The sequence below is a fragment of the Pseudomonas sp. D4002 genome (assembly GCF_013385665.1).
In the GTDB taxonomy this organism is placed as follows: domain Bacteria; phylum Pseudomonadota; class Gammaproteobacteria; order Pseudomonadales; family Pseudomonadaceae; genus Aquipseudomonas.
The window spans coordinates 288-46,825 of the sequence record NZ_JACAPN010000050.1 but is presented as its reverse complement, the minus strand read 5'-3'; the positions used below and the strand labels follow the sequence as shown (position 1 = coordinate 46,825).

Sequence of the window (46,538 nt, the reverse complement as noted above, 5' to 3'; positions counted from 1 at the left end):
GGGAGGCCGCTGTGCTCTTGATTTTGATCTGACTGCCCCATTCATCCCAAGGCCGAACGCAGGCAGTGCGGAGCAGCCAACCTGCAACCACAGCCCCATCACCCGAGCCAAGGATTGGCCGCCAAATGCTCCCGCTCAAACGCCTCGATCTGCTCACTGCGCTGCAACGTCGTGCCAATAGCATCCAACCCCAACAACAACGCAGTCTTGCGCAACGTATCGATCTGGAACGCAATCACCTGCCCGTCCGCCAAAAGAATCTCCTGCGCCTCAAGGTCCACACTGATCTGCGCCTGCTCAGGCTGACTCACCATCTGCCCCAACCGCTGCAACACCGCCTCCTCCAGCGTGATCAACAACACCCCGTTACGCTGGCAGTTATCATAGAAAATCCCCGCAAAGCTGCTGCCGATCAACGCGCGGATGCCCATCTGCTTCAGGCCCCACACCGCATGCTCCCGGCTGGAACCACAGCCGAAGTTCGGCCCCACTACCATAAAGCTCGCGCCCTGCCAGGCCGGCTGGTTCAGCACAAACTGCGGGTCAGGCTCACCCGAGGGCAAAAAGCGCAAATCAAAGAACAACCCGCGGTCCAGCCCGTTGCGGTCGATGCCCTTGAGAAACTGCTTGGGCATGATCACGTCGGTGTCGATATTGGCCGCCAGCATCGGCGCCGCCTTGCCGGTGATCCGAGTGAAGGGTTGCAAGCTCATGTGCGGTCTCCAAAGTGGCGAATATCCGTCAGCCGGCCAGTGATGGCCGCAGCGGCGACCATGGCCGGGCTCATCAGGTGCGTGCGGGCACCCGCGCCCTGGCGGCCTTCGAAATTGCGGTTGGTGCTGGAAGCGCAGCGGTCGCCCGGCTCCAGCACGTCGTCGTTCATCGCCAGGCACATCGAGCAGCCCGACTGGCGCCATTCAAACCCGGCGTCGATAAAGACCGCGGCAAGGCCTTCGGCTTCGGCCTGGTCACGCACTTCGGTGGAGCCCGGCACGATCATCGCCCGCACATGGTCGGCCACGTGCTTGCCGCGCACCACGCTGGCGGCGTCGCGCAGGTCTTCGATGCGGGCGTTGGTGCAGGAGCCGATAAAGGCGTGGCTGATCACAATGTCGCTCAACGGCATGCCCGCTTCCAGGCCCATGTAGTTCAAGGCGCGGCGCATGTCCTGGCGCAGGATCAGGTCGCTGATGTCTTGCGGGTCCGGCACGCGGGCGCCGATGGGGGCGGCCTGGTCGGGGCTGGTGCCCCAGGTGACCATCGGCTCAAGGGCGCTGGCATCCAGCTGCACTTCGAGGTCGAACACCGCGTCGGCATCCGAGTGCAGTTGGCGCCAGCCCACCAGGGCGCGTTCCCACAACTCGCCCTTCGGCGCGCGTGGCTTGCCCTTGAGGTAGGCGAAGACTTTTTCGTCCGGCGCCATGAACGCTCCACGTGCGCCGGCTTCCACCGCCATGTTGCAGATGGTCATGCGCGCCTCGACGCTCAAGGCATCGATGGTCGACCCACAAAACTCAATGGCGTAGCCGGTGGCACCCGAGGCACCGATCTTGCCGATCAGCGCCATGATCACGTCCTTGGAGGTCAGCCCACGGGCCAGTTCGCCGTCCACGGTCACACGCAGGCTTTTCAGACGCTTGTAGACCAGGGTTTGCGAGGCCAGCAAATGCTCGATTTCCGAAGTGCCAATGCCAAAGCCGAACGCGCCCAAGGCCCCGTAGGTGGTGGTGTGGCTGTCGCCGGCGGCGATCACCATGCCCGGCAGGATAAAACCCTGCTCCGGGGCGATCACGTGTTCGATGCCCTGGCGCTTGTCGAGGATATCCAACAGCTCGATCCCGAAATCCCGGCAGTTTTCCGCCAGGTACGACACCTGGCGCGCGCCGCCCGCATCCGGCATGGTCGCGATGCGCTTGGGCGTGGTGGGGTTCACATGGTCGACCACCGCCAGCGCCGTACCGGGCCGCCACACACCACGGCCCGCCTCGCGCAAGCCGCTGAAAGCTTGCGGGCTGGTGTATTCATTGATCACCTGGCGGTCGATGTACAGCAGCACATGGCCCTGGTCATCCAGGCGGCACACCGTGTGGGAATCGATGTGTTTGTCGTAGAGGGTTCTGGCAGAAGTCATTATGGGGCTCGCTCAACGGTATGACCCCATCATAGGCAGCGCCCCCGCCCCATCAATCCCGCCTTGGTGATGGCTCGGAACATGTTTCGTGTTGCATGAATGCGTATCTGAAACATTTACTTTCATATCCGCCTTAGGGTTTTGTGTTTCTCATCCGTCTTAACTTAGATACAGCCGCTCGCGTCAGCAAAAGCTACGGGTGGCGTTTTCCGGGCCTTTACCGCCTCCCTCCGATCAAGACCCTCATTCACATGTCGAAGAAGTCACGCTCAAAACTCTGGTTTCTCGTGCACAGCTGGCTGGCATTGCCCATCTGGTTCTTTGTGCTGATCGTCTGCGTCACCGGCACCCTGGCGGTGGTCAGCCAGGAGATCGTCTGGCTGGCCAACCCGGACATCCGCGCCAGCAAGCCGTCGGACGATGCCGAACCGCTCACCTACGACCAGGTGATCGGCGCCATCAAGCGCGCCGAACCCCAGGTGATCGTCGAATCCCTGAGCCGCCCGGACGAATCGCACTTCGCCCTCAGCGCCGACCTCAGCTACCCCGACGGGCGCTCGCTGGAGGTCTACGTCAACCCATACACCGGGGTGATCCAGGGCATCAGCCCATCGTTCAACTTCCAGCAATTTACCCGTGCCCTGCATGGCTGGTGGCTGGTGCCTTTCACCAATGGCTACAGCTGGGGCTGGTACCTGGTCTCGCTGCTGGGCTTGCCGCTGCTGGCCTCGCTGGTCACCGGCCTCGTGGTCTACAAGCGTTTCTGGAAAGGTTTTTTCAGGCCGACCCTGCGCATTCGTCACGGTGCGCGGATTTTCTGGGGCGACTTCCACCGGTTGAGCGGCATCTGGTCGATCTGGTTTATCGCGGTGATCTCGATCACCGGCACCTGGTTCCTGATCCAGGCGATCCTGGGCGATAACCAGATCACCATTTCCAGCGAGCCGATCGTCCCGGCGATTGCCCGCGACAAAGTGCCGATGTCCGCCCCGGGCGTACCGGCGCCCATGATTCCCCTGGACGAGGCGATCAACATCGCCACCCAGCGCATTCCCGGGCTTGAGGCCAGCTTCGTGAGCCTGCCCAGCAACGCCTACAGCCACCTGCGCATCGGCGGGCGTGGCTGGTACCCGCTGATGTTCCAGACCGCGGAAATCAACCCGTACAACGGCGAAATCGCCGCCTCGCACCTGCTGTCCGACCGTTCGGCCCTGGAGTTCGTCACCGAATCCATGCGCCCGTTGCACACCGGGGACTTTGGCGGGATCTGGATCAAGCTGATCTGGGCCTTCTTCGGCCTGGTGCTGAGCATGATGGTCTTGAGCGGCTTGCTGATCTGGACCAAACGCACGGCCCTGGCCACCCTCAATGCGCTGAAACGCGAAGCCAAGGCAGCCCGTCAACCGGCGAAAACCCAGGCCTTGCAGGCTGAGACCACGGAGGCCAACCCATGAACAAGGCCATGACGGTTCAACCCCCCTCGCCCCTGCGGGCCTTCTGGCTCAAATGGCGCTTCCACATCAATATCCTGCTGTTGCTGGTGCCCCTGGGCTTCATGCCCAAGTACTTTGCCGACGCGGCACTGTTTCGCGGCGACAGCGGCCTGGGTGAACGGGAGATCGGCGAAGTACAGGTCGGCCCCTGGAGCCTGAAGCTCGCCGAGCTACGCAACGAGCCGCCGCGCCCGGACCCGGCAGGCCCGATGAAATCCTTCAACGCTGCCCTGTGTGCCACGTGCATCGACCAGGTCAAGGCGACCTACCTGCGTATCGGCAAGCCCCGCAGCCTGCGGGCGGCCGGGGTGATTTTCTTTGGCACCCCATACCGCATGGGCGCCGCGTTGCCGATCCCTGAGCGCACCCCGCTGGACGCCGAAGTGTGGATCACCATGGAAGGCTGGGACGGCGCCATGCACCAGGCCTCCATTCCCTTGAGCCAGGCATCGCCGGCCACCATCGACTGGCTGAAAAAACGAGGAGTTAAACCATGACTTTGCCGCAACTGGCCCGCACCGTTGGCGCGCTGATCCTCAGTGCCGGTTTCAGTACCGTCGCCCTGGCCCACAACCCGATGTGCGAATGCAAGGAAATCGCCGGCGAGCAGATCCAGTGCACCGGCGGTTTCTCTGATGGCAGCGGTGCCCCCGGCGTGACCCTGGATGTGATCGGCTACGACGAGACCATCCTGGTGCCAGGCAAGCTGGGAGAAGACTCGAAGCTGACCTTCAAGAAACCCTCCGCCGAGTTCTACGTGTTGTTTGATGCCGGCCCCGGCCACGTGGTGGAAATCGACCAAGCGGATATCCAGCCCCAATGAGCCGTACAACCCAAGTCGTGCGCCCGGCCGGCGCCGGGCACGAAACCCTGTATGTCCTGCTGTTGTGCCTGATCATCCTCGCCGTTGCCGGCACGGTGGTGGCCTTGCGCGGTGAAAACCAGGAGATCGCCGCCGTGCCCAGCCACCAACTGGACGCCCGCCGCGACCTCAGCGCCGCCGAGCAAGGCATCTATGCCGACCTGCGGGTGACCCTGGATGAAATCCACTTGCTGCAGGAGGAACACAGCGTCCTGCCGACGCCTGAACAGCTGGCCGAAGAGGGCTTCGCGCCCTTCGCCCAGGACGCCAGTTCGGTGAGCCGTGGCGACCACCGCTGGCAGTTGCTGGACGCGGCCTATCTGGGCCTCAGCCAGACGCCGGACCTCAGCGGTTCGCTGTTGATGCGCATCCGCGGCGCCGAGCCGGATATCTGGCTCAACCGCAGCGCCCACCTCACCGCCCCCACCGACCTCACTGACCAGGCGCTGATCAGCGCGGGCTGGCAGCAGGTAGTCGCGCAATTCGATGCCGGTGTCACCCGCCAGCATCGTCACTGAATTCACGTTGCAGCCGAGAGAAGACCATGTCTATTTCATCTCCATTATTACGTCTGGTGCTGGTCGGCCTGATCACCGTGCTGCTGGCCCCGTTCGCCAGTGCCGACCCGGCAAAGCGCCTGCGCATCGGCATCACCCTGCACCCGTATTACAGCTACGTCGCCAATATCGTCGGCGACAAGGCTGAAGTTGTCCCGCTGATCCCGGCCGGTTTCAATCCCCATGCCTACGAACCCCGCGCCGAAGACATCAAACGCATCGGCACCCTTGATGTGATCGTGCTCAACGGCGTCGGCCATGACGATTTCGCCGACCGCATGATCGCCACCAGCGAGCGCCCGGACATCCCGGTGATCGAGGCCAACGCCAACGTGCCGCTGCTGGCCGCCACCGGCAACGCTGCGCGCGGTGCGGGCAAGGTGGTCAACCCGCACACCTTCCTGTCCATCAGCGCCTCGATTGCCCAGGTGAACAACATTGCCCGGGAACTGGGCAAACTCGACCCGGACAACGCCAAGACCTACACCCAGAACGCCCGCGCCTACGGCAAGCGCCTGCGCCAGATGCGCGCCGACGCCCTGGCCAAGCTCACCAGCGCGCCCAACCCCGACCTGCGGGTGGCCACCGTGCACGCGGCATATGACTACCTGCTGCGGGAATTCGGCCTGGAAGTCACCGCCGTGGTGGAACCGGCCCACGGCATCGAGCCGAGCCCCAGCCAGTTGAAGAAAACCATCGACCAACTGCGGGAACTGGACGTGAAAGTGATCTTCTCGGAGATGGATTTCCCGTCCAGCTACGTCGACACCATCCAGCGTGAATCCGGGGTGAAGCTGTACCCGCTGTCGCATATTTCCTATGGCGACTACAGCGCGGAAAAATACGAAGTGGAAATGACCGGCAACCTCAACACCGTGGTGCGGGCGATTCAGGAGTCCGGGGCATGACGGCGGCTGAACACCTGAGTGTGGCCAGCGTTGGCCCGACCCTCGACTTCGATAACGTCGCGCTGACCCTGGGCCGTACGGTGATCCTCGATGCAGTGAGTTTCCAGGTGCAGCCCGGCAGCATCCATGCGCTGGTGGGCCCCAACGGCGGCGGCAAAAGCTCGCTGATCAAGACCCTGCTGGGGCAAACGCCGCACCAGGGCCAGTTGAGCCTGCATTGGCCGGATGCACCCGGCACCATCGGCTACGTGCCCCAGGCGCTGGAGTTCGACCGGGGCTTGCCGATGACCGTCGACGATTTCATGGCCGCGATGTGCCAGCGGCGTCCGGCGTTTCTCGGGCTGTCCAAACATTACGCCGCCGCGATTGGCGACGCACTGGAACGGGTCGGCATGCAGGACAAGCGCAAGCGGCGCATGGGTGCGCTGTCTGGCGGTGAACGCCAGCGGGTGCTGTTGGCCCAGGGCTTGATCCCGGCACCGCAATTGCTGGTGCTGGACGAACCGATGTCGGCGCTGGACGAAGCCGGGATCCAGGTGTTCGAGCGGCTGCTGAACGACTGGCGCCAGGCCGGGATCACTGTGCTGTGGATCGAACACGACCTGGAAGCCGTCGGCCGCCTGGCCGATCGCGTCACCGGCCTGAACCGCCGTGTGCTGTTCGACGCCACGCCGAAAGAGGCACTGACCCCGGACCGCCTGCTGACCCTGTTCTCCACCCACCCACGGAGCCCGGCCTTATGAGCTATGAAGCCTTTCGCCTGATGGTCCAGGGCTGGGCGTCTTCCGGGTATCTGCCGGAAGCGCTGGCCTATGGATTTGTAGTCAACGCCCTGCTCGCCGGCCTGCTGATCGGCCCGGTGCTGGGTGGTTTGGGCACCCTGGTGGTGGTCAAGCGCTTTGCGTTCTTTTCCGAAGCCGTGGGCCATGCCGCACTGACCGGCGTGGCCGTGGGCATTCTGCTGGGGGAACCGTACACCGGACCTTACGGCAGCCTGTTCGGCTACTGCCTGTTGTTCGGGATCCTGCTCAACTACTTGCGCAACCGCACCGGCCTGGCGCCGGACACGCTGATCGGCGTATTCCTCTCGGTGTCCCTGGCCCTGGGCGCGAGCCTGCTGCTGATTCTGGCGGGCAAGATCAACGTGCACATTCTCGAAAACGTGCTGTTCGGCTCGGTGCTGACCGTCAACGGCAATGACCTGTTGGTGCTGGCGATTGTCGGCGCGCTGGTGATGGCCCTGGCCCTGCCACTGTACAACCGCATCATGCTCGCCAGCTTCAACCCGCAGTTGGCGGCGGTGCGCGGGGTGGCGGTGAAGACCCTGGACTACCTGTTCGTGATCCTGGTGACCCTGATCACCGTGGCGGCGGTCAAGGTCATCGGCGCGATCCTGGTGGGTGCGTTGCTGGTGATTCCGGCGGCCGCCGCACGCCTGTTGAGCCAGTCGCTCAAGGGCTTCTTCTGGATCTCGGTGGTGATCGCCACCGTCAGCACCCTGTGCGGGATCCTGCTGCCGATCATCTTCGACCTGCCGATTCCGTCCGGTGCCGCGATCATCCTGGTAGCCGGTATCGCCTTCGCCCTCGCCGCCATCGCCCGCGGCACGGTCCCCAGCCTGAAAGGGAATCTTGGATAATGCGCCCGATGTTTCGACCACTGCTTCTGGCCCTGGCCATCGCCACACCGGCATTCGCCGCCGACGGCGTCAAGCCACTACAGATCACCGCCAACCAAGGCGTTGGCCATGCTGCCTTGAACCAGGCCAAGGCGACAAAACCGGTGAAAGTCCTCGCCGCCTTGCCGATCACCTATGGCTTGGCGCAGGTGTTGCTCAAAGGCACTGATGTGCAGCTTGAGCGCGCGGCACCAGCCAACCTGCCCGGCTCGCGGCAAGTCGCCTATTTCACCGGGCGCGGTGCGCAGGCGCTGAACACCCTGGCGCTGGACGCCGATGCAGCCATCGGCCTGCGCTCGCTGTGGCCCGACGACCCGCTGTACCCGGTGGCCCGGCGCAGCAATATCCGCATCGTCGAAGTCGACGCCGCGCGCCCGGTGGACGGCGGCTTGCCGGGGATTGCCGTGCAGCCGGGCGCCACCGACGGCCTGAACAGCCAGCCGTGGCAAGCCAGCAACAACATGGGGCGCATGGCCGATGTGATGGCCGCCGACCTGAGCCGCCTGGCACCCGAGGCCAAGCCGCAGATCGAAGCCAACCTGGCCGCGCTCAAGCAACGCTTGCTCAAGCTCACCGCCGACAGCGAAGCGCGACTGGCCAAGGCCGATAACCTGACGGTGGCCAGCTTGAGCGATCACTTTGCTTATCTCGTCAGTGGCTTGAACCTGGAGCTGGTCAGCACCGATGCAAGGGCGGATACCGAGTGGACACCCGAGGCGTTGCAGCAACTGAGCGAAGGCTTGAAGGAGAATGAGGTGGCCGTGGTGCTGCATCACCGCAAGCCAAGCGATGCAGTGCAGGCGGCGGTCACGGCGGGCGGGGCGAAGTTGCTGGTGCTGGGCACCGATGGCGCCGACCCGGTGGCGGAACTGGAAGGCAATGTGGATCAGGTGATCAAGGCGCTGTAACGCGCCTCTCACCGGCGAAACACAGTAAATGTGGGAGCGGGCTTGCTCGCGAATGCGGTGTGACAGTCAACACATACGGTGACTGAAACAACGCCTTCGCGAGCAAGCCCGCTCCCACATTTGAGTCGGTGTTATGCCCGAGGTCCGGGTCAGCCGGCAAGTGCCTGGCTATCCATCTTCTGGCGCAGGCTCAGCGGACGCATGTCGGTCCACACTTCTTCGATGTAGGCCAGGCACTCTTTCTTCATCCCGCTCTTGCCCACGGTGCGCCAGCCTTCCGGCACGGCCTTGTAGTCGGGCCAGATGGAATATTGTTCTTCATGGTTGACCACTACCTGAAACAGGATGTCTTCGCGGTCGAATACTGAGGTCATTGCTGTTCTCCGTCGGGGTAAGGCTGGCTGCGCACCACGCACAGCTGATGTAAGAAGGAACGTGCCAGCCCGATAAAAAATTAGAGGCTGGTGACCGACGCCGCCAGGGCGCGACCAAAAATCTCGGCCACACGGTCGATTTCTACGGCAGTAATCACCAGCGGCGGCAGGAAACGCACGACGCTGCCGTGTCGCCCGCCCAGTTCGAGAATCAACCCGCGCTTGAGGCATTCACGCTGCACCAGCGGCGCCAGTTGGCGATGCACCGGCGGGTGGCCCTGGGCATCAGGCGCACCGGCGGGGTCCACCAGTTCCACACCGAGCATCAGCCCACGGCCACGAATGTCTCCCAACTGCGGGAAGTCGCGCTGCAGGATGCGCAGGTGTTCGCCGAGGCGCTCGCCCATGGCGGCCGCGTGGGCGGGAATGTCGTGGTCCTTGAGGTAACGCATCACCGCCGAGCCGGCCGCCATGGCCATCTGATTGCCACGGAAGGTCCCGGCATGGGCGCCCGGCAACCAGGTGTCGAGCCAGTCGCGATACACCACCACCGCCAGCGGCAGGCTGCCGCCGATGGCTTTGGACAGCACGACCACGTCCGGGACAATGCCGGCATGTTCGAAGGCAAACATCTTGCCGGTGCGACCAAAGCCGCTCTGGATTTCGTCGACAATCAACGCCACACCAGCCTGCTCGGTAATGCGCCGCAGGCCGCGCAGCCAGTCGAGATCAGCCGGGATCACGCCGCCCTCGCCTTGCACCACCTCGACGATCACCGCCGCCGGCAGCAATACACCGGCCTCGGGATCGTTGAGCAGGTTTTCCAGATAATGCAGGTTGACCTTCACCCCTTCCGCGCCGCCCAGCCCGAACGGGCAACGGTAGTCGTACGGGAATGGCAGGAATTGCACGCCATTGCCGAGCAACGCGCCCAGTGGCTTCTTCGGCCCCAGGCTGCCCATCAGGCTCAGGGCGCCCTGGCTCATGCCGTGATAACCGCCCTGGAATGACAACACCGTGCTCCGCCCGGTGGCGGTGCGCACCAGTTTCAGCGCGGCCTCCACCGCATCGGTGCCGGTGGGGCCGCAGAACTGGATCTTGGCTTCCTGCGCCAGCGCCGGCGGCAGCAGGCCGAACAGGTCCTGCACGAATTGGTCCTTGACCGGCGTGGTCAGGTCCAGGGTGTGCAACGGCAATTCATCGCTCAGCACCTGGCGAATGGCATCGATCACCACCGGGTGGTTGTGCCCCAGCGCCAGGGTGCCGGCACCGGCCAGGCAATCGATAAAGCTGCGGCCTTCGACGTCCTCGACATAGATCCCTCGGGCGCGCTTGAGCGCCAGGGGAATGCGCCGTGGGTAGCTGCGGGCATTGGATTCCTGCTGGCGCTGGCGGGCCAGCAGCGGGGTTTCATCGAACTGGTAAAGCGTTTCCGCAGGGACCGCCTGGGTCTCTTCGATACGGCTGGTAGCGACTGACATCTCTCGATCCCTCAATACGCTGATGATGGTGACCAAACTGCCCACCCGTTGGCGCCAGGCCCAAGGGCCGCGCACGGATTTCCTGTTCTGGAAACGCATCAGCGAAGGGAGGATTTACACCTGTGGTCGTTAAAAACAGCTTTAGCGGATTTACCCGGCCACCCCGGTGTATTTTTCATTCAACGCATACAGGATCGCGCAGGTCTGCGCATCCAGCCGCCCACTGTAGTCAGAGGGCCGAAAATGCATCTGGAACGCACGGACACGTTGCTGGAAACCCAGGCGATTTTTCGCCGGGGCATAACCGTAGCGCTGGAACGCCCGCTCCACCTCAACCTCTGGCGGCAGGCCGATGTCGAACCGACGTTGATAGGCCATCTTGGCCACCTCTTCATACCAGGCCCCCACGCCCGCCTCGAACAGGCAGCGCCATGGCAAGCGGGGGCCGGGGTCGCTCTTGCGCCAATAGGCAATGTCGGAATGCCCGAGGATGTCGGTAGGACCGATCGCCGGGTAACGCACCTGAATGTCACGAATCAAGGCGATCAACACGTCAATCTGCTCTGCGCCATACGCCGGGAAGGTCAACACACCGGCGTCATCCCGGGCCTGGTTGACGATTTCAATGCCGATGGAGCGGCTGTTGAGGTTATCGCGCCCGGCCCAGTGGCTGGTGCCGGCGTGCCAGGCGCGTTGCGCTTCGTCCACCAGGCGAAATACCCGCAACTCGTCATAGCCGGCGGCGCGGTAGCTGGCGTCATGGGGGTCGGCCAACAGGTAGTGGGCACTGAAACCGTCGCGGGTCAGTGCACGCAATGACGAGGCAAAGGGCGCGGCGGTGTAATGCACAATCACCTGGCGCACGGCCTGGCCATTGCGCTCATTGAAGTCGTTTGCGGGATACGTGGAATCGATAACCAACATAGGGGCTGTCCTTTTCAACACAGGCCGAGTCATTCAGCCGGTTCAAACACAAAAAAATGACCGCCATCCTGAAGCGTTGCGCTTGAGGATGGCGGTAGCTATGTGTGCTGTGAAAAGAAGGTTTCAGCGCCGCAACGGCATGCCCAGGTCGACGCGCATGCCATCGGCCTGGCTGTCGAATTTCAGGGAGCACGAGCAGCGCTGCACGATGGCCTGGACGATCGCCAACCCCAGGCCGCAACCCGGGCTATTGCCGTTGCGCCAGAAGCGCTGGGTCAAGTGTTGCAAGTCTTCGCTGGAAATCGGCGCGCCATGGTCACGCACCCGGAACACCACATTGTCGCCAGCGCTGGACACACTCAGCTCCACCCGGGTATCGGCCGGGGTGTGGCGCAACGCGTTGTCCAGCAGGTTGCGCAGGGCGGCGACGGCCAGGCCCACCGGCATTTCCAAAGGTTTTTCGGACAAACCGTCTGCCAGGATCAGGTCAATACGCTGATTGTCGCCGCCGTTGGCATCCTGGATCGCCAGTTGCGCAACTTGCTCGGCACTCGATTGCAGGCCGTCATCAAACGACAGGCTGCCTTCGACCCGCGCCAGCAGCAGCAACTGCTCAAGGGTGCGGTGCAAGCGGTCGGCGCCCTCTTCAGCATGGGCCAGGGACTGGTCACGGGCGGCGCCTTCGGTCATGCGCGCCACTTGCAGGTGGGTCTTGATCGCGGTCAACGGGCTGCGCAGTTCGTGGGCCGCGTCACCGGTCAAGCGGCGTTCGCGTTCGATGGTCTTGGCGATGCGTTGCAGCAACTGGTTCTGGGTGTCGAGCAGTGGCTTGAGTTCGCTGGGCAGCGGGCTGATCTGCAACGGTTCGAGGGAGTCGGCACTGCGGCGCATCAAGGCGTCACGCATGCGGTTGAGCGGCAACAGGCTCTGGCCGATCCCCAGCCACAACAGGCACAGGCAGCCCAACAATGCCACGCCCACCGGCACCGAGGCGGCCAGCAGGATCGACAGGTTCAACGCTTCACGCTCCACCTGCCGGTCGGCGGTGGTGATAAACAAATCGCCACGGGACAGGGTAAAGCTGCGCCAGCCCACGCCATCAATCATCTGGTCGCGAAAGCCGCTCTTGCGCGACTCCAGGCCCTGGTCCGGCGTGGTGTGGCTGCGGGCGAGCACCACGCCACGCAAGGAACTGACCTGGCACGCCATGCCGCCCGGTACATTCAACTGTTCGGCGCTGAAGTGCGCGCCCTCCCCCGTGCTGGAGAGGCCGGGCATCTGTTCCATCAGCCCCGCCACCATGCGCGCCGACGCCACCAGGCGCTGGTCGAGGGAGAACATCATCTGGTTGCGCAGGTCGTTGAGCATCCACGCGGCGGCCAGGACCCAGATCAGCACGAAGGCTGCGCCGAGCTTGAAGGTCAGCCGCAGGCGCAGGCTCATCACGAAGCGTCCTCTCCACCGTCAGCCGGGCCCAGGCGATAGCCCAGGCCGCGCACGGTTTCGACGATGCCGTTGCCGAGTTTGCGCCGCAGGTGGTGGATGTGCACGTTGAGGGCGTTGCTTTCCAGTTCGTCGTTCAGGCCGTAGACGCTGTCCTTGAGCTGCTCGCTGGAGAGCACCCGACCACGGTTTTGCAACAGGGCCTGCAACAGCGCCTGCTCGCGGCGGGACAGGTCCACCGACTCACCGCCCAGCAACGTTTCGCGGCTGCTGGGGTTGTAGGTCAGGCGCCCGTGCTCGATCAGGTTGACGCTGCGGCCGGCTACCCGGCGCAACAGGGTGTGCAGGCGTGCGGCGAGTTCGCGCAGGTCGAAGGGTTTGAGCAGGTAGTCGTCGGCACCGGCCTGCAGGCCGTCGACGCGGTTGGTCACCGAATCCCGTGCGGTCAGGATCAGCACTGGAATCTCCAGGCCCTGGCTGCGCAGTTGCTGCAACAGCTTCAAGCCGTCTTCATCCGGCAGGCCGAGGTCGAGTACCATCACGTCGAATTCCGCCACCTTGAGCATCGCCCGGGCAGCCGCAGCCGTGCCGACGCGCTCGACCGTCAGGCCCTGGGCGCTGAGCCCGGCAACAATGCCGCTGGCGATCAGCTCGTCGTCTTCACAGACCAGTACGTGCATGGTGAACCCTTTGCAAAATGTGAGGGTGATTAAAAAGGCAGTGGATTAAGCGTGCATTATGCCGCCAACGCCAAGAATCCCGGATAATCGCTTCTTTCTAGGATAGCCCGGTTAATCATCGGTTAATCAACGCCACACATTGTGTGTCCCACTTGCTTCGAACTAAGGCTTGATCATGCGGCATCTGTTTATCTTTCTGCTGGTAGTGTTTGCTGGATTCGCCCAGGCCGCGCCTGGCAACAATCCATTCGAGACCAAACCCGACTTCCTCCCGGTGGGCAAAGCCTTCACCTTTACCTCCGAGCGTCTGGCCTCCGGCGAAACCCAGTTGTATTGGCAGATTGCCGACGGGTACTACCTGTACCAGCAGCGCATGAAATTCGATGGCCTGGCCGAAAAGCCGACGTTGCCCCAGGGCGAAGCCCACAGCGACGAGTTCTTTGGCGAGCAGCAAGTCTATCGCCAGGGCCTGGAAGTGAAGATTCCCGCCGGCGCCACCGGCCAGGTCAAGCTCGGCTGGCAAGGCTGCGCCGATGCCGGCCTGTGCTACCCGCCGCAATCGATCACCGTGGACCTGGGCGGCAACCCTGCCGTCGCCGCCACCGGCCAGGCCCAGGACCAAAGCCTGGCCAGCGGCCTGCAACAACGCAGCCTGGGCTGGAGCCTGCTGGTGTTCTTCGGCCTGGGCCTGCTGCTGGCCTTCGCCCCGTGTTCCCTGCCGATGTTGCCGATCCTCGCCGGCCTTGTGGTCGGCAGCGGCGCCAGCCCACGGCGCGGCTTTGCCCTGGCCGCCAGCTACGTGGTGTGCATGGCGCTGGTGTATGCCGCGCTCGGTGTATTGGCTGCGCTGCTCGGCGGCAACCTCGCCGCCCTGCTGCAAACCCCGTGGATCCTCGGCAGCTTCGCTGCGTTGTTTGTGATTCTCGCCCTGCCGATGTTCGGCTTCTTTGAACTGCAACTGCCGGCCTTCCTGCGCGATCGGCTGGACAACGTCAGCCGCAACCAAAGCGGCGGCAGCCTGGTAGGCGCCGGCGTGCTCGGCGCCCTGTCCGGCTTGCTGGTGGGCCCGTGCATGACCGCGCCCCTGGCCGGCGCGCTGTTGTACATCGCCCAAAGCGGCAACGCCCTGCACGGCGGCCTGATCCTGTTTGCCATGGGCATCGGCATCGGTGTGCCACTGTTGCTGCTGGTGACCGTGGGCAACCGCTTCCTGCCCAAGCCTGGCACCTGGATGAATATCCTCAAGGGCATCTTCGGTTTCCTGTTCCTCGCCACCGCCGTGCTGATGATTCGCCCGGTGGTCGGTGAAACCCTGTGGCTCGGCTTGTGGGGTGTGCTGGCGCTGGTCATGGCCTACTGCGGCTGGCGCCTGGCCCGCGATTTCGGGCGTACCGCCATGCTGTTCGGTGCCGGTTCGCTGGTGTTGGGCCTCTGGGGCAGCGTATTGGTGATCGGCGCGGCCGGCGGCAGCGACGACCTGTGGCAACCGCTGAAGGTCTACAGCGGCTCGCGGGCAGCTGGCGCTCCCACCGCCCACGAAGCCTTCATGACCATCAACGACCCGGCCGTGCTGCAAAGCCAGCTCGACAGTGCCAAGGCCCAGGGCCAATGGGTGCTGGTGGACTACTACGCCGACTGGTGCGTGTCGTGCAAGATCATGGAAAAACAGGTGTTCGGCAAACCCGAGGTACTGGACGCCCTCAAGGATGTGCGCCTGCTGCGCCTCGACGTCACCGCCGACAACGCCGCCAGCCGCGAGCTGCTGGGCCGCTACAAGGTCCCCGGCCCTCCGAGCTTCGTCTGGATCGGCCCCGACGGTGAAGAGCGCCGCGCCCAGCGCATCACCGGCGAAGTCGACGCCGCCGCCTTCCTGCAACGCTGGACCCAAGCCCAGGAAGCCCTCTGATGCTGACACTGACCATCGGCACCTTCGCCATCGCCCTGAATCACTTGCTGCTGATCACGGCGTTGATCCTCGCCACCCTGGTGGGCTGGCGGGTGGCCAAGCGCGGCGGCGAGAACCCCGAGTCGGTGCTGTTCACCCTGTTTCTGCTGGGTATGCTCGCCGCACGCGTCAGCTTCGTATTGATGTACTGGTCGTACTACCAGAATGACCCGCTGCAAATCGTCGACCTGCGCGACGGCGGTTTTCTCGCCTGGCCCGGCGTGATCGTGCTGATCATCGGCGCGCTGATCTACGGCTGGCGCCGCCCGCTGCTGCGCAAGCCACTGAGCGCCGGCGTGATCACCGGCCTGGCGTTCTGGGCCTTGACCAGCCTGTCCCTGACCCTCTACGAAAAAGGCACGCACTTGCCGGACATTGCCCTGCGCAACGCCAATGGCGAAACCGTGCAACTGGCCGACTACAAGGGCGGCCCGCTGGTGATCAACCTGTGGGCCACCTGGTGCCCGCCGTGCCGGCGCGAAATGCCGGTACTGGAAAGTGCCCAGCGCCAGCGCCCGGACGTGACCTTCCTGTTCGTCAACCAGGCCGAAAGCATGCAAAGCGTCGCCACCTATCTGGCGACCCAGGGCCTGAACCTGGACAACGTGCTGTTCGACGCCAGCGGCCGCCTCGGCCAGGCCGTCGGCTCCATGGCCTTGCCGACGACCCTGTTCTACCAACCGGACGGCCGCCTGATCAACAGCCACCTGGGCGAGTTGTCCCAGGCCAGCCTGGCCCGCGCCATGGAACGCTTCGAGCCGACCCCCGCCAAACCGGCCTTGCCGGCCACCACAAGGAATTCGCCATGCTCCGCCTCCGCCACCTGCTGACACTCCTGCCCCTGACCCTGGCCGCCAGCCTGGTCCACGCCGAAGACTGGCCGGCGCCGATCAAGAACATCGAAGCCAAGGGGGCCAAGATCATCGGCAAGTTCGATGCGCCCAGCGGCCTCACAGGTTACGCGGCGCAATACCAGAACCGTGGCATGGCGCTGTACCTGACTGCCGATGGCAAAAGCGTGATTGCCGGCAACCTGTACGACGCCGATGGCAATGACCTGAGCACCGCGCCGCTGGAGAAACTGGTGTATGCGCCGATGGCCAAGGAAGTCTGGGCCAAGATGGAACACAGCAACTGGATCCAGGACGGCAACAAGGACGCGCCGCGCATCGTGTACCTGTTCAGCGACCCGAACTGCCCGTACTGCAATATGTTCTGGGAGCAGGCGCGGCCTTGGGTGAAGTCGGGCAAGGTACAGTTGCGGCACATCATGGTGGGGATTATCCGTGAAGACAGCCCGGGCAAGTCGGCCGCGCTGTTTGCCGCCAAGGACCCGCAACAGGCCTTGGAAGCCCATGAGTCGGCCGGTAAAGGCAGCAAGTTGCAGGCGCTGGAGAAGATCCCGGCGGATATCCAGGCCAAGCTTGATTCGAATATGAAGCTGATGGACGAACTGGAGTTGTCGGCCACGCCGGCAATTTTCTATCTGGATGACAAGGGTGGATTGCAGCAACAGCAAGGAGCGCCGTCGCCGGATAAGCTGGTGAAGATTCTCGGTCCGAAATAAGCAGACTGTTGGAAAAGGCCTCCCAAAAGCCGGAGGCCTGTATCCTTCAAGCGACCAATTCCAAGCAGATCAAACCTCCTCCACCACCAGTAACGTCACATCGAAGTCATTGCCGGGGTTCCCCATCTGACGATTATCAACGCTGAGCCTTGTCGTTGAAGTGGCAGTAAAGGTTCCTTGGAGCAACTGCCAAGACAACCCAGGAGAGGTGATCGAAGTAATATCGGCCCCGTTTGCCACCAACACCATAGAAGGCTTTGGAGGTGAGCCGCTATTGTCACGTATCCAAGCACTGAACCTGTAAATACGGCCTGACTGCAGTTGAGTGTAGAGTTTGAAAAGCTTTTCGCGCTGTGTAACGGGGTTACTGGTGTACGTATTCCCCCAATCAAACAAGTAATACCCCGACGCAGCTCCCGGCACTGCCCCGGTTTTAAGTACCAGGTCACCCTGAGATGCTGCTCCCGCCCCTCTTTGCCAGTTATTCCAGCCTTTCTGGTTCGGGTTAAAGTCAGTTACATCTTTCATAGGCTTGGTAAAAACCAAACTCAGTACTGGGAAGACGATCTCCTGACCCGGGCTGGGACTGCCATCCGGCGTGCAGCCGAATGTCACGACCAACGGTGTAAGGTTACGCAACTGCTCCAACTCGGAGCGCAGGAGAACCCGTCTCAGGCCGTTCTCAACATCCCCCTCGGTAATCAGTTCGGCCATCATCACCCTGATGACATAGGCGCTCCCATCTTCCCTTGTGCCGTCTACTTGTAGCCAACCTCTCTGCCCCGCCAGGATAAACCACCATTTTTCCACAGTAATATGGGCATCTCCCGCGAATGTCCGCAGGTCCAGAATACCGCTTTGGGTCGCAGGTGGCGTGGCCTCGGGCACTACCGGCACCGGCAGCCGCACCGGTACACTGATGCGCAAATTGAGCGTTTTGGAGGGTGCCCGCTTGCAGGCACTGGTGACGGTGTAGTTAATCTGGATCGTTTTACCGGCGCCTTGAATCACCGCTTCACGGGGGATTGGGAAATCCACATAACCCGGGTCGCCGTTGCCGGGCTCCGGCGCCAACGGCAAGCGGGTACCGTCCGACCGAATCCAGTCCAGGCTGATCATTTGCCCCGAGCTGATGTGTGCATACTCCACACGCACCGTCACACCGTCCCGACCGTTCCAAATCGTCAGGTCCTGGCCGACTGCCTCCAGCACCCTTGGTGCGTCGAGCACCAGCGCTTCCTGTTCAAGCTCCAAGTGCAACACCGGGAACCGTTCAGCGCTGGCCAGATCAACCTGGCCATTGAAGTTCACCGCAAAGTGCACGCTCAACCCACTGCAATCCGCCAGTTTTTGCAGCTCATGCCGCGACAGCACCGCACTGACGCCGTCGTGCAACCACTCCTCGGCCAGCGGCTCCCCCTCCAGCACATCAAAATGGTAAGGCGTGCCATCGTCCAATTCACCGGTGGCCCATAACCAGCAAGGCTGGCCCAAGGCACGATAAGGGAAAGGAATCACCAGGGCTTGTGCGTCACCGTGGAAGGTATTGAGGTCCAGTACATGGCCTGTGGCCTGGAGAACCTGCGGTGCAGGCAACTCGCTGACATTGAGAATTTGCACATGGCGTTCAGGCGATGGCCACGTCTGACCTTCCCGCTGGACCGTGTAATGGACCGTGACCTGTTCATTGAAATTGGCGCTGATAGCCGAGGGTGGCACGTGAAATTCCACAAACGCCTCATCGCCAGCATTTTTACATTCCAGCTGCGGGCTACCCGCCCCGGGCGTGCCCTCCCAATAGGCACACACCCAGTCGCATGGGCACATCTGCTCATAACTGACCCGGATGGTAGCCCCCTCCTGGGCATTGACCGGATTGAGTGCATAGTGTTCAGGCGAAATCAGCGTCGCTTCAACCAGCGTAGGTGCCACGAGATTCAAATGGGGTTCAGTGAGCACCGTCAATGTGGTACTCGGAAAAAGTCTGGATGCATCATCCTCCGGACCGTTAAAGGCCACGATAAATACCAGGGTCAGTTGACTGCCCTGTTTAAGCCCCCGCAGTTTGTCCAAGGGTAAAGCTCTGCGCCATCCCTCATGCACCTCGGCTTCTGTCACCTGCTCGTGATTGACCAGGCGAAGCGTAAAGGCGCTCCCGTCCGCCAGGGTGCCATGGAGGTCCAGCCAAACGAACTGAATCGGATCAATAAACACCCAAGGCGTCACATACACCTGCGGGTCTTGCCCACACAATACTGTAAGGTCCAACACCCCATCGACCGCCTGAGGCACGTCAGGATGGGGAAGATCGTTGAACGGCAATGTCACATAAATATCGCTCTCACTGCTGGAAAACTCCTCGCCATTATGGGTAACCACACAACGAAACAGCGCAAAGCGATTGATACGCAGCCCGACGTAATAGGGCGGGATATGAAAATCCACACACCCCTCTGTCACACCATGCAGGGGCTCAGGCGCATATTCTTCCCCTGGCAAGCTCTTCCAGAACACCCGAATGAGGTCATCCTCACTCATTCCTTCATAACAAACTCGAAGCGTTGCGCCGTCGATCGCATCAAGCGGATCCAGCCTTCGTCCCACAGCTTGAACCAATGTAACCTCAGGAACGATGGCGGTTGCAGATTTGGCAGGCATACCTAAACTCCTTTTCCATGAGAAGAGCGCCTCATGACGGACTGAAACCAGTCCGACTGGCGAGCCCTTATCAAATGCTGAAAAAGAAACCGAATCTACTGTCAGAATTCACAGTTCCAACCTCAAAAACCACGCCGCACGACGAGTGGCACGTCGTGGCACGAGTGATTTTCTATCTGGATGACAAGGGCGAACAGCAAGGAGCGCCGTCGCCGGATAAGCTGGTGAAGATTCTCGGTCCGAAATAATCAGCCCTAGCCTGAAAAGACAATGCCCGCATCGAAGCGGGCATTGTCTTTTCAGCGCGGATTAAATCCCCTCGACCAGGAAATCATCCATGTACCAATCGTTGCCGCTCGTAGCGCCTTCATGGCTATAGATTTCCAGCAGCACGGGAGCGATGGTTGGCGTAAAGGTGAAGCTCAGTGTGTGCCAGTTCAGGTCAACCAACTCTTCCACCGGTGTTTGTTGAATGGAGTCTTTGCGCAACGATAACTTGGGCGTCGCGAACGCAACGCTGTACCGTCGAATCCGTACGGAAAACCGATAAGTAAAACCGCTCTCCAAATCCAAGAAGCGCCGCTGCAGGATCGGGCCGAAACTGTTATTGGTGTATGTGAAATTCCTGACTGCGTAATCGGGCTTGCCGTCAGGTCCCGTCCCCATATATTCAATGCTGATATCCCTGGCATCGGGTGCGCCTGACCCTACGGTCCATAAACCCAAGGTCTGATCGTTGAAATCCGTCAGGTCTCTGTACTGCTTGCGCAACAGCAACATCAGCACAGGGAACACAATTGCTTCGCTCACATGGGAGCTGCCGTCCGCCGTAACCTTGAACACGATGTTCAATACGGACCTGTGGCGAAACTTTTCCAGTTCCTCACGAGGCAGAACGTGCGACAACCCATGGTTTGCCTGCTCTTGCGTGATCGGCTCATTGACCAGCAGCTTGAGGGTATGGGACGACCCGTCGAGCAAGGTTCCCGTACATTCCAGCCAGCCCTTTTGCCCCGCCAGGATGAACCACCAGGCTTGCAGCGTAATCTCGGCATCCCCGGTAAAGGTGCGCAAGTCCAGTGTCCCCTGGCCACCGGGCAATTGAGTGGCCTGCGGCACCTCTGGCGCAGGCAAGCGCTGCGGGACACTGATCTGTAGCTCCAGGTCAGCTGACGTGACGTGCTTGCATGCGCTCGCGACGCTGTAACTGACGGGCACTGTTTTGCCGCTTCCAGCGATTACAGCCTCGCGGGGAATGGTGAAGTCAACGTACTTCGGATCAGTGTTACCCGGCTTGGGTGGCAACGGCAGGCAACTACCGTCCGATTGTGTCCAACACACGCTGATCTCGTCATGAGCACTGATGTGGTCATATTCCACCCGTGCCGTCACGCCATCACGGCCATTCCATACCGTCAACTGCGAGCCCACGGCCTCCCGAATGGTCAAGGGTTTCAGGACCAGGTCTTCCTGATGAATATCCAGGTGCAGCACAGGAAACGGCTCGGCGCTGGCCCTGTCGGACCGGCCATCGAAGTTCACCGCAAAATGCACGTTAAAGCGGCTGCAATCGGCCAGCTTTTGCAGATCGCGGCGGGACAGCAGCGTACTGACGCCCTCCTGCAGCCATTGCTCGGAGAGCGGCTCGCCGTCCAGCACATCGAAGCGATAAGGCGCGCCATCTTCCCGCTCACCGGTTACCCACATCCAGCAGGGCTGCCCCAAGGCGCCGTAGGCATAGGCCGCCACCGTCAGTTGCGCGTCCCCCTGGAACGTATTGAGGTCCAGCGTACTGCCCGTGGCCTGTTCCACCTGCGGCTTGGGCAGGCCGGAGATATTCAGGATTTTTACCGGTCGCGGCAGCGCCGACCAGGTTTGCCCTTCCCGTCGGACGGTGTAGCGGACCGACACCTGCTTATTGAAATTGGCGCTGATGGCTGACGCCGGCACATTAAAATCAACAACGTCCCGATTGTCGGCCTGCTTGCACTCGAGTACCGGAGTACCTGCCCCGGCAGTCCCTTCCCAGAAGGCGCAAACCCAGTCGCAAGGGCACATATGCTCATAGCTGACCCGGATGGTCGCACCGTCCTGGGTATTGACCGGATTCAATACGAGATTTTCAGGTGTGATTTGCGTGGCTTCCACCACCGTGGGCGCTACGAGATCCAAATGAGGCTCGATGAGCAACGTCAACACCAAACCAGAAATCAGCCGATACACCGGCCTGGAATCCGCACGCGGCAAAAACTCAACGTAGAACGCAATATAAAGCTCACTGTCATGCTTGAGCGTGGCCAGCTCGGCACGGGACAACTTTCGGGTCCAGCCATGGCGCACGTCCTCATCTGTTACCGGTGCATCTTCATAAGGGTAGAGACTGGCCTTGGACCCATCAGGGTAAATCCCCCCGATATAGACCTGAGCCACTTGAACCGGGTCGATGAACGGCCAGGCGTCGACATGCAGAACCGGGTCTTCACCGCACAACAAGGACAGGTCCAGAACACCGCCTGAGGCTTGAAAGATCTGCAGTTGCGGCAAATTGGACGGCAGCTTGATGAACACGTCGGCAACGGGGGAAGGATGTTCCTCGCCATCGCGGGTAACGACATAGGAAAACAGCGCGAAGTTATCAATGCGCAGCCCTACGTAATACGGGGGTACGTGGAACTCGACCGAGCCTGCTTCGACGCCATCCAGGGAGGCAATCGGCGCGTATTCCCCCGGTGTCGACTCCCAGCGCAACACAATACTGTCGGTGCTGAGCATCCCTTCGTAGAACACCCGGACAGTAGCCCCCTCCAGCAACTGGAGCGGGTCAACCCGGGGCTCTCCCTCGGCTTCGACCAACTGTGGCTTGGGCAGGTCAAGGGTCAACGGTGATGACTTGGGCATGATAGAACTCCATTTCAACGAGTGATGGTGTTGCCCATCACACGCCGAAATGCCCCCCTTGCCTACTGTCAGAATTCACAGTTCGAACCTTAAAAACCGCACCACCCGACGAGTGGCGCGTTGCGATCCGAGTTAAAAACCCTCCAGCTCCGCCATCAAATCACTCAACCGATCCACCTTCTCGGCGCTGATCTCATTCGCCGCCAGCCCGTCGATATACCCCGCCAACGCCTCCACCGTGCTGCACTCGAACATCGCCCGCAACGGCACATCCCGCTGCAGCGTCTTCTGCACCCGAGAAGCTATCTGCGTGGCCAGCAACGAATGCCCGCCCAGTTCGAAGAAGTTGTCCTGCACGCCGACGCGCTCGACCTTGAGCACCTCGGCCCAGATCCCGGCCAGCGTCTGCTCCAGCTCATTGCGCGGCGCCAGATATTCCTGGCTGTGCAACTGGCCGATCTCCAGTGCCGGCAAGGCCTTGCGGTCCAGCTTGCCGTTGGCGTTCAGCGGCAACCGGTCGAGCCACAACCAATGCAACGGCACCATGTATTCCGGCAGCTCGGCCCGCAGGCGTTGCTTGATGCGATCGAGGCGCTCACCCGGGTTGAGCTGCGCATCCGCCGCCACCAGGTAGCCCACCAGATGCTTGCCGTTGACGCCCTCCTGCACGCCCACCGCCGCATCCCGCACTTCAGGCTGCTCATGCAGGCGCGCTTCGATTTCACCCAGCTCGATCCGGTAACCGCGAATCTTCACCTGATGGTCGATGCGCCCGACGTACTCCAACACACCGTCGCTGCGACGGCGGGCCAAATCCCCTGTTCGATACAACCGGTCCGCACCCAATGGATTCGGCACAAACGCTTGCGCCGTGCGCAGCGGATCGCTGACATAACCACGACCCACGCCCGTCCCGGCCACGCACAACTCGCCAACCGCGCCTTGGGGCACCAATTCCAGCGCGCCGTCCAGCAGGTACAACCGGTTGTTGTCGGTCGGCGTACCAATCGGCAGATAAGTGCCACGGGTCGACGCCAGGTCGACGCGGAAGAACGCCACGTCGTCCGAACATTCCGCCGGGCCATACGCGTTGACCAGGCCAATCTGCGGATAACGCAGCAACCACTGGTGCGCCAGTTCCGGCGGCATCGCTTCACCCGTCGGCAGCATCCAGCGCAAGCCATCCAGGCTCATGCGCTCCTGGGCGAGCATGCCCTGGATCAGTGACGGCACGCTTTCCAGCACGGTAATGCCCTGGGCCTGGACGTGAGCGAGCAAGCCTTGCGGATCATGGGCAATGGTATTTGGCACAATGTCCACCCTCGCCCCGAACAGCGGCGCCGCGAGGAACTGCCACACCGAGATATCGAAACTTTGCGAGGCGGTCTGGGCGATCACATCGTGCTCAGTCAGTTGCAGATACGGCACCTTGCTCAACTGGTTATTGAGCATGCCGCGCTGTTCGACCATCACGCCCTTGGGCAGGCCAGTGGAGCCCGAGGTGTAGATCACGTAGGCAAGGTTGTCCGGCGCACTGTAGATACCGGGGTTTTCCTGCGAGCCAGTCATCTCCTCCCACACCAGCAACTTCGGCCGGCCGCAGCAGGCAAACTCTTCCAGCAGCACCTGCGCCTGCTCGCGGCACGCTTCGGTGCACACCAGCAACGGCGTGCGGCTCAAGTCGATAATCCGGCTCAAGCGCTGGCTCGGCAGGCCCGGGTCCAGCGGCAGGTACCCGGCACCGGCCTTGAAGCTGCCGATGATCATGCCCAGCAAATCCAGATTACGTTCAGCCAGCAACGCCACCGGTTGGTCCAGCCCGACACCCGCGGCAATCAGCGCATGACCCAGGCGGTTACTGCGCCGGTTCAGCTCAGAGTAGGTCCATTGCTGATCCAGGCAACTGGCGGCAATCCGCTGTGGATGCTGTGCCACCTGGGCTTCGAACAGCTCGATGTAACTGCGCTCCAGCGGATATTCATGCTCGCTCTGGTTGCAGCCGTCCACCAGGAACTCACGCTCCTGCTCGCCAATCAGCGGCAAGTCGGCCATGTCGCCATGGAAGCCCTGCACCAGCGCCAGCAGCAGCCGCTTGAATTCAGCGAGCATGCCTTGCACGGTGGTTTCATCGAAATAACGCTGGTCGTAGGACAGGTGCAAGCCCAGGTCATCGCCCGGGTAGCACACGGCAGTCAGCGGGAAGTTGGTGTGGGTGCGACCGGAATCCGAGGTGGCATTCAGGCTTTGCGCACGGTCCAGTACCGAGACTTCCACCGGGGCGTTCTCGAACACGAACAGGCTGTCGAACAGCGGCTGGCCTTTCGGCAATTCGCTGTGCTCCTGGATGGTCACCAGCGGCAGGTACTCGTACTCGCGCAGTTGCATATTGCTGTCGAGCAGGCCGCTCAACCATTGGCGCACGCTGCACTGCTGATCGTCCTCCGGCAGCTTGACCCGCAAGGCGATACTGTTGATAAACAGCCCGACGGTGCGCTGCATCTCGGGCATTTCTACCGGGCGCCCGGCCACGGTGACGCCGAACAGCACGTCGCGATCGCCACTCAAGCGCCGCAGCACCAGGGCCCATGCCGCCTGGGCGAAGGTGTTCACCGTCAATTGATGAGCCTGGGCCAGCTCGCGCAATTGCGCGCCGTCGCGCACATCCAGGCGGGTGTAGCAGTCGCCTACCACCATGCCGCCGCTGTGGCCGGCATGCTCGCGCAGGAACGGCCGGTCGCTCGGAATCGGTGTGGTGCGTTCGAACCCTTGCAGGTTCTGCTGCCACCACTGGCGCGCCTCGGCGAGGTTCTGGCGTTGCAGCCAGGCGATGTAATCGCGGTAACGCGGTGGCGTCGCCAGTTGCGCTTCGCGACCTTCGCCGAGGGCCATGTAGATGTCGAAGAAATCGTTCATCAGCAGCGAGCGGCACCACGCATCGATCAGAATGTGGTGGTTGCTCATCATGAACCAGTAGCGGGCTTCGCCTACGCGGATCAGCCGCAGGTGGAAGGGCGCCTGGTTAAGCAGATCGAAACCGGCTTCACGCTCGCTTTTCAGCAACGCTTGCAGGCGCGGTTCCTGCTCGCTTTCCGGCTCCTGGCTCCAGTCGAGGTACTCGATCGGCGTGCTGCCGGGCTTGTGGATAACCTGCAACATGTCTTCGCCGACGTTCCAGCAGAACGAGGCGCGCAAGGCTTCATGACGGGCGATCACCGCCTGCCAGGCCTGGGCGAAACGCTCGGGGTCCAGGGCGCTGTTGATGCGGTAGCGGTCCTGCATGTAGTAGAGGCCGGTGCCCGGTTCCAGCAGGGTGTGCAGCAGCAAGCCTTCCTGCATCGGGGTCAGCGGGTACACGTCTTCGATGGCATTGGCCGGCACCGGCAGCGCATCGAGTTGCCCCTGGGTCAGGTGCGCCAGCGGGAAGTCCGACGGCGTAAGGCCGCCCGCGTCTGCCTTGAGGCAATGTTCGATCAGGCTTTGCAGTTCCGCCAGGTAAGCGTCCGCCAGTTCAGCGATGGTCTGGCTGTGGTGACGCTCGCGGCTGAAGGTCCAGCGCAGCACCAGCTCACCGCCGTACACCTGGCTGTCGACACTCAGCGCGTTGGGCAACGGCGCGTCCGGGTCGTGGGCGATCCCGGCGGACTCGTCCAGCGGGTGGAACAGTGCGTCGGCGCCAAAGCTCTGGTCGAACTGGCCGAGGTAGTTGAAGGTGATACTGGCGCTCGGCAACGCGGCCATGGTCTGGCGGCACAGGTCGTCGGCCAGGTAGCGCAGCACGCCATAACCCAACCCCTTGTGGGGCACGCCGCGCAGTTGCTCCTTGATCGCCTTGATCGAGGCGCCCTGCCCGGCGGCCTCTTCGATATGCAGCGGGGTCAGGCGCAGCGGGTAGGCGCTGGTGAACCAGCCGACGCTGCGGGTCAGGTCGATCTCGTCGAACAGGGTCTCGCGGCCGTGGCCTTCCAGCTGGATCAATGCGGATTCATGGCCACTCCAACGGCACAGCACACGGGCCAGGGCCGTCAGCAGCAAATCGTTGACCTGGGTGCGGTAGGCACTTGGCGCCTGCTGCAACAGCTGGCGGGTGCGCTCGGCATCCAGGCGCACGCTGACGGTATCGGCGTCGCGATTGCGCAGCGAACCCTGTGGGTGATCCACCGGCAATTCAACGGCAGGGCCGGCCAACTGTTGCTGCCACACGTGCAGCTCCTCACGCAGGGATTCGCTGCCGGCATACGCCTGCAACCGCGCCGCCCAGTCGCGCAAGGCGCTGGTCTTGGCCGGCAGGTTGACCGGCTGGCCGTCGCTCAACTGGCGATACACGGTCTGCAAATCTTCCAGCAATACCCGCCAGGAAACGCCGTCCACCACCAGGTGATGGATCGCGATCAGCAGCCGGCGCTGGCCTTGCGGGCCGTCCACCAGCAGCGCGCGCAACAACGGGCCATGGGCGAGGTTGAGGCTGCGCTGGGTGTCGGTGAACAGCGCGCTGCACTGCTCCATGTCCGCCACCTGGGCTTGCAACAGCAGGCCGCCTTCCGGCACCGCCAAGTGTTCGGCGTGCCATTGGGCGTCGCGCTGGGTGAAGCTCAGGCGCAGGGCGTCGTGATGTTCCAGCACCGCCAGCAACGCTTGTTCCAGGCGATGAGGTTCCAGGGCCTGAACCGGCTCCAGCAGCAATGCCTGGTTCCAGTGTTGGCGCTCCGGGATGTCGGTGTCGAAGAACCAGTGCTGGATCGGCGTCAGCCCGGACGCGCCGGTCAACACGCCTTGTTCGGCGCTGACCTGCTCGCTGCGGGTCGCCACGGCGGCCAGGGTTTGCACGGTCTGGTGCTGGAACAAATCACGCGGGCTGAAATGAATCCCCGCCTGCCGGGCCCGGCTGACCACCTGGATCGACAGGATCGAGTCGCCGCCCAACTCGAAGAAGTTGTCGTCAAGGCCTACCTGTTGCACGTTCAGTACCGCGCACCAGATGGCCGCCAGGGTTTGCTCCAGCTCGTTGCGCGGCGCCACGTACTGTTGACGATTCGCCTCGGGGTCCGGCTGCGGCAAGGCGCGGCGGTCGAGTTTGCCGTTGGCGGTCAGCGGCATGCTGTCGAGGACGATCAGGTGCGCGGGCACCATGTAGTCCGGCAGCTGCGCTTTCAAATGCGCCTTGAGGGATTCACGCAGCGCGCCCTGCTCCTGGTCGCTGACCAGATAGGCCACCAACTGCTTGCCGCTCGGAGAGTCCAGCGCCAACACCACCGCTTCACGCACCGCCTCGTGTTCCAGCAGGCGGGTTTCAATTTCTCCCAGCTCGATGCGGAAACCACGAATCTTCACTTGATGGTCGATACGACCGAGGTATTCCACCAGGCCATCGGCACGCTGGCGCACCAGGTCACCGGTGCGATACAGGCGACCGCCGTTCGTGGCAAACGGATCCGCGACAAACCGCTCCGCCGTCATCCCCGGACGCTGGTGATACCCCTGGGCCAGGCCTGCACCGCCGACGTACAACTCGCCGGTCGCGCCTTGCGGCACTAGCGCCAGATCCGCATCCAGAATGTAGGCCACACGCGCGCCGATGATGCTGCCGATCGGCACGCTGCCGGCGCCCTCTTCCAAGGCTTCCGGGGCCAGGCTGGCCAACGGCATCACCACGGTTTCAGTCGGACCATAGGCGTTGAAAAACAGCGCCGGCTTGAATGCCGCGCGAATGCGCTGCAAGTGTTCGCCAGTCAGGGCCTCACCGCCGGTGATGCACATGCGCACCGCCAGGGTCTGGTCTTGCGTGGCCAGCCATTGCGCCAACTGGCTGCCATAGCTTGGGGTGAAGCCCAGGATATTGATGCGGTGCCGACGAATCAGCCCGCAGATTTCTTCCGCGTCCCACTGGCCCTGGGCCCGCAACACCACCTGGGCACCACTGAGCAACGGCACCAGCAGACGCTCGGTGGCAGCGTCAAAGTTGATGGAATAGAAGTGCAGCTCGCAGTCATCCGGGCGCATGCCGAAGCGCTCGATCACCGCCTGGCAATGCATGGCGATTTCGCCGTGGGACACCACCACGCCCTTGGGCTTGCCGGTAGAACCGGAGGTGTAGATCAAGTAGGCCTGATGTTGCGGCAGGCTGATGAAAGGCAACTCGCTCGCCGGGTAGTCCGCCAGGGTCGGCAGGTCATCTTCCAGGCACCAGCGGCCGACACTCTCAGGCAGTTCGCCCAATGCGTCGAACATCGCAGCATCGCTGAGCAACAGGCCGATGCCACTGTCTTCGATCATGTAGTGCAGGCGGTCCAGCGGGTATTCCGGGTCCAGCGGCACATAGGCGCCACCGGCCTTGAGGATTGCCAGCAGGCCGACGACCATTTCCAGCGAACGCGGCAACGCCAGGCCGACCCGCACCTGCGGGCCCACGCCGCGCTCGCGGAGCATCCAGGCCAGGCGATTGGCACGGCTGTCGAGTTCGCTGTAGCTCAGGGTCTGCCCGGCAAAGGTCAACGCCGGTGCATCGGCACGGGCCAGGGCCTGCTCGCTGAACAGGTGATGGATGCACTGGTCGAGGCGATGCTCGCCGGCTTCAATACCGAGGCTGTCTTGCAGGGCGCGCTGTTCGCCAGCCTCCAGCAACGGCAACTCACTCAGGCGCTGTTGCGGATCGGCAAGCAAGGCTTCCAGCAGGTTTTGCCAATGCGCCGCCATGCGCGCAATGCGCGGCTCGTCGAACAGGTCGGTGCTGTAGGTCAGGCAGCAACCCAGGCGATGATCGAGGTCAGTGACTTCCAGGTTGAGGTCGAACTTGGTGGCGCGGGCGTCGTTAGCCAGGTATTCGACGGTCATCCCGGCCAGGGTGCGGCTCTGCTGGAATTCCCAGCGCTGCACGTTGCACATCACCTGGAACAGCGGGTTGTACGCCGCGCTGCGGGTTGGTTGCAGGGCCTCCACCAGATGGTCGAACGGCAGGTCCTGATGGGACTGGCCTTCGATCACGGTGTGGCGAACCTGGTCAAACAGTTCGCCGACACTCATCTGCCCGTTGAGCTGGCAACGCAGCACCTGGGTGTTGAGAAATGCGCCAATCAGCCCTTCGCTTTCCGGGCGAATCCGGTTGGCCACCGGCGCGCCGATGCGCAGGTCGGTCTGGCCGCTGTAGCGGTAGAGCAATACCGCGAGGGTGGCGGTCATGGTCATGAACAGGGTCAGGCCGCGTTCGGCGTTGAAGGCACGCACGCGGGCGGCGAGGTCATCGCTCAAATCGAAACGGTACAGCTCGCCCTGGTGACTTTGCACCGGCGGACGCGGCCGGTCGCCCGGCAGCTCCAGCAGCGGATGTTCGGTGCCCAGTTGCGCGGTCCAGTAATCCAGTTGGCGCTGGCGTTCGCCGGACTCCAGCCACTGGCGCTGCCACACGCTGTAGTCGAGGTACTGCACCGGCAGCGGCGCCAGTGGCGATTCGCGGTCGTCGATGAACGCTTCGTACAGCGCGCTGAGTTCACGGGCAAAGATGTCCATGGCCCAGCCTTCGGTGACGATATGGTGCAGGGTCAGCACCAGGTAATGTTCCTGCTCGCCGGCCTTGACCAGGCAGGCGCGCAGCAATGGGCCGGTTTCCAGATTGAACGGCGAGTGGGCTTCATGGTCGGCCAGTTGTTGCACACGCCGTTGCCGCTCGGCCTCACTGAACGCCGAGAAATCCTGCCAATCCATGCGCACGCCGGTTTGCGCCGCAACCTTCTGCTGCGCCACGCCATTGATGCTCGGGAAAGTCGTGCGCAGGGTTTCATGACGCATGATCAAGGCCTGCAACGCCGCCTCGAAACGGCCCACGTCCAGCACCCCGCGAAAGCGCGCCATGCCGCCGACGTTATACGCCGGGCTGTCGGGCTCCATCTGCCAGAGGAACCACATGCGCTGCTGGGAATAGGACAGTGGCACCGGTTGGCTGCGGTCGACCTTGCCGATGGCCAGCTGTTGGTTACGTTGCCCGGCGGACTGGATCAGCCGGACCTGCTCGGCGAAAGCCCCCAGCTCGCTGGCGTCGAACAGCGTGCGCAACGGCAGTTCGACGTCACAGGCCTGGCGGGTGCGGGAGATGATTTGCGTGGCCAGCAACGAATGGCCGCCAAGGGCGAAGAAGTCGTCCCGCAGGCCGATGCGTGGCAGCGCCAGGACTTCACGCCAGATCGCGGCGATTTGCTGCTCCAGCGCTGTTTCAGGTTCGACGTGCTCACGTACCTGCCACACCGGTTCCGGCAAGGCGCGGCGATCCAGTTTGCCGCTTGGGCTCAGGGGCATCGCGTCCAGGCGCATCAACTGCGCCGGGACCATGTACTCCGGCAGCTCGGCGGCCAGGGCGGTTTTTACGTCCTGTTCATCCAACGGTTCGCTGGCGGTGTAGTAACCGATCAACTGCGCACCGGCTGCGGTTTCCCGTACCAGCACCACCGCTTGGGCGATGCCGTCGAGAGCCAGCAGGCGGGCTTCGATTTCTTCAGGCTCGACACGGAAGCCACGCAGTTTGACCTGCTGATCCAGGCGCCCGAGGTATTCCAGCACACCGTCGGTGCTCCAGCGCACGCGGTCACCGGTGCGATACAGGCGTGCGCCCGCCTCACCCAACGGGTCGGCGACAAAGCGTTCAGCGGTCAGCCCCGCACGCCCGAGGTAACCCCGGGCCAGGCCGATGCCACCGATGCACAACTCACCCGGCACACCCGCCGGCAGCGGCTCGAACTGATCATCCAGCACCCGGCAAATCACATTGCCCAGCGGCCGGCCAATCGGCGAACGCTCGCCGTCCTCGGCCTGGCAATGCCAGTGCGTCACGTTGATCGCGGTTTCGGTGGGGCCATACCGATTGTGCAACTGCACCGCCGGCAACTGCGCCAGCACCCGGTTGCGCAACTCGGCAGGCAGCGCTTCACCGCCGGAGAACAGGCGACGCAGGCTGGTGCATTCGGCAGCCAACGGTTCGTCGACAAACAGCTGCAACAGCGGCGGCACAAAGTGCAGGGTGGTCACGCCGTGCTCCTGCACCAACTGCGCGATGCGATGGGGATCGCGATGCTCGCCGGGGCCGGCCAGCACCAGGCGGCAACCGGTGATCAGCGGCCAGAAACACTCCCACACCGACACGTCGAAACTGATGGGCGCCTTTTGCATCAGCACATCGGTTTCATCCAATTGGTAGGTGGCTTGCATCCACTGCAAGCGCTCGGCCAGCGCGGCATGGGTGTTGCCCACGCCCTTGGGCTGTCCGGTGGAGCCGGAGGTGTAGATCACATAGGCGAGGTTGTCGCCATTGAGGTGCAAACCCGGCGCGTGGGTCGGCCAACTGTCGAGCTTGAGGCTGTCCATGGCTATGACGCACACGCCTTGCGCCGTGGGCAGTTGTTCCAGCAGTGAAGTCTGGGTCAGCAGCAGTTGCACGCCGCTGTCCTTGAGCATGTAGGCCAGGCGTTCGGCCGGGTAATCCGGATCCAGCGGCACATAGGCACCGCCGGCCTTGATGATTGCCAGCAGGCCGATCAGCAGTTGCGGCGAACGCTCGGCGGCGATGGCCACGCACACGTCCGGGCCGACGCCCTTGTCCCGCAGGTAATGGGCCAGGCGGTTGGCCTGGGTGTGCAATTGCGCGAAGGTCAGGCTGCCGTCCTGCCACACCAGTGCGGTGCGTTCCGAGACCTGTTGGTTAAGTTGTTCCGGCAGCCAGCGCTGCGCCGGTGTGCACGGCGCAGCGCTCCACTGCTGTTGTTGGCGCTGCTCGTCGACGTGCAACAGCTTCAGATCGCCGATGGCCTGTTGTGGTTGCTCGCAAATGGCTTGCAGCAGGTTGATGAAGTGCCCGGCCAGGCGTTCGATGGTGGCGGCGTCGAACAGTTCATCGGCGTAGTCGAAGGACAGGCTCAAGCGGCCGTTGCGGTCTTCTTCCGTGTGCAGTTGCAGGTCGAACTTGGCTTCGCGGCTGTGCCATGCCAGCTCGTCGGCAAGCAGGCCCGGCAAGCGGCGCAGGGCGCCGAGGTCACGTTGCTGGTGGTTGAACATCACCTGGAACAGGCCTTGTTCCCGAGCTTGGGGGAAGGCTTCCAGCAGTTGTTCGAAAGGCAGGTCCTGATGGGCCTGGGCGCCCAGCGCTGCGGTGCGGGTTGCCGTCAGCAACTCGGCGAAGGGCAGGCGCGCATCCAGTTCGGCGCGCAGTACGAGGGTGTTGATAAAGAACCCGATCAGGCCTTGGGTTTCCTGGCGCGGACGGTTGGCGTTGGGCACACCGATGCGGATATCGCGCTGGCCGCTGTAGCGATAGAGCAGGCTCTGGAACGCGGCGAGCAACAGCATGAACGGCGTGGATTCGTGGCTTTGGGCAGTCTTGCGAATGGCTTCGCCGAGGCTCGCGCTCACACGCACACTGTGACGCGAGGCACTGCGCAGGTGCTGCGCCGAACGCGGGTGATCGGTGGCCAGGCTCAGGGTTGGGTGCTCGTCGCCCAGTTGTTGTTTCCAGTAAGCCAGTTGCCGCTGGCCCTCGCCTTCGGCCAGCCACTGGCGCTGCCAACTTCCGTAGTCGGCGTATTGCAGGGCCAGCGCTGGCAGCTCCAGGGGTTGGCCCTGGCACGCAGCGGCGTACAGTCGCGAGAATTCGTCGATCAACACGTTCAGCGACCAGCCGTCCGCGATGATGTGGTGCATCGTCACCAGCAGTTGGTGGTCTTCGTCATCCAGGCGCACCAGCGTTACCCACAGCAGCGGGCCTTTCTCCAGGTCGAACTGGGTGCGGGCTTCGTCTTCACGAATCTGCTTGGCACGGGCTTCCCGCTCGGCGGCAGGCAAATCGCTGAGGTCGATGACTTGCAGGTCGAAATCAGCCTTGGCGTCGACCCGCTGGAAGGCCTGGCCATCGCGCTCGAAGAAGCGCGTGCGCAGGGCTTCGTGGCGCTGGATCAATTGCTGGAAGCTTGAGCGCACCGCGTCTTCATCCAACTCGCCGCGCAACCGCAAGGCGCCGGGGATGGTGTAGGCGCTGCTGTGCGGGTCCAGCTGCCAGGTGATCCACAAACGGTTTTGCGCGAGGGATTGCGGCAGGTCTTCCTGTCGCGACAACCCATGGATTGCGCCTTGGGCCACGCCGCCGTCCTGCTGCAATTGCCCGACGCTGGTGGCGAAGGCGGCCAGGGTGGGCGCTTCGAACAACAGGCGCAGGTTCAGTTCCAGGCCGAGGGTTTCCCGCAGCCGGGCGACGACCTGGGTGGCGCTGATGGAGTTGCCCCCCAGCAGGAAGAAGTGATCGTCGGCGGCGACCTGCGTCACCTGCAATTGCTCGCACCAGATCGCGGCAATCCGGCTTTGCAGCTCGGACGCCAGCACCGCATCACCCGCCTGCGCTTGCACGCCGGGGAACTGCGCATAACTGTCGAGGCTGCCGTCCGCCAGGCGTGTGCGGCAGGCCGAGCGCTGCACCTTGCCGCTGGACGTTTTCGGCAAGCCACCGGGGTTGAGCAACACCACCACGCTCGGCGCTTCCTGGCAGGCTTCGGCCACCGCCTGGCGAATCGCCTTGATCAGTGCTTCCGGCGGCAGGATTTTCTGCACGCTGCGGCTGATTTCGGCGGCGATGCCAATGCCTTCCAGGCCCTGGTCATTCACCGCGAACGCGGCGACCCGGCCCTTGCGCACCACTTCCACTTCGCGCTCGATGGCTTGCTCGATGTCCTGGGGATACAGGTTATGGCCCCGCACGATCAGCAGGTCTTTCAGGCGACCGGTGATAAATACCTCACCTTCGCGGATAAACCCGAGGTCGCCGGTCCGCAGCCAGGTACGGCCTTCGTGCCGGACGAAGGTCTTGGCGGTGGCTTCAGGGTTGCGCCAATAACCATGGGCGATGCTCGGGCCGGTGGCCCAGATTTCACCGACGGCATTGTCGGGGAGCGTCGCCAGGGTGGCGGGGTCGGCAATCAGCACCGCGTGCTCGGGCTGGCTGGTGCCGCAACTCATGATCGCCGCGCCCTGCCCTGGCTCGGCGCGATTGGCGGCCAGGGCCTGTTCGTCCAGGCGCAGGGCCGGGATGCCCTGGCCACGAGTGCCGCCGGCAACGAACAAGGTGGCCTCGGCCAAGCCGTAGGAGGCGAAGAAATTGTTCGGGGTAAAACCGCAGGCGGCGAACTTCTCGGCGAAGCGTTCGAGGGTGTCGAGGCGGATCGGCTCGGAGCCGGAATACGCCACGCGCCATTTGCTCAGGTCCAGGCGATCCAATGCCGATTCGCTGACTCGCTCGCTGCACAAGCGATAGGCGAAGTCCGGCCCGCCGCTGATGGTGCCGCCGTATTCGCTGATCGCTTCGAGCCAGCGCAATGGCCGGCCAAGGAAGTACGCCGGCGACATCAATACGCACGGCACACCGCTGAAGATCGGCTGCAGCAGCCCGCCGATCAGGCCCATGTCGTGGTACAGCGGCAACCAGCTGACGATCACGTCGTCGGGGTTCAGGTCGATGCCGAAGCCGCGACGGATCAGCAATTCGTTGGCCACCAGGTTGCCGTGGGTCACTTGCACGCCCTTGGGCAACGCAGTGGAGCCGGAGGTGTATTGCAGGAAGGCGATGTCATCGTCCTGCAAGTTGGGCGCGATCCAATTGCCCGCGATTTCAACATGGAGACTGTCAACGCACAGCAACTGCGGCGCGCCTTCGAGTTGCGCCAGCGAATCACCGAGGCTGGACGTGGTCAGCAGCAACCGCGGCTCGGCGTCTGCAATGATCGACAGCAGCCGCTCCTGATGATGGCGGCGGGCGGACTCCGGCGGATAGGCCGGCACCGCGATGACCCCGGCGTACAGGCAACCAAAGAACGCCGCGACGTAATCCGGCCCGCTGGGGAACAGCAGCACCGCACGATCGCCCAGCCCGGCGTCGGCCTGCAAGGCGGCGGCAATGGTGCGGGCGCGCAGGTCGAGGTCGCGGTAACTGAGGACAACGCTCTGTTCGGCCGTCTCGGCAAGGAAGCGCAACGCCAGTCGATCCGGGGTTTGCGCGGCGCGGCGTTGAAGGGACTGAACCAGGGTGCGGGGAAGTTCGAAGGCGTCCATCATGGGGTTCCTGCCTGAAATCGGCTTACTGGGAAATCGGGGAATGTATGGCCGGGGGCTTGTTCAGCCGGTCGCCCGGGCCATCTGCCGCGCGGCGTCGTTGCGCCAGCGGGCCAGGTGTTCGTCGGCGTAACGCCGCACACAGCGCAGTACGGAACTCTCGTGCTGCACCAGGAAGAAGTGGTGACCGTCGAACATGTCGAGGGAGAAACCGCTGGCGGTGTCTTGCTGCCAGTCCAGCAGTTGATCGGCGCGCACCGTGTCCTGCTTGCCGCCGAATACATGGATGGGCAGGCTCAGCGGCTCACGCTCGCCGTATTCGAAACTGCCGCACAGCAGGAAGTCGGCCCGCAGGATCGGCAGCATCAACTGCATCAGTTCGGCGTTGGCCAGCACGTCTTCGCCCGTGCCCTTGAGTTCCCGCAGGCGGGCGATCAGTTGTTCGTCGTTTTTCTCGATGGCGTATTCGCTGACATCGCGACAGGCCGGGCCGGCGGTACCCGAGGCAAACAGCGCCAATGGCGGCGGCGCGCCCCGTTCGCGCAGGGCATGGGCCAGTTCGAAGGCCAGCAGGCCGCCGAGGCTGTGGCCGAACAAGGCGTAGGGGCCGTCCAGCTCGGCGCGGATCTCATCAGCCAGTTGCCCGGCCAGTTTTTTGATATCGCGCTGCAACGGCTCGTCCATGCGCATGCCGCGCCCCGGCAACTCCAGCGGCCGCACCTGCAACCACTCCGGCAGCGCCCGCCGCCAGCGGCTGTAGACCATGGCGCTGGCGCCGGAGTAAGGCAGGCAAAACAGGCGTAATCGAGCCGGCGTGTTCATTTCAGACCACTCCCGCTCACACGATAAAAACCCATTTTGTCCTCCTCCAGGCGCTGATCCTTGGCCGGTTTGTTAACTGGCCTTTCACCCATGAGAACGGATGGCACCGGGAAATAATTAGTCAGCGAGACGCCGTTCACACCTCTCGATAAAGCATAAGATTAGTTCGTCTTCTCATTTGACAATCATTATCATTAAGCATAATTTGTTGCCCGATGTGTAGGAGGCCTCAGCAAGGACGCCCTCCCCCAACCTTCTCTTGCAACAAGGTGATTTCCATGACGGAACAAGTATCCACAGGCAGGTGCGACTCACCCCTACTCCAGGCCTTCGTCGACAATCGACTGATCCTGGTCAAGATCGCAGCGCGTATTACCGGCTGCCGATCCCGCGCCGAAGACGTGGTGCAAGACGCCTACTTCCGGTTGCAATCGGCCCCCACCATCACGTCATCGTTCAAGGCGCAGCTCAGTTACCTGTTCCAGATCGTGCGCAACCTGGCTATTGATCACTACCGCAAGCAGGCGCTGGAGCTGAAATATTCCGGCACGGAAGAGGAAGGCTTGAATGTGGTTATTCACGGCGCTTCACCTGAGACCTCGCACATCAACTTTTCGACGCTGGAGAACATTGCCGACGCCTTGACCGAGTTGCCTCAGCGCACGCGTTATGCGTTTGAGATGTACCGGCTGCACGGGGTGCCGCAGAAGGATATTGCCAAGGAGCTGGGGGTTTCACCGACGTTGGTGAACTTTATGATTCGCGATGCGCTGGTGCATTGCCGGAAGGTTTCCGGGACCCATAGCGACACGTTTGCGCGGCGGGCCTGACGCGCCACACATCCCATGTGGGAGCGGGCTTGCTCGCGAAAGCGGTGGATCAGTCACACATGCATTGACTGACACTGCGCTTTCGCGAGCAAGCCCGCTCCCACATTTGATCTTCGTGCACTCAGATTTTTTGCTCAGTCAAACCAACCCACACCGCTCAAAAAACCGCTCCCGCCCCAGAATCATCAACGCCGCCCGCTTATGAGGAAAATCAAACTCCTTCTCACAGTGGAAACACTGATTCTGCATATGCCCAATCATCTTCCCGTTATCCGCCCGAGGCTCAGCCACCACACGCTGCGTACGCGGATCATCGAGAAACAAGTAATGCACCAGCGCCGACAACCAACTCGCTACCTTGTGCGGACCACGGTGGTGCTCTTCGCCCACCAGCATATGAATCCCGCGATCGTAATCCGCCGCATCATAAAACGGCGCAATCCGATCCTCCTTCGCCCAATACGCCTCGAAATAAGCAAACGGCTCATCATCGAAACAGCCAATCAACGTCAACGCATGGGGATCCGCTTCCAGCTTGTCCAGATACTCCCGATGCTGTTCCAGGCTGCCAGTTTCCTGCCAGAAATTCGCCACCCGCGCACTGTTCTGCCAACGATTGAAGCGCGCCAGATCAACATCAATCTCCACCGTACGCAGTGAAATCCACGCCCCCAGCCGCGCATCAAACCGCCGATACACCTCGCCCCGCGGCTTCGGCGCACGGGCAGGATGACGCTTGCCGCCGCTGATGATCATCTGCTGCGGATAAGCCCCCGTGAGAGATTGCCCCAGCCACGGTTGCGGCAACTGCCAGAACAGCGTGCGCTCGCAATGAAACTGCCCGGCAACCCCGGTCGCCACCAGCAACCCACTGCGCAAGGCATCTTCCGGCGCATGCTCAAGACACCAGACCAGTCGCTGACGCCCGGGCTCCCTGGCAAACAGCCAATAACACGCCGCCCACAAGGCACGGGCAGCCGGCACACTGGCGGGCTCCTGCAAATGCACCTGCACCTCATCACCCCGCTCAAGGCGCAGGCGAATCAGCGGCTGGCCCTCAAGGGTGAGGCTCAGGCGGCTATCAGTTTCATCAGCATTCAGGGCGGGTCCCGCCGGCAAGGGCAGCACTGACAGGTCATTCAGATTGGACATGGGATGGGCTCACGAATCGTCGACAGTTCAACAAGTGACGTGAGCCGAGGGCAAAAATTTAGACGATCACGGTACCGGCATTACATCGATGCGGTAAGGCTCGAAGATCTTCAGCAACTGGCCGTTGTCCCTCAGCTGCTTGAGCAGCCCGGCGAACGCCGGCCCCGTGATCGGCGCCTTGGGCCGCAGCAACGCATAGTGGTGGTACACCTGGTCGATCCGCTCGGACACCAGGAACTGCCCCGCCGTATCGGCATTGCGCACCAGGAAATCACTGAGGTAGGAACGTGTCACCAGGGCGATGTCGGCCCGGCCCCGGGCGACCATCAGCAGGTTGCTGTCGTGGGAATAGGTCAAGGTGGCGTTGAAGTGCTCCGCCATGTACTTGGGGTCGGGGTTGAAATTGGCGAACGCGTAGTGATAGCCGCTGAACACCGCCAGGCGCTTGCCGGTCAGGTCGGCGAAATACGATTGGTCGCGACCGGGCTCCTGCTGGGCCACGAAGATTTCCGCATCCTCCAGGCCCATGTCGACATCGGTGTGGGCAATATCCTGCCAGCCCCACTTGGGGTTTTCGAAGATCGCCATGTCCACCCGACCTTGCTGGAAGTCGCGAAAACGCCGGGGAATCGAGGTGGGTACCAGCACAAACTGGTAGTCGGTTTGCAGGGCGTTCAAGGCTTCCACCAGTTGCGGCAGCAACCCGGTGTCGGCACCCTGCTCCGGGCGCACGGTGTATGGCGGGAAATGCGCAGCACCGACCCTCACCAGTTGGGCGGCCGAGGCAGGCATCAGCCACAGTGCGCCAAGTGCCCATATTGAGAGTCCTGCAGCCAATCGCCAAGGCGAAAACATCAAGGCACACACCGTCGAAAACTTTGATCCCGCTAAGCTAGGCGTTTTTGTCTATCGAGACAACTTTCTGCCACACAATTAATAGCTTGCGCGAAAGGGCTAGTCAGCTTTCAACACCATCAGCAAGGCTTCGTCGGCCAGTTGCTCCAGGGTCATGCTGCCGTGGGCGCGAAACCAGGTGGTGGTCCAGGACAAGGCGCCCGTCAGGAAACGCCGCGTGATAAACACATCGCCCTTGATGTAACCGGCGTTTTTCGCCTCCCCCAGCACCTGCAACCAGATCTCTTCGTAGATATCGCGCAAGGCCAGCACCTGGGCCTGGCCCTCGGCCGACAGGGAACGCCATTCATACACCAGCACCGCCATGGCCTCGCCACTGCCGCCCATGATCGACTGCAATTCGCAACGAATCAGCGCCAGCACCCGCTCGCGCACGTTGCTCGCCTCGGCCAGAGAAGCGCGCATCAGGGCGGTGTTGTAGTGGATGGTTTCCTCCATCACCGCCCGCAGGATTTCGTCCTTGCTCTTGAAGTGATGAAAGATGCTGCCGGACTGGATCCCGACCGCGCCGGCCAGGTCACGCACGGTGGTGCGCTCAAAACCCTTGTTGCGAAACAGGTGGGCCGCGGTTTGCAGCAGCTTGCCACGGGCACTGTCGGGGTCGGTCAATTGGCCGGCTTCGACCATGGTGCGCATCACCCGCAGGGCTTTTTGCTCATCCATGCTGCTCTCCTTAACTTCTGGTTACGTCTTGGGCGGCAATTTAGGCCGTGGCAGCCAACCAAGCAAGCGCTTGGGGCAAAGTTATGACCAGAGTTTACAAACCAAGCGCTTGCTTGGTAGTGTGGGTGCCAGCAAACCAGAGGAAGGACGCCCCATGAACAAGACGGTACGCATCGGCTGCGCCAGCGCCTTCTGGGGCGACACCTGCACCGCCGCTGCGCAGTTGGTGCACGGCGGCACGCTGGATTACCTGGTGTTCGACTACCTGGCGGAAGTCACCCTGTCGATCCTCGCCGGAGCGCGAATGAAAGATCCCCAGGCCGGCTATGCCACGGATTTCGTCGAGGTGCTGACGCCGCTGCTGGCGGATATCCAGCGCCAGGGCATCCGCGTGATCAGCAACGCCGGCGGGATCAACCCCCAGGCCTGCGCCGCCGCGTTGCAGGCGGCCTGCGACCAGGCCCGAATCCCGTTGAAGATCGCCGTACTGCTGGGGGATGACCTGCAACCGCAGTTCAAGCAACTGCACGGCGTCACCGACATGTTCAGCGGCGCGCCCTTGCCGCCGATGTGCGTATCCACCAACGCCTACCTCGGCGCGCCCGGTATCGTGCAGGCGTTGAAGCTGGGCGCCGATATCGTCATCACCGGCCGTGTGGTCGACAGCGCAGTGGTCAGCGCAGCGCTGGTGCATGAATTCGACTGGTCCTGGCAGGACTACGACCGCCTGGCCCAGGCGGCATTGGCCGGGCATATCATCGAATGCGGCGCGCAGTGCACCGGCGGCAACTTCACCGATTGGCGGGAGGTACCGGACTACGAACACATCGGTTTCCCGATTGTGGAGGTCAGTGCCGACGGCCAGTTCACCGTCAGCAAGGTCGAGGGCACCGGCGGACTGATCAGCGAACTGAGCGTCGCCGAGCAACTGCTGTATGAAATCGGCGACCCGCGCGCCTACCTGTTGCCCGACGTGATCTGCGACTTCAGCCAGGTCAAGCTCCGGCAACAAGGCAAAAACCGCGTGCACCTGCACGGCGCCAAAGGCCTGCCGCCCACCGACCAATACAAGGTCAGCGCCACCTACCCGGATGGTTTTCGCTGCACCGCCAGTTGCCTGATCGCCGGGATCGACGCGGTGGCCAAGGCCGAACGGGTCAGCCAGGCGATCATCAACAAGACCTCAGAGCTGTTCAGTCAGCGCGGCTGGGCGCCCTACACCGACATCAACATCGAACTGCTGGGCAGCGAAGCCACCTACGGCCCCCATGCCCAACGCCAGGACTGCCGCGAAGTGGTGGTGAAACTGGCGGTGCGTCACCCCAGCAAACAGGCGCTGGTGCTGTTCGCCCGGGAGATTGCCCAGGCGGCCACCGGCATGGCGCCGGGGCTCACCGGAATCGTCGGCGGGCGACCTACGGTGTACCCGCTGATTCGGTTGTTTTCATTCCTGATCGATAAAAGCGCCTGCCAATTGCACGTCGACTTCCTTGGCGAACGGCATGCCTGCGAATTGCCCGTCGCCAAACCGCTGAACACCTCGATCGCATTGATCGACCCGCCCAAACCCCAAGGCCGCGCCGACGCCAACGTGCCGCTGGTCAAGCTGGCCGTGGCCCGCTCCGGCGACAAGGGCAACCACAGCAACATCGGGGTGATCGCCCGCGAGCCCGACTACCTGCCGTGGATCGCCGAGGCACTGACGCCCGAAGTGATCGTCGACTGGATGAGCCACGTGCTCGACCCGATCCACGGCCGCGTCGAGCGCTGGTATTTGCCCGGTAGCCACAGCCTGAACTTCCTGCTGGAAAACGCCCTGGGTGGCGGCGGGATTGCCAGCCTGCGCATCGATCCCCAAGGCAAGGCCTTCGCCCAACAGTTGCTGGAAATCCCGATTGCCGTGCCGCAGCACATTGCCGATCAATTCACTTAAAGGACCCGCGCCGTGGCCTTCGACTCGATCTTCAAAGCCGACCTGTTCCAGGGGCAGACCATCATCGTTACCGGCGGCGGCAGTGGCATTGGCCGTTGCACCGCCCACGAGCTGGCAGCCCTCGGCGCCCATGTGATTCTGGTGGGGCGCAAGCCGGAAAAACTGCAAACGGTGGCGGCGGAGATCAGTGAGGACGGCGGTCGCGCCAGCTGGCAGGCCTGCGATATTCGTGATGAAGAAGCGGTCAAGGCACTGGTCGGCCAGGTCCTGCAGGAGCACGGCCCGATTCATGGCCTGGTGAACAACGCCGGCGGCCAGTACCCCTCGCCGCTCGCGTCGATCAACCAGAAGGGCTTTGAAACCGTGTTGCGCACCAACCTGGTGGGCGGTTTCCTGATGGCCCGGGAAGTGTTCAACCAGAGCATGAGCAAGCACGGCGGGTCCATCGTCAACATGCTCGCCGACATGTGGGGCGGCATGCCCGGCATGGGCCACTCCGGTGCGGCACGTTCGGGCATGGACAACCTCACCAAGACCGCCGCCGTTGAATGGGGTTACGCCGGGGTGCGGGTCAACGCCGTGGCGCCGGGCTGGATTGCCTCCAGCGGCATGGACACCTACGAAGGCGCATTCAAGGCGGTGATCCCGACCTTGCGCGAGCATGTTCCGCTCAAGCGCATCGGCACCGAATCGGAAGTCAGCGCGGCGATTGTGTTCTTGCTCAGCCCCGCCGCCGCGTTCGTCAGCGGCAGCACCTTGCGTATCGACGGCGCCGCCAGCCTGGGCAGCCGCGCCTGGCCGCTGCACAAGGCGCAACCGCCGAGCGTGTCCTTTAATGGTTTCCACCGGGCTTACTTGCCGGACGTGCTCAAGGAGGAGAAATAAGCCATGCCGGTGATCGACTCGCAACTCGACGCCCACAGCCCGCAATTCGCGCAGAACCGCGAAGCGATGCTCACGGGCGTCAATCAATTGCGCCAGCTGGAGCAAAACCTGCTGGGCAAGGCCGCCGAAGCCAAGGCCAGGTTCGACAAGCGCGGGCAACTGCTGCCACGGGAACGCCTGAATTTATTGCTCGACCCCGGCGCGCCGTTCCTCGAACTGGCGAGCCTAGCCGGCTACAAACTGCACGATGACAAGGACGGCAGCGCCGCTGGCGGCGGGTTGATCGCCGGCATCGGCTACGTCAGCGGCGTGCGCATGCTGGTGGTGGCCAACAACAGCGCGATCAAGGGCGGGACCATTTCCCCCTCTGGCCTGAAAAAATCCCTGCGCCTGCAACAGATCGCCATGGAAAACAAACTGCCGGTGGTGACGCTGGCAGAAAGCGGCGGCGCCAACCTCAACTACGCCGCCGAGATTTTCGTCGAAGGCGCCCGCAGCTTCGCCAACCAGGCGCGGATGTCGGCCATGGGCTTGCCGCAGATCACCGTGGTGCATGGCTCGGCCACGGCGGGCGGCGCTTATCAGCCGGGTCTTTCGGATTACGTGGTGGTGGTGCGTGGCAAGGCCAAGCTGTTCCTGGCCGGCCCGCCGCTGCTCAAGGCCGCCACCGGCGAAGTCGCCACCGATGAAGAACTGGGCGGCGCCGAGATGCATGCGCAAACCGCCGGCACCGCTGAATACCTGGCGGAAAACGACGCTGATGGTGTGCGCATCGTGCGTGAGATTGTCAGCCTGTTGCCGTGGGATGACCGCTTGCCGCCTGTGCCAAAGCGCGCTTACAGCGAGCCGCTGTACCCGATTGACGAGCTGTTGGGGCTGATCCCCGACGATCCGAAAAAGCCCTACGACGTGCGCGAAATCCTCGCGCGGTTGGCGGACGCTTCCAACTTCCTCGAATTCAAGGGCGAGTTCGACCCGCACACCGTCTGCGGCCACCTGCATATCCAGGGCCGCGCCTGTGGCTTTATCGGCAACAACGGGCCGATCACCCCGAAGGGTGCGAGCAAGGCCGCGCAATTTATCCAGCTGTGCGACCAGAGCCAGACACCGCTGCTGTTCTTCCACAACACCACCGGCTTCATGGTGGGCACCGAGTCGGAACAGCAAGGCGTGATCAAGCACGGCGCGAAGATGATCCAGGCGGTGGCCAATGCCCGGGTGCCGAAACTGACCATCGTCGTCGGCGGCTCCTATGGTGCCGGCAACTATGCGATGTGCGGCCGTGGGCTCGACCCGCGTTTTATCTTCGCCTGGCCCAACAGTCGCACCGCCGTGATGGGCGGCGCCCAGGCGGGCAAGGTGCTGCGGATCGTCACCGAAGCCAAGCAACTGAAAGACGGCCTGGTGCCCGACCCCAAGGTGCTCGACATGCTCGAACAGGTCACCGCACAGAAACTCGACAGCCAGTCCACCGCCCTTTATGGCAGCGCGAACCTGTGGGACGACGGGCTGATTGATCCACGTGATACACGAACCTTGCTCGGGTTTCTGCTGGACATCTGCCACGAGGCCGAGGTGCGGCAACTACAGCCCAACAGCTTTGGTGCAGCGCGGTTTTGATGATCGTTCCCACGCCCCGCGTGGGAATGCAGCCCGGGACGCCCCGCGTCCCCATAGGGAGAACAATAAAAATGATCTTCACCCAGGAACACGAAGCACTGCGTCGCACCGTCCGTGGCTTTGTCGAGCGCGAGATCAACCCGCATGTGGATGAGTGGGAAAAGGCCGGACGCTTTCCGATCCACGAGATCTTCCGCAAGGCCGGCGACCTCGGTTTGCTGGGTATTTCCAAGCCGGAAAAATTCGGTGGCATGGGCCTCGACTACAGCTACTCGATCGTCGCCGCCGAAGAGTTCGGCAGCATTCGCTGCGGCGGCATCCCGATGTCCATCGGCGTGCAGACCGACATGTGCACCCCGGCCCTCGCCCGCTTCGGCTCCGATGAATTGCGCGAAGAATTCCTGCGCCCGGCCATCAGCGGTGAACAGGTGGGCTGCATCGGCGTTTCGGAAACCGGCGCCGGCTCCGACGTGGCCGGGCTGAAAACCCATGCCCGCAAGGACGGCACTGACTACGTGATCAACGGCAGCAAGATGTGGATCACCAACTCACCGAGCGCCGACTTCATCTGCCTGCTGGCCAACACCTCCGACGACAAGCCGCACATCAACAAGTCGCTGATCATGGTGCCGATGAACACCCCCGGCATCAGCGTCAGCCCGCCCCTGGAAAAGCTCGGCATGCACAGCTCGGAAACCGCCCAGGTGTTTTTCGACGACGTGCGCATCCCCCAGCGCAACCGCATCGGCCATGAAGGTGCGGGATTCATGATGCAGATGCTGCAGTTCCAGGAAGAGCGGCTGTTCGGCGCGGCCAATATGGTCAAGGGCCTGGAGTACTGCATCGACAGCACCATCGATTACTGCAAGGAACGCAAGACCTTCGGCAAGGCGCTGATCGACAACCAGGTGATCCACTTCCGCCTGGCCGAACTGTCCACCGAAATCGAATGCCTGCGGGCGCTGGTGTACCAGGCCACCGAGCAGTACATCAAGGGCCAGGACGTGACGCGCCTGGCCTCCATGGCCAAGCTCAAGGCCGGCCGCCTGGGCCGGGAAGTCAGCGACAGTTGCCTGCAATATTGGGGCGGCATGGGGTTCATGTGGGACAACCCGGTGGCCCGGGCTTATCGCGATGTGCGGCTGGTGTCGATTGGTGGTGGGGCGGACGAGATCATGCTGGGGATCATCTGCAAATTGATGGGCACCCTGCCGGGGAAGAAGTCGTGAACACGTTGTTGCTGGAACCGCATAACGGGGTGCTGCATGTGACCCTCAATCGGCCGGACAGCCGCAATGCCATGAGCCTGGAAATGGTCAACGAACTGCGTGCGGTACTGGCCGATGTGGCTGGGGACAAGAGCGTGCGGGCGTTGGTTATCAGCGGCGCGGGTGGGCATTTTTCGGCCGGTGGCGATGTGAAGGACATGGCTCGCGCGGGAGCCGCGGGAGGCTTGCAGGCGTTGAACCGGGCGTTCGGCACGCTGTTGCAGGAAGTGGAGGCGCTGCCGCAGGTGGTGATTGTGGTGCTTGAGGGTGCCGTGCTGGGCGGCGGGTTTGGGTTGGTGTGTGTCAGTGATGTGGCGATTGCGGATCATCAGGCGCAGTTTGGGTTGCCGGAGACCGGCCTTGGGTTGTTGCCGGCGCAGATTGCGCCGTTCGTGGTGAAGCGTATCGGGTTGACCCAGGCGCGGCGGCTGGCTTTGACGGCGGCGCGGTTTGATGGGGTTGAGGCGCTGCGGTTGGGGTTGGTGCATTTTGTGGAGCACGATCCGCAGGCGTTGGCGGAGCGGCTGGATGAGGTGTTGGGGCAGGTTTTGCGATGTGCTCCGGGGGCTAATGCGCGGACCAAGGCGTTGCTGCTGGCCAGTGGTGAGCAGGTTTTGGGGCCGTTGTTGGACCAGGCTGCCGAGTGGTTTGCCGAGGCGGTTTATGGTGAGGAAGGGGTTGAGGGGACTCAGGCGTTTGTGCAGAAGCGCAGGCCGGGGTGGGCGCGATGAATCGGGGGCATATCCGTTATTTTTGTAATGGCGACTATAGGTTCCGCTCTTACAGCGGGTCACTTTTGAAAAGCGCAAAAGTAACCAAAACGCTCTTGCCCCACCACTCGGCACCTCGCCTGGGCTCGGTGTGCCCTCACTCCG

General features: G+C 62.8%; 31 protein-coding genes and 1 pseudogene. 18 read left to right on the top strand and 14 right to left on the bottom strand.

What is annotated here, in order from left to right:
• Window positions 1-98 precede the first annotated feature (98 nt).
• Both leuD and leuC read right to left on the bottom strand, forming a co-directional pair.
• Complete coding sequence (gene leuD / locus HX824_RS30050; RefSeq protein ID WP_102605705.1) at window positions 99-713, bottom strand: 3-isopropylmalate dehydratase small subunit; 615 nt, start codon at window positions 711-713, stop codon at window positions 99-101.
• Window positions 710-2,131: a 3-isopropylmalate dehydratase large subunit gene (gene leuC, locus HX824_RS30045; RefSeq protein WP_102605704.1), complete on the bottom strand. Its 1,422-nt coding sequence runs from the start codon at window positions 2,129-2,131 to the stop codon at window positions 710-712. Before leuC ends, leuD begins: the two co-directional genes overlap by 4 nt.
• 251 nt (window positions 2,132-2,382) lie before the next feature.
• Here leuC and HX824_RS30040 point away from each other — a divergent pair, with 251 nt between their 5' ends.
• From HX824_RS30040 to HX824_RS30005, 8 genes are read left to right on the top strand one after another with little or no spacing between them, the layout of a single operon-like run.
• Window positions 2,383-3,585 (top strand): PepSY domain-containing protein, encoded by a 1,203-nt coding sequence (locus tag HX824_RS30040; protein ID WP_087695105.1) that lies wholly within the window; start codon window positions 2,383-2,385, stop codon window positions 3,583-3,585.
• Window positions 3,582-4,121, top strand: a complete 540-nt coding sequence (locus HX824_RS30035) for a hypothetical protein (protein WP_008431660.1) — start codon at window positions 3,582-3,584, stop codon at window positions 4,119-4,121. Before HX824_RS30040 ends, HX824_RS30035 begins: the two co-directional genes overlap by 4 nt.
• Window positions 4,118-4,447, top strand: coding sequence for a hypothetical protein (locus HX824_RS30030; RefSeq protein WP_003208992.1), 330 nt, complete (start codon window positions 4,118-4,120; stop codon window positions 4,445-4,447). Before HX824_RS30035 ends, HX824_RS30030 begins: the two co-directional genes overlap by 4 nt.
• On the top strand, window positions 4,444-5,004 hold the full coding sequence (locus HX824_RS30025) for a DUF6162 family protein (protein ID WP_177055870.1): 561 nt from the start codon (window positions 4,444-4,446) through the stop codon (window positions 5,002-5,004). Before HX824_RS30030 ends, HX824_RS30025 begins: the two co-directional genes overlap by 4 nt.
• 26 nt (window positions 5,005-5,030) lie before the next feature.
• Complete coding sequence (locus HX824_RS30020; protein WP_023659272.1) at window positions 5,031-5,951, top strand: metal ABC transporter substrate-binding protein; 921 nt, start codon at window positions 5,031-5,033, stop codon at window positions 5,949-5,951.
• Entirely contained in the window at window positions 5,948-6,694 is a 747-nt protein-coding gene (locus HX824_RS30015) for a metal ABC transporter ATP-binding protein (protein WP_102369603.1), read from the top strand. The genes HX824_RS30020 and HX824_RS30015 overlap by 4 nt, the downstream gene beginning before the upstream one ends.
• Window positions 6,691-7,590: a metal ABC transporter permease gene (locus HX824_RS30010; RefSeq protein WP_003208998.1), complete on the top strand. Its 900-nt coding sequence runs from the start codon at window positions 6,691-6,693 to the stop codon at window positions 7,588-7,590. The genes HX824_RS30015 and HX824_RS30010 overlap by 4 nt, the downstream gene beginning before the upstream one ends.
• Window positions 7,590-8,537, top strand: coding sequence for a metal ABC transporter solute-binding protein, Zn/Mn family (locus HX824_RS30005; protein ID WP_177055868.1), 948 nt, complete (start codon window positions 7,590-7,592; stop codon window positions 8,535-8,537). Before HX824_RS30010 ends, HX824_RS30005 begins: the two co-directional genes overlap by 1 nt.
• 149 nt (window positions 8,538-8,686) lie before the next feature.
• Here HX824_RS30005 and HX824_RS30000 read toward each other — a convergent pair whose 3' ends face one another.
• The 5 genes from HX824_RS30000 to HX824_RS29980 form a co-directional block, all read right to left on the bottom strand.
• Window positions 8,687-8,911 (bottom strand): MbtH family protein, encoded by a 225-nt coding sequence (locus HX824_RS30000; protein ID WP_003209001.1) that lies wholly within the window; start codon window positions 8,909-8,911, stop codon window positions 8,687-8,689.
• Window positions 8,912-8,991: 80 nt separating this feature from the next.
• The gene (locus HX824_RS29995) at window positions 8,992-10,392 is read right to left on the bottom strand and encodes an aspartate aminotransferase family protein (protein ID WP_177036849.1); all 1,401 of its coding nucleotides are present in this window, start codon (window positions 10,390-10,392) and stop codon (window positions 8,992-8,994) included.
• A 150-nt stretch (window positions 10,393-10,542) separates the two neighbouring features.
• Complete coding sequence (locus HX824_RS29990) at window positions 10,543-11,316, bottom strand: N-acetylmuramoyl-L-alanine amidase (RefSeq protein WP_003209007.1); 774 nt, start codon at window positions 11,314-11,316, stop codon at window positions 10,543-10,545.
• 123 nt (window positions 11,317-11,439) lie between these two features.
• Window positions 11,440-12,759, bottom strand: a complete 1,320-nt coding sequence (locus HX824_RS29985) for an ATP-binding protein (RefSeq protein WP_008431673.1) — start codon at window positions 12,757-12,759, stop codon at window positions 11,440-11,442.
• Window positions 12,759-13,439 carry a response regulator gene (locus HX824_RS29980; RefSeq protein ID WP_003209011.1) on the bottom strand — a complete coding sequence of 227 codons (681 nt, stop codon included), beginning with the start codon at window positions 13,437-13,439 and terminating at the stop codon, window positions 12,759-12,761. Before HX824_RS29980 ends, HX824_RS29985 begins: the two co-directional genes overlap by 1 nt.
• Before the next feature lie 175 nt (window positions 13,440-13,614).
• Here HX824_RS29980 and dsbD point away from each other — a divergent pair, with 175 nt between their 5' ends.
• The 3 genes from dsbD to dsbG are packed head-to-tail and all read left to right on the top strand — an operon-like array spanning window position 13,615 to window position 16,951.
• Window positions 13,615-15,345 (top strand): protein-disulfide reductase DsbD, encoded by a 1,731-nt coding sequence (gene dsbD, locus HX824_RS29975; protein ID WP_177055866.1) that lies wholly within the window; start codon window positions 13,615-13,617, stop codon window positions 15,343-15,345.
• Window positions 15,345-16,214, top strand: a complete 870-nt coding sequence (locus HX824_RS29970; RefSeq protein ID WP_087695093.1) for a TlpA disulfide reductase family protein — start codon at window positions 15,345-15,347, stop codon at window positions 16,212-16,214. Before dsbD ends, HX824_RS29970 begins: the two co-directional genes overlap by 1 nt.
• Window positions 16,190-16,951, top strand: a complete 762-nt coding sequence (gene dsbG, locus HX824_RS29965) for a thiol:disulfide interchange protein DsbG (RefSeq protein ID WP_003209017.1) — start codon at window positions 16,190-16,192, stop codon at window positions 16,949-16,951. Before HX824_RS29970 ends, dsbG begins: the two co-directional genes overlap by 25 nt.
• Before the next feature lie 69 nt (window positions 16,952-17,020).
• On the opposite strand, the gene HX824_RS29960 is transcribed toward dsbG, so the two are convergent.
• Complete coding sequence (locus HX824_RS29960) at window positions 17,021-19,609, bottom strand: hypothetical protein (protein WP_102605700.1); 2,589 nt, start codon at window positions 19,607-19,609, stop codon at window positions 17,021-17,023.
• A gap of 167 nt (window positions 19,610-19,776) precedes the next feature.
• Between HX824_RS29960 and HX824_RS29955 the strand changes: the two are divergent.
• Window positions 19,777-19,857: pseudogene (locus HX824_RS29955) on the top strand (thiol:disulfide interchange protein DsbG); the annotation flags it as partial.
• Between the two features lie 61 nt (window positions 19,858-19,918).
• On the opposite strand, the gene HX824_RS29950 reads toward HX824_RS29955, so the two are convergent.
• The 3 genes from HX824_RS29950 to HX824_RS29940 form a co-directional block, all read right to left on the bottom strand.
• Entirely contained in the window at window positions 19,919-22,507 is a 2,589-nt protein-coding gene (locus HX824_RS29950; protein WP_177055864.1) for a hypothetical protein, read from the bottom strand.
• 132 nt (window positions 22,508-22,639) lie between these two features.
• Window positions 22,640-35,578: a non-ribosomal peptide synthetase gene (locus HX824_RS29945; protein WP_177055862.1), complete on the bottom strand. Its 12,939-nt coding sequence runs from the start codon at window positions 35,576-35,578 to the stop codon at window positions 22,640-22,642.
• A 60-nt stretch (window positions 35,579-35,638) separates the two neighbouring features.
• The gene (locus tag HX824_RS29940) at window positions 35,639-36,397 is read right to left on the bottom strand and encodes a thioesterase II family protein (protein ID WP_177023348.1); all 759 of its coding nucleotides are present in this window, start codon (window positions 36,395-36,397) and stop codon (window positions 35,639-35,641) included.
• A 278-nt stretch (window positions 36,398-36,675) separates the two neighbouring features.
• Between HX824_RS29940 and HX824_RS29935 the strand changes: the two genes are divergently transcribed.
• Entirely contained in the window at window positions 36,676-37,227 is a 552-nt protein-coding gene (locus HX824_RS29935) for an RNA polymerase factor sigma-70 (RefSeq protein ID WP_003209024.1), read from the top strand.
• Between the two features lie 138 nt (window positions 37,228-37,365).
• Here HX824_RS29935 and HX824_RS29930 read toward each other — a convergent pair whose 3' ends face one another.
• From HX824_RS29930 to HX824_RS29920, 3 genes are all read right to left on the bottom strand, one after another.
• A complete protein-coding gene (locus HX824_RS29930) occupies window positions 37,366-38,379 on the bottom strand; it encodes a GNAT family N-acetyltransferase (protein WP_008431680.1) in 1,014 nt (337 codons plus the stop codon).
• A 66-nt stretch (window positions 38,380-38,445) separates the two neighbouring features.
• Entirely contained in the window at window positions 38,446-39,234 is a 789-nt protein-coding gene (locus HX824_RS29925; RefSeq protein WP_083853176.1) for an ABC transporter substrate-binding protein, read from the bottom strand.
• Between the two features lie 99 nt (window positions 39,235-39,333).
• Entirely contained in the window at window positions 39,334-39,957 is a 624-nt protein-coding gene (locus HX824_RS29920) for a TetR/AcrR family transcriptional regulator (protein WP_177055860.1), read from the bottom strand.
• A 154-nt stretch (window positions 39,958-40,111) separates the two neighbouring features.
• Between HX824_RS29920 and HX824_RS29915 the strand changes: the two genes are divergently transcribed.
• The 5 genes from HX824_RS29915 (at window position 40,112) to HX824_RS29895 (ending at window position 46,394) form a co-directional block, all read left to right on the top strand.
• Window positions 40,112-41,890, top strand: coding sequence for an acyclic terpene utilization AtuA family protein (locus HX824_RS29915; RefSeq protein WP_008431687.1), 1,779 nt, complete (start codon window positions 40,112-40,114; stop codon window positions 41,888-41,890).
• A gap of 12 nt (window positions 41,891-41,902) precedes the next feature.
• Entirely contained in the window at window positions 41,903-42,775 is an 873-nt protein-coding gene (locus HX824_RS29910) for an SDR family oxidoreductase (RefSeq protein WP_008431689.1), read from the top strand.
• 3 nt (window positions 42,776-42,778) lie between these two features.
• A complete protein-coding gene (atuC, locus tag HX824_RS29905; protein ID WP_008431693.1) occupies window positions 42,779-44,395 on the top strand; it encodes a geranyl-CoA carboxylase subunit beta in 1,617 nt (538 codons plus the stop codon).
• Between the two features lie 71 nt (window positions 44,396-44,466).
• The gene (gene atuD, locus HX824_RS29900; protein WP_003209038.1) at window positions 44,467-45,624 is read left to right on the top strand and encodes a citronellyl-CoA dehydrogenase; all 1,158 of its coding nucleotides are present in this window, start codon (window positions 44,467-44,469) and stop codon (window positions 45,622-45,624) included.
• Window positions 45,621-46,394 (top strand): enoyl-CoA hydratase-related protein, encoded by a 774-nt coding sequence (locus tag HX824_RS29895; protein WP_177055858.1) that lies wholly within the window; start codon window positions 45,621-45,623, stop codon window positions 46,392-46,394. Before atuD ends, HX824_RS29895 begins: the two co-directional genes overlap by 4 nt.
• The last annotated feature ends 144 nt before the right edge of the window (window positions 46,395-46,538 follow it).

Coding starts and splice junctions, on each gene's coding strand:
- leuD (WP_102605705.1), bottom strand. CDS start 713: ATGAGCTTGCAACCCTTCACTCGGATCACCGGCAAGGCGGCGCCGATG.
- leuC (WP_102605704.1), bottom strand. CDS start 2,131: ATGACTTCTGCCAGAACCCTCTACGACAAACACATCGATTCCCACACG.
- HX824_RS30040 (WP_087695105.1), top strand. CDS start 2,383: ATGTCGAAGAAGTCACGCTCAAAACTCTGGTTTCTCGTGCACAGCTGG.
- HX824_RS30035 (WP_008431660.1), top strand. CDS start 3,582: ATGAACAAGGCCATGACGGTTCAACCCCCCTCGCCCCTGCGGGCCTTC.
- HX824_RS30030 (WP_003208992.1), top strand. CDS start 4,118: ATGACTTTGCCGCAACTGGCCCGCACCGTTGGCGCGCTGATCCTCAGT.
- HX824_RS30025 (WP_177055870.1), top strand. CDS start 4,444: ATGAGCCGTACAACCCAAGTCGTGCGCCCGGCCGGCGCCGGGCACGAA.
- HX824_RS30020 (WP_023659272.1), top strand. CDS start 5,031: ATGTCTATTTCATCTCCATTATTACGTCTGGTGCTGGTCGGCCTGATC.
- HX824_RS30015 (WP_102369603.1), top strand. CDS start 5,948: ATGACGGCGGCTGAACACCTGAGTGTGGCCAGCGTTGGCCCGACCCTC.
- HX824_RS30010 (WP_003208998.1), top strand. CDS start 6,691: ATGAGCTATGAAGCCTTTCGCCTGATGGTCCAGGGCTGGGCGTCTTCC.
- HX824_RS30005 (WP_177055868.1), top strand. CDS start 7,590: ATGCGCCCGATGTTTCGACCACTGCTTCTGGCCCTGGCCATCGCCACA.
- HX824_RS30000 (WP_003209001.1), bottom strand. CDS start 8,911: ATGACCTCAGTATTCGACCGCGAAGACATCCTGTTTCAGGTAGTGGTC.
- HX824_RS29995 (WP_177036849.1), bottom strand. CDS start 10,392: ATGTCAGTCGCTACCAGCCGTATCGAAGAGACCCAGGCGGTCCCTGCG.
- HX824_RS29990 (WP_003209007.1), bottom strand. CDS start 11,316: ATGTTGGTTATCGATTCCACGTATCCCGCAAACGACTTCAATGAGCGC.
- HX824_RS29985 (WP_008431673.1), bottom strand. CDS start 12,759: ATGAGCCTGCGCCTGCGGCTGACCTTCAAGCTCGGCGCAGCCTTCGTG.
- HX824_RS29980 (WP_003209011.1), bottom strand. CDS start 13,439: ATGCACGTACTGGTCTGTGAAGACGACGAGCTGATCGCCAGCGGCATT.
- dsbD (WP_177055866.1), top strand. CDS start 13,615: ATGCGGCATCTGTTTATCTTTCTGCTGGTAGTGTTTGCTGGATTCGCC.
- HX824_RS29970 (WP_087695093.1), top strand. CDS start 15,345: ATGCTGACACTGACCATCGGCACCTTCGCCATCGCCCTGAATCACTTG.
- dsbG (WP_003209017.1), top strand. CDS start 16,190: ATGCTCCGCCTCCGCCACCTGCTGACACTCCTGCCCCTGACCCTGGCC.
- HX824_RS29960 (WP_102605700.1), bottom strand. CDS start 19,609: ATGCCTGCCAAATCTGCAACCGCCATCGTTCCTGAGGTTACATTGGTT.
- HX824_RS29950 (WP_177055864.1), bottom strand. CDS start 22,507: ATGCCCAAGTCATCACCGTTGACCCTTGACCTGCCCAAGCCACAGTTG.
- HX824_RS29945 (WP_177055862.1), bottom strand. CDS start 35,578: ATGATGGACGCCTTCGAACTTCCCCGCACCCTGGTTCAGTCCCTTCAA.
- HX824_RS29940 (WP_177023348.1), bottom strand. CDS start 36,397: ATGAACACGCCGGCTCGATTACGCCTGTTTTGCCTGCCTTACTCCGGC.
- HX824_RS29935 (WP_003209024.1), top strand. CDS start 36,676: ATGACGGAACAAGTATCCACAGGCAGGTGCGACTCACCCCTACTCCAG.
- HX824_RS29930 (WP_008431680.1), bottom strand. CDS start 38,379: ATGTCCAATCTGAATGACCTGTCAGTGCTGCCCTTGCCGGCGGGACCC.
- HX824_RS29925 (WP_083853176.1), bottom strand. CDS start 39,234: ATGTTTTCGCCTTGGCGATTGGCTGCAGGACTCTCAATATGGGCACTT.
- HX824_RS29920 (WP_177055860.1), bottom strand. CDS start 39,957: ATGGATGAGCAAAAAGCCCTGCGGGTGATGCGCACCATGGTCGAAGCC.
- HX824_RS29915 (WP_008431687.1), top strand. CDS start 40,112: ATGAACAAGACGGTACGCATCGGCTGCGCCAGCGCCTTCTGGGGCGAC.
- atuC (WP_008431693.1), top strand. CDS start 42,779: ATGCCGGTGATCGACTCGCAACTCGACGCCCACAGCCCGCAATTCGCG.
- atuD (WP_003209038.1), top strand. CDS start 44,467: ATGATCTTCACCCAGGAACACGAAGCACTGCGTCGCACCGTCCGTGGC.